The organism is Acinetobacter sp. UBA1297, assembly GCF_002307755.1.
GTDB classification, from domain to species: Bacteria; Pseudomonadota; Gammaproteobacteria; order Pseudomonadales; family Moraxellaceae; genus Acinetobacter; species Acinetobacter radioresistens.
Window position 1 is genome coordinate 57,672 of sequence record NZ_DBUF01000026.1, and the last position, 57,671, is coordinate 115,342.

Here is a 57,671-nt window from a genome sequence, read left to right on the forward strand (position 1 = left end):
ACAATTACTATACTGTCTGCATTTGACATCAGGAAGCCAGCATCATCAGCTGAACCTGAACGGTGGTTACGCTGCACCTGCTCACCTGCGGCTGCACTTCCTGCGACCGCAGTACCGCCCATCGCGCCACCAAACAGTACATTAATGATAGAGCGATTCATGGCTTTACACATGATATAAGACAAAATAGCACCTGATGAACCCACCAGTGAACCTGCCACTATCAGCATATTATTTTCCAAGGTAAAACCAATACCCGCAGCCGCCCAGCCAGAAAAAGAGTTGAGTAACGAAACCACTACCGGCATATCACCACCGCCAACTGGTGCAATCCATACCCAGCCAAAGACCAGTGCCAAGATAGTCATTGCCCAGAACGCCTGCATGTTTCCTGTTGTAAAGAAGTAAAAACCGCATGCTAACATGGCAATAAAGATAATCGCCTGTACTGGTTTTACCCAGCCGCCAGAGATCGTTTTAGCCCATTTCTTTGCAGCCAATTTACCGTAAGCAAATACTGAGGCTGTAAAGGTAATTGCACCTACAAAACAACCCACAAACAGTTCAAACAGGTGAACCTTGTTCATATGGGCATGTTCAACTCCAGCAGCAGTCAGGGCCGCTTCATTTTGTAAAAACAATGCGCTGAGCTGGTTATTATGCAGAATGGCTGCTATCGCAATCAGAACTGCTGCCAGACCCACCAGAGAATGCATTAAAGCTACAGTTTCCGGCATCTGGGTCATCGGTACAGTACGTGCCCGGGCAATACCAATTAACCCGCCCAGTACCATTGCTCCTACAATCATCCAGATGACTGGATGATCTGCAACAAAAAATGTAGTGATTACCGCAATCGCCATAGCAATCATGCCATAACGGTTACCAGCAATCGCTGTTTTAGGGCCTGATAAACCGCGTAAGGTCAGAATAAAAAGAATGGCACCAATCAGGTAGAACCAATCCGCATTTGCTCGAATAAATTCCATTTATTAGCCCTCTTTTTTCTTTTGCTTTGGCTTAAACATTTCAAGCATGCGTGCCGTTACAGCGAAACCGCCAAAAATATTAATACTGGCCAGAAAGACTGCGATTGCACCAAGTACACTCACTACATTGATGCTCTGGAACGCTACATTTGCGTCCACACCAAACACAGGCATACCTACTGTCTGAATCATGGCACCTACAATAATAATTGAGGAAAGTGCATTGGTTACTGCCATCAACGGTGTATGTAATGCCGGAGTAACGCCCCATACCACGTAATAACCCACAAAGATGGCCAGGACAAAAATTGTAATAGTTTCAACCATGAGCAGTCTCCTTAACCACGTTTAAGCAGGACTTGGCCATTGTGAGTGACCAGCAGGGCTTTTTGAATTTCGTCTTCCAGGTTAACCGTAAAGTTTTTTTCTTGATCAAACAGGGTTTCGACAAAATTGAATACATTACGGGCATACAATGCTGAAGCTTCTGTCGCCACAGTGGCAGGAATATTCGGCACACCCAGAATTTTTACACCATTACTGGTCGTGACTGTCTCACCACATTTAGAGCCTTCTACATTACCGCCTGACTCAACTGCCATATCCAGAATGACTGAGCCCGGTTTCATCTTGGCCACAGTTTCAGCTTTAATAAGACGCGGCGCATCGCGGCCAGGTAGCAGCGCCGTAGTAATTACAATATCGGCATTGGAAACAGCTTTATCAACAATAGCGGCCTGATCTTTAATATATTGTTCTCCAGGCATCCAGCCGTAACCATTTTTTGCAGCTTCCGCAGCACGTTGCTGCTCTTCTGCAGACATGGGTACATCCAGCCATTTGCCACCCAGAGACTCAACCTGATCTTTTGCAGTTGGACGCAGGTCAGTTGCTTCAACTACTGCACCCAGGCGCTTCGCTGTTGCAATTGCCTGCAGGCCTGCAACACCCACTCCCATGACCACTACACGGGCGGGCTTTACGGTACCAGCCGCGGTCATCAGCATTGGGAACATACGTTGATATTCATTGGCCGCCAGCAGTACCGATTTGTAACCGGCCAAGTTGGCCTGTGAAGACAGTACATCCATATTTTGTGCACGAGACAAAGTACGAGGCAACAACTCAAGGGCAAATGCAGAAACCTGTTGTGATGCAAACTGATCAAGCTCAGTATTACGATATGGATCAAACATTGCCACAACCGTTGTATGAGGAGAAAGTTTCTGAATCTCCTCCCCTTTAGGTGCCCGAACTTTTAAAATAATCTGGCTATTCTGATAGGCATCATCGGTTATGGTTGCACCAACCTGTTCATAAGCGCTATCTATATAAGCAGCTTTAACCCCTGCTCCACGTTCAATAACGACACTATGACCAGCATTGATCAACTTTTTTACTGTCTCTGGCGTAGCAGCCACACGATTTTCACCGATAACAGTTTCGGTTGGGATTCCGATCTGCATGAGCGTTCCTCAAGCTAATTTTTCTTAAGTAAACATCGCCAAAAACGATGTTTCCCCCAGGATGTATTCTTGTTGAATTTCTGGATTCTAATTGAACCGTTTTAAAATACTACCAATATTTATTTAATAAATACCTATATTTTGAACTGATGATTCATAAATATAAAAAATCCAACCATAAAATATAATTATTATTTATACATTAAATGAATATTTTTTATTCATTCTGTCTATTTTTTATCCACCCTTTCTTTTAATTTCCTTGTTATATATTTTTTATAATTTTCTATAGCAACATTGAATGGCATTTCTGACAATGAATGGCACACTTTTAAACATTCATCACACCACTTGCCGACTTTATTTTCCGGTAACCTGTACTCAATTTAATTCTACATGAAGGCATATTTTGCTTTTCTGACAGAATAGTGAGTTCATTAAAATAAGAAAATAGCAGTGTTCTTTAAAGTTCTAGGCAAAAAAGTGAATCATGGATAAAGCATATTAAACTGGTTAGTTACACTTAGTAGTGATAGATATTTTGTTAAATCTAGAGCTTTATCATAGTTTGAAAAAAATATAGAAATTTACAGAAAAATTTTTTTCATCATTTTATCTGATGATGAACAGCTGATCCATTTCTATTTTTTGATTTAAATTGCACTATTTTTGGGCATAAACAGAGCAAGAGTTAAGACTGTATAAATTAAATTTCTATATATAGTGATTATTCTGCTGTGTTCTGATCAAGCAAATCTTTCTCTAATAAATGACCTTAATAAATTGACTTATTCCCTAAGCTTTAAGGATTAATGACTTTTTTATATTTTCTCTCGCCACGGTAAAACTTTATAATTCAAGTATCGATACGTTTGCCGCTCTGGCTGCATCAGGCAAAATGATTAAACAAGACTATAAAATGAAATTTTCCATTACCCGGATACAGCTTGGCTCCCTGTTTGCCATTTGCTCTGCTTTTCTATTTAGTACCAAAGCAATTTTTATCAAGCAGACTTATGCTCTTTCTCCACTAGTTGACGCTACGCTATTGATGGCGCTGAGAATGGCGAGTGCCTTACCCTTTTTTCTTATTATTTGCTGGCTGAATCGTCACCGTAATCAGGATATCAGACCGCGAGAATGGTTATTACTGGTGTTGGCGGGCATACTCGGCTATTACCTTGCCAGCTGGCTTGATTTCTTAGGATTAATGTTTATCAGTGCCTCACTGGAAAGGATTATCCTGTTTTTATATCCAACTCTAACGGTACTGGCTTCTAGTCTGATTTACCGGCAAAAGCTCGCTTCAAAAACGCTTTTTGCAATTTTACTCAGCTATGGTGGTACAGTTTTGGTGATGTTACAGGAACATCAGTCTGGTCCTGAAAACTCTTTATGGTTAGGTGCAGGACTGGTTTTTGCCAGTGCTGTGGCCTTTTCAGCTTACCTTTTGCTTACACCGCATCTAATCCATAAATTTGGTTCCTGGAATTTTACAGGCCTAGCTCTGAGTGTAGCTTGTGGTGGTACTTTAATACATTATTTTCTTGCCACCCCCCAACCTTTAGGACTGATTACACAGTTACCTACCTCTGTGATCTGGTACGGTATTGCACTAGGAATTCTGGTGACGGTATTACCCACTATTTTACTTATGCAGAGTATAGAGCGATTGGGTGCAGCGCAATCAGCCATGATTGCCTCTATTGGACCAATTTTGACACTGCTTCTGGCCGTAGTATTTTTAGACGAATACCTGAATGGCTGGCAGTGGCTAGGATGTATCTTAAATATTGTTGGTGTAATGATAATTACATTAAGTAAGCGAAAGCTGCAGCATTGAATTTTACTTTTATGGAAGTTAGATATTCTGCTTGTCTATAATAGTTATTTTCATAATGTGCTAAAAGAGTGCATGAAGAATCTTAAATAACTGCGTATCAAAGTAGAATAGCAGCAACTTGATGTAAGCTGGAGCTGCCCTGCATCTCTATAGCAAATACAGTTTCAGAAAAGTAACCGCCAGATTTGGCCATTTTTTAATTCCGGAAAAGTAAAATGGATAACTCTCAGGATATTAGCCAGAACAGACCACTGCTCTGGCTAATGGCAATCGCATGTGGGCTATGTGCAGGAGTAAATTATTATTGTCAGCCACTGGTACATTCTATTCAGCAATATTTTGCCGTAACTGAGGCCCAAGCAGCTTTAACTGTTACTTTTGCTCAGGTCTCTTATGCGCTAGGCTTGCTGTTTATTGTACCTTTAGGGGATATTCTCAATAAAAGCAGATTTATTCCTTTACTCATGTTTTTTGCTGCTATTGGTCTGCTTCTTTGTGGTTTTGCTATCAACCTGCCTATGCTCTGGGTTGGCACTGTTATAGCAGGTCTGTTTTCAGTTGCTGCTCAGGTGCTTATTCCACTGGCTACCATGGCGGTTCAACCGGAAAAGACCGGAGAGGTCGTTGGTTTTTTAATGAGTGGCCTGTTAATCGGGATACTTCTTTCAACCAGTCTGGCAGGCGTATTATCCAATCTATTTGAATGGAACATTATTTATTTGGCTAGCGCGGTCATGATGTTATGCCTGGCTTACCTGCTAAAAAGTCGGCTGCCTTATGTCATGCGTTTCAAGATGGGCTATCTGCAAATCTTTAGTTCAATGGCCAGCCTGATTAAAGAAGAAAAACGTCTGGTCTTACGCTCACTCGTCGGTGGGTGCGCATTCGCTTCGGTCAGTACACTTTTTTCAACAATTGCAGTATTACTTTCAGGGCCTGCATTCCAGCTACCTGACTTTATGATTGGCTTGATACCTCTTATGGGGATATTTGGTGCCTTATCCACCCAGTGGATTGGTAAACAGGCAGATAAAGGTTATACCCGGATTCTTACCTGGATCGGTTGCGGGCTATTAGGTATCAGCTGGATTGCATTTTATTTTACCCAGTATAGCTTAATAAGTTATATCACCGGCTTCGGTATAATCCATCTAGGTTTGGCAATAGTGCATAGCTGCAACCAGAATATTGTCTTCCGGCTACGCCCAGATGCCAAATCTCGTTTAAATGCCATTTACATGACCATGTATTTTATTGGAGCTGCGGGCGGTTCTGCATTAGGAATTTATGCTTGGCATCATGGGGGATGGCTGATGACCTGTCTAGCTGGTTTCTCTTTGGCTCTAGCTGCAACAATATTTGCCCTGATTGACCAGTTGATCAAGCATGAGCCGCAGCAGCAGGCTTAAAAAATTTTGATCACCTAGAAGCTAGCAAACTGCAACTTGAGGATAAAAAGGCTGCTGGCTATGGATAAAACATTCTCCATGTTCCAGCATGATTAAAATTAACACAGGAAGCAATGTAGTCAGGATACGGGAAGCCAGCTCATTCAGCTCAGCCTGTAACTGGCTTTTGCAGGTGATGCCACCTTGCAGAATTTGAGTATGTAGCGTTATTAATCTTGCAAATACTATTTCTAGTAATGCAGCAGTGTCTTTATGTCTGAATATCTGTTCACAGTTTTGCTGCTCCTGTAAATCTTGCATCTGCCATTCTGGCTGTGTTAGCTGGCCATGACGATATTGCCAGTAGGACTGCCGGCTATATTGGCTCATCAGGTAAGTCTGTATAGCTGGATAAAGCCTTCCCCATAAAGTTCGCTCAAGTTTCCCTTCTACATCATGTTGCAAGAGTGATTTTAAAAATAGGCAGAGTTCTTCTTGATGTGAAATTTGGTTTATTTTTGAAGTCACATATAGGGCCTGTAAGCTAATCCATAGGCTAAGGATCTTTAGCTCGAGATTTTCATCGAGATCAATCGATTGTTTCAACCAGCTGATGCTACGCTGCATCCGCAAATTAAAATGCTCAGGATATTCGGCTTTTTTTGCTCTGAAAACCTCTTCTAGCACTAACATTGCCTACCCCACTTATGATTATTTTATCTTGTCTATATTTTTAAAATAGCGCTAAAGCTGAGGTTACTTCAAATACTTATTGTGACCAGAGGTTAATTTTATTTTATACCTCGTGATTTGGCCCTACAGTTAAAAGCTTACCCTGTTGTATCAGATCTAAACCCCGTATAATACGCCTCTTCGTTTTTCTGTTAGCTTCAGGCCCGGATATGCAAATTCTTCAGTCACCTCAGCCTCGTATTTCGGTTGCGCCGATGATGGATTGGACGATATTAAAAATATAATTAATAAAATTCAAAAAGTTAGACAAAAAAATAAATCAGTGGTATAAATTTGGTGTAAAAATAATTATTTAAATAAAACACAAAACTTACTATGAGCTATCATTTATCTAGCTAAGTAAAAGTGGATCTAAAGTCAGTGAAGTAGTAACTTAAAAAGGATGCAATTGTAGTAAAAGCCATATGGAACAAGACAACATAAAATACGACTTTAAAAGCTACCTACATAAGTCTCTAATCAAGTATGATATAGCACTTTCTAGTGCTGTTTAACTTCCCATATGTTGTCAAAAAAAACTATCCCTTTAAATCTACAATATTTAGGTGGTAAAAGTAGAATTGTGAATAAAATTTTACATCTGCTTACATTGAATAAAAATAATAAAAAATTTGTAGATTTATTTTCAGGATCAGGTGTGGTTGCTTATGTAGCTACGACTCAAAAATGTTTTAATACTGTATATGCTAATGATATCCAGCCCTACTCTTACGAATTCATTAATGCATTATTATCCCAAAATAATATTACTCCTGATGATTTAATTCTTACTTTATCACAAGTAAATAAACAAGACCTTTTAGCTGACTCCCGACAGATTTTTTCAAAAGATTATGAATTAGAGCACAATTTTTTTGTATCAACACAGAATATAGAATTTGATTGGACAAAATATAAAAAATTTTGCGATGAAACCGTGCTTTTAGAAGGCAATCAAATTAATAACAAAAATTTTAATTTATTTCTTCATTATTATAGAAATACATATTTTGGTGTTTATCAATGCGCAGAAATTGATTATTTAAAGCAACAAATTTCATCATTAAAAAATACTAACCCTCCGCTTGCTCAAGCATTGGAAGCATGCGTTATTTCTAGTATGAGTTACAATGTATCCAGCACCACTCATTTAGCTCAATTTTTAAAACCTAATAGTCTTAAAACCACACTAAATTTAATTGAAACTCGAAAATGCTCTATAATTAAAGATGTAATAGACCGTTTAAAAGATTTAAAAATAAAAAATATTTCTTCAAATACAGAAGTATTTAATTTAGATTATCTAGAAGCATTAGAAAATATTCCTATAGATAGTCAAACAGTAGTTTATGCTGACCCTCCTTATTTTAAGGAACATTATTCACGGTATTATCATATTCTTGATACTTTTGTACTCTATGACTATCCTGAACTAACTTTTAATACTCGTCTTAATACTGTAACTGTAGGAAGATATAGAAAGGATAGATTAGTATCTGACTTTGGGAAAAAAGCTTTAGCTCCCAAAGCATTTGAAAAAATGATTGATATTATAATGACCAAAGGAGCAACCTTAGCAATTAGTTATGCTAGTAGCTCTATTGTTCCTAAAGATTTTTTTGTAAATTATGCCAAAGATAAGCAGTATAAATTAGAAATCTTTGAGTTTAATTTACAACATGTGTGATTCATAGAGATCGTTTCAATTTAGCGATCTCTAAATCCATCTTGTAATTGGCGTGTTGAATCCGTTCATTGGATGGGTTGTATTGCTTCTGGACCTCATCAGAGAAAGGGGTTTCTTCACATAATTCAAAGTACCTTTCCATCGGTGTTTTACCTTTCAAAGCTGAATGTGGTCTCATCCAGTTATAGTAATGCTGCCATTCGGCTAGCTTGTCTTGGATATCTTCAGAATTAATATCGACAGTAGCGTAGAACTCAGATTTATCAGTCTTTTGAGAACGCTCTACCTTGCCATTCAAATGAGGTGAACCTGGTTTATTTGGCCTAAATTTGATTCCATACTGCATCAATTTTTTCTGTACTTTTTCAGCAAAAAATTCCCGCCCACGATCGGTCTGTATTCGCTGTATGGGAAAAGGCATTTCTTCAATTACGCAGTCTAAAAAGTCGAGCGTATTCGCCGCTGTTCGGCGTTTATATATCCTTAAAACGCGATATCGTGTGCAGTCATCGATAGATGTGTACTGATATAGCCCAGGACCCAGTTTACAGGTATCCATTTGAATTCTATCGCCTGGTAATGGGCGTTCATAACGAATGAAATCTACTTTACGACGGAATTTTTTAATCGGTTTGACTTGATGGGTGGATAGTACTTTATGGATAGTCGCTAAGGACAACGAGACTCCGTGCAGCCTCATCAATTCTGTTTGCAAACGTCGAGCACCCAGATTTCTAGCCGAGCGCATTTCCAATATTAAGGCTTCTAGCTCAGCATTGATTTTAGTATTTGGAGATTTTAATGGGCGTTTACTCTGACTACTTAATCCATCAATACCTTGCTCAGAATATCGTTTCCACCACTTGCGTAATGTTGGTCTAGAAATGCCACATCTCCGACAGACTAGGCCAGCATCATTGGTCTCTTCAAATAATTTAACCCATACGAGTCTTTGTTGAATTTCTCTGTTCATAGACACCAATTATATTGAAATGATGTCTATGAATCACACATTTTATAAAAGGTATGGAAAATCCTTTTGTCCATACTTTTTATTTTTTATAAATTAAATAATGATTATTTTCTAATTAACAATTTTCACCGATCTTTTCAAATCCCGCTTAATTTCGAGTGCATCCATCTCTATCACTGGCTGGTGCAATCCCTCTTCCTGATAAAACTCCTCTACCACATCCAATCCCTCCTCTAGATCCATTTCAAACTTCGCATTGGCAAAGCCTGGTCGTGCCATCTGATCAAGAGCCTCTTGATCAAATCCTGCCTGCTTACTTTGCTGATCAATCTCACGTGCTGTGTGAATCGCAGACTGTAAATCAATGCCTTCCCTCAATGTTGTTATCGGCAGTGTAGAAATGACCCCCTAACGGCATTTAAAAACTGCCCCCCTTGGTTAATATAGCGGTCATTTTGGACTGCTCAACATGTTAACTTTGGAGCAAGCAGTGACAATCCAAATACTTCATCAGCAAGGTAAATCTATTAAAGCTATTACTCGTGAACTGGGGGTGTCCAGAAATACCGTACGTAAATATTTACGGCAAAACACCACACCTCAGTATCAGCGTATACAGCCTAGAATAAGTATCCTTGACCCATATAAACCCTATTTACTCCAACGTGTAAATGCAGCACATCCTGAATGGATTCCTGCCGTTGTGCTCTACCAGGAAATTTTAGGGTTGGGATATCCAGGAAAGATCAGGATCTTGAGGGAATACCTTGCAACATTAAAACCAGTTGCTCAACCGGAACCGATCATTCGTTTTGAAACCCAACCTGGCCAACAAATGCAGGTGGATTTCACCACGATTCGACGCAACAACTCGACTTTAAAAGCCTTTGTCGCAACATTAGGGTATTCCAGAGCGACTTTCGTGAAATTTTATGATCATGAACGTACGGATGCATGGATCGATGGTCTGGAAAATGCATTTCAGTTCTTTGCAGGAGTACCTCAAGAAATCCTGTTTGATAACACTAAAACGATCATGATTGAACGGGATGCCTATCAGGAGGGGCAGCATAAATGGAACCCCAAACTGCTCGACTGCGCCAAGAAGTACAGCTCTCGTCCTCGCGTATGTAAGCCCTACCGCGCACAGACCAAAGGCAAAGTTGAACGCTTTAATGGATACCTCAAATCAAACTTTATTGTGCCATTGAAAGCAAGCCTGAAGACTTCGGGTTTACTGTTAGATGTTGATGTCGCCAATGCCCACATTGGCTGGTGGCTGCATGAAACCGCCAATCAGCGGATTCATGCCACCACGCAAGAAAAACTGGCTGTTCGACTGCAACAGGAGCAGCAAAAATTTACGCCATTACCGCAATCAGATACGGGTTCTGGCACTGTACCTGTTGCAACAGCACAGCATGTCATGCCCTACGAGAGTTTGCAGCATCCGTTATCGGTATATGACCAGTTGCTAGGAGTTTCCTGATGAATCTGCAATACGAACGTATAGAGCAGCTTTGCCAAAAGCTCAATCTACCTGCTATCGCATCACAATGGTCACATCATGCACAACAAACATTAGGTCAGGATGGAAGTTATGCCGACTTTGTTGAAGCTATCTTGACGCATGAATATGCTGCCAAGCAACAGCGTAGCCAGCAGGTACTGATGAAACTCTCAGGCCTGCCTCAAGTGAAAACGCTGGAAGGTTACGATTTTAATTATGCACTGGGTGCTCCCAAATCACAGGTGATTGAACTGTTCAATCTGAGCTTTATTGCTAGAGCAGAAAATGTGGTGTTTCTTGGTGCTAGCGGTGTAGGGAAAACGCATTTATCCATGGCATTAGGCTATAAGGCCATCATGAACAATGTCAAAACCAAGTTTATTACCGCCGCCGATCTCATGCTGCAACTCAGTACAGCCTATCAGCAAGGTAAATTGAAAACCTATATGCAACGGGTGATACTCTCCCCAAAATTACTGATTATCGATGAAATTGGTTATTTGCCCTTTGGACGTGAAGAAGCGAATCTGTTCTTTAACGTGATTGCCAAGCGTTATGAAAAAGGCAGTACGATATTGACGAGTAACTTATCATTTAGCCAATGGTCCAAATCCTTTGCAGATGATGTCACGTTGACCGCTGCGATGTTAGATCGGTTATTGCATCACTGTCATGTAGTACAAATATCGGGTGAGAGTTATCGTTTGAAGGATAAAAAAAGAATTGGGATTCAGCCTCAGGTTGAAACTTAATACGAGATCAAAGGGGTCAATTTTACTTTGCCATTTGTAAGGTAAAAGGGGTCAATTTTAGAATGCCGTTGACACAAGAGCTCAGTCATAGTTTTTATTTAGTCTAAGCTAAAATATTTATTCATTATTCTTATTCTCAATAAAATAGCACTATTAGAAATTTGGTTATTTTTATACGGATTAAGCAAAACTCAATATTATAAAACTATTAACTTATTTCCCCTCATAAGCCAATGACATTATTTTAAATTTCCATAGAAAAATCTAAAAATAATGACATAACCTGTCCATACATCACTACAGTATCTACTTTATAAAACAAGAATATCAACTTGTTAAATTTAGAGGTATAAGAGTGAAAGGTATAATTCTTGATTTTTCAATTCAGACCAATAGTGGGGTTATTTCAGGAGAGGATCAAAAACGCTATTCATTTATAGGTAGCGAATGGAAGGAAATTTCTCCACCTCAACGTGGTCTTAAGATTGACTTTGATCTTGACACAACAGGGCAAGCAATCGGTGTATATAAAGCACTAGATACTTCTATCAGATCAAACGCTCACATAATTAATAGTACCGAAAAATCAGAAGAAGATTACAATATTTTTGATTGGTTTATTAAGTGTTTAAAAAATTATGCAAATTTTAATGGTCGCGCTAGACGTAAGGAATTCTGGTTCTTTTATCTCGCATTAGTAATTTGCAATATTTTTGCGATGGTCTTAGATGCAATTTTAGAAACTGAAGTTATTTTTTATGGAATAGTTACTTTAGTAACTATTATTCCTTTTCTTGCTGTTTCTGCTCGCCGACTCCATGACATAGGAAAATCGGGTTGGTGGTATCTTATTAGTCTAACTATTATTGGTATTATTTTATTGATTATCTGGTGGGCGAAAGAAGGAGAAACCTTTAGTAATCCATATGGTGATATAGCGAAATAAAAAATAGACCCTCTCAGATTGAGAGGGTCTATTTTTTTAATATAAGGACTTATTAAAATATATTTTAAAAATCCTGAATAATAAATCTAATCTCAACACGTCGATTGTTCGCTGCATTCGGATTATCTTTATTTAATAATCTATCAGGACCATAACCAACGACTGAAATTCTTTGAACCAATTCAGAAGACTGAAGCTGGGTAAACAATGCTTTTCTAGCTTCTCTTGCTCTACCAGCTGATAAAGTATAATTATCATCAAATGGTGAACACACTTGAGAAATATTTGATTTAACACCATTTACTGGTGCTGCATCTGTGTGTCCTTCAATCTGTATATTCAGCAATCGATTATCAATCATATTTTTTTGGATTAATGGAGCCAACCTCTCCTTGAAAGCTTTCTGTAGCCCACCATCTAAACATGCACTCCCCTGAGCAAAAGAAGAATCTTCCAAGCGGATAATTCCCTTTTCAGGCAAAAATGTAATCCCTTTTGAGTTTCCACTCTCTTTTAAAGTTTTTTCAATCGCTTTAATAACTTTGATAGCCCCTTGCTGTTTTTTCTCTTCCGCTTCAGCCTGTGAAGTTGCTGTAATTAAAATTGCTATTACAAAAAATAGAACGAGTACACCAACAATACCTGCCATGAAATCCCCAATAGAGATCCACTCGTTATTTGCATGATCTGCCATTGGAATTACTTCCTTGTTAAAAAGTTACCAAATGAAGAGCCAGACTCAGTGGCAGTTAAATTATTTGCAAGCACTTCAAGATGCTGATTACTTTCTTTAGTATTCGATGCGACTTTTGCAAGATTACTAGCAATAATGCCATCGGAACCAGCCAGTTTTTCAATGTTACCTGTGACATCTTCTAAACTAAAAGCGTATTCAGCCCCTTTAGCAGCAATAGATTGAACCTTATCGCCCATCTCTTCTAAAGTTAACTTTTGCTCACTGATTGCTGCTGCCATTTCCCGAGAATGCGTCGTTAAACTTGCTGTGACCATTGTGACATTTTGCAGTTCCTTACTCATGCTAGAACTCAACGTATCTACCGAAGATTTTATTGCAAAGCTTGAAGTAGAAATATCATCCCCTACTTTTGCGAGTGTTTGTGACACATTATCTCTAAATTCAGTAAAAGTAGTGCTCACTTCTTCTTTCATTGATTCGACTGTATCATGTAAACCTTGACTTGCATTTTGTACACTTTCTTGCATCTCTTGAATAGCAACTTTCATACTTCCTCTAAATGCATCAACGGTCTTTTCAAACTCTTTAACTGATGAACCTAAAGTCTTAACATTATCACCAAATGTCTGCTGAACTTCCGCAATAATAGCCAAATGTTCTGTTTGAGTTTCCATAACTTTAGCAATAGAACCAGCTTGTGCTGTATTCGTAAATAATGCTTTTTGAAGCAAACTTTCTATTTGTTCCCAACGCTTATTAACTGCGTTTTCTTCTTGCTCTGCATCTTTCTCAAGTTGCTTCAAAATTGCCTGAGAGCGCACTTCTTCAATTCCAAATACAGGAATTATGAGACGTAAAGCAATATGAACAATAATTCCCCACGCACTACTTTTAAACTTCAGACCAATTTCTGCAAGCATTGGACTCAGATTACCAATAGTTTGACGCATATCCGTCGCGCTTGTAGCACCTGAATTCATATCTGCCAATATTTGACCCGCACCAGAGATTGCCAAACCAATACCTAAAAATGTCCCCAACAACCCAAGCACCAAAGCAAATCCTGGAGCATTCTCGACAATATGATCCCACTTAGGATCTCTTAATGCTGTTGATAACTCTGTAAAACTCGCTTTAATATTTGTAAAATGTGATGAATGGATTCGCTGATGAACATTATTTTTAGCTTTTTTTGCTGCTACTAAAGAGAACGCGAGCCAGCCTAATAATAAAGAAAAGAAAAACCAATCAAGTGTTGTATGAGGCAATAAAAAAGTAAATATGTTGTTCATACGGATACTTCCACAAATTCTTGAGCGTGTTGTTTTTGGCGTTTAATTGCTGCTGGCATATGCAAATCTACATATTGATTTAAGAATGACTTATCTTCTTCAGATAGTGGCAACTCTGCGGATGTTTCATTTTCATCCAATGTGCGCTCCATATTGACAAGTATTGCACCGGCCTTATCTGCACGCTTACGTTCTTGCTCTCTTATAACCTGCCCAGCATTATCAGCTTCAGCTTGTTGTAACAAGCCTTCTGCAACACCTGTCATTAAACGAATATTGGTCAAATATTTTTTAGAATTCTCATATTCATTTCTAGTTTGGGCTATATGCCCTTTCAACTCTTCATATTTGGCTTTTTCTTCATCAGTCATTGGCAAGTTATATTTTGCACGGCTTTCCAATTCTTTGAAGTAAATTTCAGCACGACTAATTTCTGTACGCTGTTGATTTACATTCTGTTTGCAGGTTTCTTCCTCATTTGTCCACAATGCAAATAAGCGCTGAGATCCAATTAAAAGCAAACTCTTACCAAAACGTTGTTTAACCAACTCATCAAATTCTTGAAGCTCAGCTTCACTCATTGGTTTGTCTAAAGCCAGCTTATCAATTAATTCAATAAAGCGGCGGTCAGAAGCAGTAAGTTCAGAAGTGCTTTCCATCTTTTCAAGACGATTTAAAAAATCACGTATAAAAGCCATTGAAACATCTATACGTAAATATTCTTCAAAACTTTCAACTGGAGCATTGCTTGAAAATTTATGCTGAAGTGCAGGCAAAAACTCAGTGATCATCTTACCTAGACGTTCAATATCACCATCTACTTCGTTTGAATAATTTGGCTCTTCATAAATGGGCTGAGGCATTTCTTGCTGATGGGCTTTGGCTTGTCTATTAAATTCAAATAACCCACCAATACCAGCACCAATCAGACCACCAAAAAGCATTCCCCATGGACCTTTCTTGGCCCCGATTGAAGCACCTTTCTTGGCGCCATCTACCATTGCACCTAATAAAGCCTTCCAATCATGGACTTTAGAAGCCATTTGCTTTACTGCTGAAGCTGCATTTCTAAATAAGCGTCCACCCGCAGATGCTACTGCACTAAGACCTCTACTAACTCCAGAAGCTACTGCTCTTACTCCTGACGAAATAGCACTACCAACACTCCGAGCCGCCGAGACGCATCTACTCAAAAACCCCATTAATTCATCCCCTCTGCATTAGTATTTTTACTTTCTATCAATTCACTATGAACGACAATTTCCTGCGAATTAGTCAATTCTTCATCTGAATTCTTTTTAATACCAAACATTTCTCTGGTATCACTTAAACGCTCTTGAACATCACTACCAACTTCACGCATGCCACGCTTAACCAGCTCAATAGACTTAAATAAATGCTCTTCTATAAGTTGGCTTTTGCCAGGCTCAATTGGGTCAACAGCCATTGGTAAAGCCAAGCGCATAGCTTGTAAAATATAGCCACCAGAAAAACTTTCAGATTTTTCAGCCAAGTCTTTTAATAATTGTTCCCGGCTTTCGCATTGCAAAGGAATATTAGGTACAAGATGCATATCCCATAACCGAATTCTAGCCTCTAGGTCAGGAAGCTGGTAATGGATGTGATGAGAAATTCGTCGTCTAAATGCAGAATCGTAGTTTTCAGGGAAATTGCTGGCAAAGACCAATACGCCTGTAAAGTTATCCATCTCAATTAACATAGTCGACCGTGTCATGTTAATTTCAGCATCCACTCCTTGAGTTACCGAGGATAAGCGTTTTCCTAAAACGGTATCTGCTTCATCAAAAAATAATAAAGCATGATTTTCTTGAGCTTCTTTAAATACAGCACATAAATTTTTGGCCGTTTCTCCCATGAACTTACTCTCAAGCTCAGCTAAGTCAACCTTTAAAAAAGGTAAACCCAACTCACCAGCTAAAGCCTCCGCACCACGAGATTTACCTGTTCCTGGCGGACCATAAAAATTTAAGACACAGCCTTTACCTGCGGGATCGATTTCATTAAATCCCCAAGAATGATAAATTAATTCGTGAAATCTAACTTTAATTAAAGCCTCGCGAATTTCATTTTCAGTGGCTACAGGTAAAACAACATCTTTTAATTGAAACCGCGCAGGTTTAGCCTTTCCTAATTCATTTAACTCTATTACTTTCTGATCTACTGCCTCTTGATCTAATTCTGCAATTTGATTTAATCGCTGTTGGCTTTTCTCATCTAACGGCTGAATCTCATTCTTTATTGCCTGTGCAATATCACTGATTAAGATTTTTCCAGTGGATAATATTTGTTCTCTCATATTTTCACTCATTAATAACCCCTTTGTTTAAGATTTTTATCTATCAAATACCTAGGTACTTTTTTAACTCTTCTTCTATTTGCTCTTGAAGTCCTACAGGATTCACAATTTTTAAATGAGGAATCCAATACCTAACTAAAGGTAAAATTTGAGTTACATGAGTAATTCGACTCGAAAGTAATAGATTTCCATCATCCAACTCTTTAATAACCTGTTGTTCAGGTAATAGTTGTCGCTGCTGAAAGTGTGAGGCTACATCTACATGAACAGTTAAAATGACTTCTAACTTTTCCTGTCCAAACCAGATACTCTTTTCATCCTCTAATTGAGATAAAATCTGTGGGTCAGGTTTGTAATTTGCTAATTCATGAGTATGTGGAGATAACTCTATTCGGCTTAATCTATAAGCCCTTAACTCACCTTTTCTTACTGCTGCCAAATACCAACTACCGTGGTGATGCAGCAACTTATAAGGCTCAACCACACGTGATTCTTTCTTGTAAAGAAATGCAATTTGCTGATGTTTTAGGATTGCTTCACTAAAAAGTCGAAATAACTCTTTAAACTGAGATGCATCTTCAACTGAATAACCTTTCGCTCCATATACTCGACTATCTAGAAGCTCACGCAAGAATGAGACATCAAGCCTCGGATATAAAGATTGAATACCAGAGATCTGCGAAAAAGTTCTAATATCTTTAAAAGTAAGCTGCCCCAAATACTTTGGATCTAAAAAATAATATTTTCCCTCTTTTTGCAAAGGAATATTACATCCCTCAAAACGATCGAAGTCTCTCTTGATCGTTCTCGGATGGGTTTCATATTCTTTTGCAAGCGCATTAGGCTCTAGTCTATAGCCAGAATTTAATCGGGTCAGAATATCTGCTAAACGGTTTGCTAGAGTTTCATGGCGACTTGACTCAATACTTTTCATATCTCACTTTAACTACCCTCTTTAATTCGCTATTCTGCTTGTAAGTTGGACAGGTGATGTCTCTTCAATTTTTATAAGGAATAAAGATTTAACTAAAAACGCTAAAATACACAAAATTACATAAAAAATCACACAAAATAATTACTATTTAAATTCTGGTTTGGAATATTAAAATTCCTTCCCAGAATTTAAAAGTGCTTAGTTCTAGTTATACGTTTACTAATTTACAGCTCTCACACTTTGCCGTAACCGCTGTTGAATATCTTGCACACATTCTTCAGGTGAAACTTGTTGTTCCCCTATGCGGTTCTGTTCTTGTTCAGGGTAATATTCCTCTAATGTATGTATTCCCTCTTCTATATCTATTTCAAACTGTGCATTGGCAAAACCCTTCCTTGCGATAAAGTCCAAAGCTTCCTGATAAAACCCTGCTTGTTTACTCTGTTCATCAATTTGCTTCGCCTGAATAATAGCCTCATTCAGGCTAATACCCTCCCTTAAAGTCAGATCCACGTAATAGACCGGCTGACGATAGCTTTGTGTCGTACTCTTACCACGCAATATCAACTGCAATGGGAGGCAAGATAACAAACCATTAGACGCTGCATGGTAATAACTCAGTCGAGCTGCCAAAGTCCGAATACTGTTAAAACCCGTGGTTCTAAAGATGAAGGTGCCAAACTCATCTGACTCATCCAAGTTCACATGCAAACGCCCATAGGGCTTGCAATGCCCGCCTTGCGCTAATGGACATAAATCTGGCGATGGACAGGGATGTTGCTCTACGCCTTGGTCGGTTAAACGTTGGCAGGTTTCTCCATTACCGACACACACTGGCCGTCCGGTCTGTCGGTCAAATAAGGTGTATTCAGCGCGTAAGTTCAGATCAGGATCATTAAAGATCATTCTGACCGGGATTGAGCGCAACTTTTGATTGGGAGTATTCGCTCGAAGCTGATCATCTAATGGATGTTTAACCCAGCCTTCCTTGCTTTGAATCTGGGAAGTAATGGTGAATTGATCATCTTTTTCAGGCAATCGCTTGCCATTCTTTTCAACCATCCGACCAATACTGATCCGTCCGAGTATTGGAGGAGTAATTGCTAAACCTTTAATCATGTTGATATTCCTTAATGTATTACCTTACAAATTTGGGTCTATGTATGTAGGTCGGAACAAGGACCAAATAAGTTACCCAAAGAATGTAGAGCCAGATAAAGTGCTACGGAGATCGCGACCGATTTGCTCTCTACCGAAGGGTAGAGAGCGGGGAGCGATTTTTGTGAATTTTTGATTTGGTGCTGTAGATAGGGCTTAGTCGGTATAGATGTTGAATCGACGACTGCCTTGCTTTTGAAGTGGATAAAGCTCGATGAGTTCAGGCTGGTGCTGAAGCAATACCTTGGTGTTGAGACTGATGGAGTCCTTGGCTTTCTTCCAGACCACTGAGCCATGAGCAAAGACTGCCCTTTCCTTGTCTTGCATCATCATCTGGATTTCATGTTTAAGCTGGTCAAAGCGTTCCTGCTGATGCTGAATCTCTTCTTTCATTTTGATGAGCTGGTCGAACATCAAATTGGCATTTTCATTTTGCGAGAGATCCTCTACAGTCAAGGGCACATGCGCTGGATAGAGTTGTTGAATCGCTTTAGCTGCGGATTCACTTGCATCAACGGATGGCGGAGTATCCGTTTCCACACATTCCCAGAAATAACGCTCTGCCTTAACGATGTGTTGAATCACTGATTCAGACCGTGTCACTTTGAAGATTTTGGTTTCATGCCCACAGATCAAGACACAAACATGCGCTGCATGTTTACCTGTTACTGCCAGTTGATGTTGTACCTGACAAAGCACGTATAAAGGCACACCATCACGCCACAATTTTGCTCCATGCTCACCTGCTGTTTTGCATTCCAAAATTTGGACTTCATCGCTGCCGGCTATGCTGTAATCCAGATTGGCTAACATAAAGTGTTTATCGGGATCAGGATGCTGAAGTACTGCATTGATCCGTCGCACCTTGTTATGGGTGCGCATGCTATAGAACTCTGCCACCAAAGGTTCCAGCTGCTTGCCCCAATACAGCGGTGCTACACCTGAGCTTTCATCTTCTATGGATTGAGCCTGTCGTCCGGTTTTGATTAACCAGAGTTCCAACATCGACATGTAGGGATTAAGACCACAGGCAGTCGCGGCATCACTGCTGCCAATGCCTTGCTTACGGACTTCAAGCCAATCTTGATACGCCATATCTTTGGTGTTGACTAAGCGTTTTGCAGAACTAGCTCGTTTAGGTGTAGTTAATGGATTTAATGCAGTTTGAACACCTGCCTGTACAGTCTGATTTGAAATCGGTGCGATTTGATTCATGGTTCTATCCTTATAAATTTCAGTTTTTGTAAAAAAGAAGCGCATAAAAAAGCCATACCCGACACGAGGTCGGGTATGGCGATATGCATGCTGATTCAGATTATTGATTGTGAGTAGTAAGTAGAGAGAGTTACGTGTGTGCTGTACTCAGCGATTGTTGAGACTTGCGGGGTTAAGGTTGGATGGATTACATGAGCTTAGGCTATCAAAGATAAAGCCTGTTCCAGTCCACGTTGCTTAAGACCTGCGCCTGCACCAAACCAAGCTGAATCAAGACGATGATCGGTACTCATGGCACGTCGTTCATGATCCACAAATTCTGTGATCGAACACAGTAAGCCATAAGCAGTGTCTTTGGCGGATGACAGGTCAGCACCACGTCCTTGCCCATTGAACATGTCCAAAGCTTTATTCATGGCACGACCATTTGGTTCAGGCTTTTTCTCTTGAGCTTGCTGCGCGACATTACGATAGAACTGAATGATGTTTTCTTCAGGATCGGAAATTGACATGGTGCTGTTGTTGAATACGGCATCAAAATAAGCTTTGGCTTCCTGCTGACTCACCTTACGCTGTGTGAGTTGTTTCATTTCATACATGTGCTCATCCCAGGCACGAACTGAAATACCCAATTGCTGTTTCACTTTCTCTGCATCAAACTTGGTGCTATGTGGAACTTTCACTACACCAGCACTACTGCTTTGTCCACGTAGAGCAATTGCTAAAGTGTTGTTACAGACCACCCGGATACTGGTGAACTGTGCTGTCGTTGCCAAGGTGCCATCACACGCAGTAGCCAGCAGGATATAACCATTACTGACATCCTTAGACTTTAACGCGGTACTTTGACCTGTACGCGCTAATGCCCAGAACTTCTTCCCGCCTTTCAAAACCCCTGCGGTTTCTAACTCAAAGCCAGATTGCTCAGTCAGATCCCGGTAGAACTCCAGAATCTCCATTGGTTGAACTTCCTGATAACGCTGACTGACCACAGATAAAGGCGCATGTGTATCTGAGCGATATAACACTCGCTGCTCTTCAAAAGGCATGATGATGCTCTGACCACGTTCATTCTGTGCCATATAGCTGACGTTAGAGGATTCTATCCACCAGTCCATTCCAGCTTGCTGTGCCCAGACTTCCAGTGGTTGATTCGGACTCAGCTGATTGCCTAGACCATGCCAAGGGGTTTCACCAACATAGGCGATTTGTTCGATTTGATGTGCCATCGTTTTTATCTCCTAGGTTGTTAGCGGAAGTTCTGCTGACATTGATTACAGTGATAGTAGGTCATAGTGATTGGCTTTTTAGGCTCATCAAACATGCTGCTAAATAGACCACCAATGACCGCACCTGCAAGACCTGATGATTCAGTGCCATTCACTTGTTGATTCACCACTTGGATCACTTGATCAGATAGGCAGTAAGGACAAGTTAAACTCATAATATACATCTCCAAAAATGACAAAGGCTTACCGTTTGGTAAGCCCTGAAAGTTGAAATAACTTTGTTTTCATCTAGATGATGTATATCTGAGATTTTTTACAATTCACTTAAATCAGATTGCTTTTATAAAAAATAATAAATATCATAAAAAGATAATTAGTTTTAGATATTAGTTACTTAAAAAACAAAATCAACGAGAACTCAATGAAATCAAGCTTAGCATTACTATTAATCAGTAGCCTTCTTTTAACCACCGCATGTAGTAAAAATAATAACTCTACTGAATCAGCTCCACAGGAAACAACCTCTTTAAATCAAGATGATCCTATTAAAGATATACAAGCAAACATTGAGGCAAAAGGACCTATCGCATTAAAAGGTTGGATTGATGAACAAGTCCAAGGAATGTATCAAGTACCAAATCCATATATCATCGAATTAGACAATATCAAGCATATTGAAACTATTGCCGATAATGGTACTGAAGTTTTTAATTGGGATGTCACGCTTTCAAATTTAAGTACAGGCCATAGTTTTAAATGTGAAGGAGAAGAAGTAACCTTTTCCCCAGAATCTATAGAACCTGGTGTATCTTTATCTAATGGTTGCTTTGGAGAACTAACTACCCAACTTGAACAACTTCCGCAATTCCAAACACAACAAATACCAACAGAATCACCTATTAAAATTGATTTTCTACCGAACCAAAGCTGGGATCACATGTCCAATCTTAAGATTCAATCTAAAGTTGATGCTGTGACAATTACAGGAATCAAAGTCAATCGAGGTCGCTGTCAAGTCGAAAATTTAAAACCAGATCATGTACTAAATTTACAATTAGGTTTTGCTTCTTTTAAAACAGTAGCTCTTTATTGCAACAGGCGAGATATCCTAGAAGTAGAAATCAGCACTGATCAAGGCGTATGGACTTTCAAACCTTAAACTGCGTTAAAAGGCTCAAATCAACACTTGTTTAAGCCTTTTTCTTTTAAGCTCCTATTTATTGGAATGTCCGCATTTTGGGACTAAGCTTAACTCGTAGATATTGAGCTTCTTTCTCAGGGTTTACTAGATAAGCACCTGCATTACGAAGGTTACGAACTTCCACTGGATTATCCCGATGTATTCTACCGATACCAAGAATACCAAGCTCTCTATACTTGGCTATTTGCTCTGGATCATGACAGTTGAAATAACAGCCCTCATCATTAGTAATCTGCTTCCACAACTTCCCGACCTTATCCGCTATAGCCCATCCTTTTTGACGTTGATGCCCATTAAAGATCAACAGCAAATGGCAATGATAACCTTTAGTTTCACCCTGCTCTAAAGCCCATGCAAAATCTACTAAGTCATGAAACGGATCTTTACGCTTAGATATCGCTTTACGCAATTCCTCTAAATCTTGGTAGAACATTTGGATATCGACGATACTGTGACAGCTCTGCAAATATGCAATATCCACTCTCACTACTTCTGACTTTGAATACCGACTAAGAGCTCTATCTAATTTTCTCGATAAAGATTCAAGATTACGTTTTTCGTTCTCACGATGCCTACGGAGATCTTTCAGCTGTCTACTCTGATATCCCTTAAAGTAATCTTGATAGTAATCAAATGATTCATATTTCAACTCTTCGACGACTTCATCAAAATCTAGATCATAAATATCATACTCATCTAACCAATCACACCATGCATTGATATAACCAAAGTACTGAGAGCCTGAACGATAAATATCATCAAACTGTATTAGTAACTCTGCAAATTCCTCATAGAAATCTAACGGTTCATTTTTAGCCTTAATCCATAAGTTTGTAGTCACTTCAAGTTGGATGGTTAATTTAGATTCATTAATTGATTTACTCATGTTTAATACTCAATATGGAAATAGCTCCATATGACATGGGTAAACTGTATAAATATAAATTTTAGTTAGATTGTGCTTAATGCTATAAACTTATGAGTAGTAAAAGTATTAATCTCTATATGATATATATTTAATAATATTAATAACCTACCACTAAAAACAAAATCAAACATAAATGAAAATCTGAATATTAATACTTACAATACATATCAAAAGGGTTAACCATCAATATTAAAGCCACTATTAACTCAGATTTTTAGAAAAAGTTATGCGTCACTCCCTCGTACAATCATTAAACCTGATTAGCATCATGAATGTACGATAACCATTTTTAAAGCAACCTAATCACTTCATGTGGCCACGCTTTATCTGCTTTTCCACTACGAATTCCCCCTCATGTAAAGCATTTAAAAATATAGTGTAAAACAAGGGGAAATAGAGCGAAAAACTTAGTAGAAGGTATTGTTTTTATTGCCTAAAGTATGACGTAAGCTTTTTAAAAACAGGATACAAAATGCGCAATTCTGAACTAGACGCTCTTAAATCATACCTGACACAACTTCCAGAGGAAGATCTTATCTGTGCACTGTATGTCTATAATCGCCCAAATATTTATAATAATCGCGGAATACGGGAGAGCAACGATGCTATAGAAAAAGACATAGCAAAACTGAACAGCCTAGATAAACTCAGGAACATAAGTAGATTTATAATTGATGAAATGAATAATAGTAATGAGGATGATATCTATTATTTTTTACGTGATTTAAAGGATTTTCAGTCTAGAATCAAAATACATTCTTTTGACTTTAATAAAATTAAAGACAATCAAAGATTCTTACAATTTGCATGCAAAGTCTTGCATGAAAAAGAAGGAGATCGCTTAATTTTAGATATAAAAAACCTATACTTCCAGCTTCTTTATCAGGCTTACACAATCCCTATTTATTATGAAAATCCTAGATCAATTGAAAATATATATTATCGATTTGACAAAATATACACAAAATTCAACAGTCACTTTAAAGCACCATGCTCTGATTTTTTTGTATGGGCTAAAAAGTATATTAATGAAAACTCAGAATTTAGAAGATACAGAAGAGATGCATCACATGTATCTGAATATGAGACTTTAATTAACTCAATATTTGATATTATCTATTATGAAGATGAAAATATTCACTATGCTCTAAGAAAAAAATTATCTAATGCGTGGTATCAAAAAAAGCACCGTGAGGAGAAAAAGGTGAAAAAACCTAACTATTACGCATTAACCAAAAGAGCCAGAGAAGCGTTGCTTACATTAGCTTTCAAGAATGGTGTGTCCGAAGAGCAAATGATCGAAAGACTCATCAATGAAACCTATGCCAAAGAATGCTGTTCAGTCGATGGAGAAAACCTATATTTGTAAAAGTAATCTTTCCACCAGTCACACCCAATCTAGTCCATTGTATAACTAAGATTGGGTTTGTGCGTGCAGACCTAATGAAAATAGGTATCTTAATAAAATTTTATTGATTTAAACTCATATTCACTTTGCTTAAAGCACTTTTAAACTTATCCCCAATATTGGGATCATAAAAGAAATATTTAGTAAGTACTGGTTCTAATACTCCATAGAAGCCCTCATCTACCATGTCATTCACTGTAATTCTAATAAGCTTATAAAAATCAAAAATACTATTATGTTGGTCAAATAAGGTTCTTTCCGAAATGGCAAAGCCATACTCTTCCATTTCTTTTTTTGCTATCTCAGAACAGGTAGGTTCAGCATCTAAGATGTGGATAGGGGTCTCACGGTATAATGGTTTATTTATGTTGTTCTTTTTGACCAGCATTAGATGCCATGCTCCTAGCAAGCTAACCCAAGATGCAAGGTTGGGTTTAAAGATCGGATTATGCCCTAACCTTGCCTCTACATTAGTAAGATACCTCGACAAATCATTTTTTTTGTTTAGATCAATAGTATAGATACGCTGATAATCTACTTTTTCCAAAGCTTCCAACTTGGCGTTAGACTTAATAACTGCAACGACTTTTTCATGGTCACTTAAATTATTCAAATCTACAATCTGCGACATTTTTAAATTTGATGCCAACAGCTTATTTTTAAAAATTTCTAATTCAAGAAATAGCATAGCTCTAAAGAATAACTTATCTAATAATTCCTGAGATATCACCTGATAGGCTTTACTATACTTTGAGACCTTTAAGATCCCCATATCAATTAATTTTCCAAGTACTCCAATGGCAATATTGTCATATTCATAGCTTAAAAACTGACTAACTATTTTATAGCGTTCATTTCCGCTCAACGGATATATAGGTTGTCTATCCAATATGTTCTGCAAATCTTGGGCAAATTCATCAATAGGAAAACCCGCCCTATCGACTTCTAAACGTATCTCATCATTAAAAGCAGAGATAAAATTGCTAACATCATTATCTTGCATCTTATCCGATTTACTATAATAGGTAATATTTAAGTCTAGCCCCATCAATAGTAAATGCTTGTAGTGCTCAGCTCTCAGCCCTCTATATTTTCTTGTAGCTAAAATTAGATGAAAAGAATCATTCAACCTTTTATAAAAATCCGACTTCTCATCAGAAAAGGTTTCTAACGAAACAATATCGTAGAAGTATAAATAATCTAATAGTTTAATAGTGTTGATTTGAATGTCTGTTAGTTTTGGCATTGAGCTATCTATGCAGAAAAAAGTTACCCTTATTTCCTCATTATTAGTCATTTCATCTTTTTTACAATTATTTCAGTGAATTTTGTTAGCTATACCTTAGTTGTATGACTAAAGATTCAAGAATTAACTTTTAAAAGAGTAACCAAATGAACAAAGTACAAATGAATTTATCAGATTATTTATTCATGCAATTTAAAACTATGACTCCCACTCTTGAACAAGTGGCAGCCATGTATTACCCCCATCTAAGTAAAGCAAAAATATTAGAAAAAGCGAGAAAAAAGGAATTTCCATTTATTTGCTACAAGATAGATGAAAGTCAAAAATCACCATACTTAGTTGATATTTTTGACTTAGCTTTTGTTTTAGACAAACGTTACAACGAACAAGCTAAAGAGTATGAAATTTTTACGAAGTCAGCTCTAATGAAGTCTCAAAATTAAGGGTCTGTTTTCTTCGCCTAACAGATACATATCTTTCCAAGCTCCCCCACGAATCATGCAAACTAATTTGCTGTATCTGGGGGATAGTGAACCCTTGCTCAGCTAAACGGGTACACCCATCATGCCTCAAATCATGAAATCTTAGATCATCAATTCCCAATAACTTACATGCTTTTCTAAATTCACCACCTATTGTTTTTGGACTCAGAGGTATTAGATATTCATCACCATAGCCTCTTTTCAACATTCTAGCTCTAACTTCCGTCTCCAATAAAAGCTCAATAATTTTTTTGCACTCAGGTAACACATTAAATTCTTTATGATTACCTTTAGAGCCCGTTGGGTTTTTCAAATCACGTATTTTCCATGAGTTGTTATGCCTGTCAAAATCTATTAATTTCATTCGAGTGATTTCCGCTTCACGTCTACATGAGTAGATCGCAAACCAGATAATTAAATGCATTGGATAGCTATAGTTCGGATTACGCCATTTTTGTACAAAATATTTTGTAAGTGCCATCAGCTCATCATTGGTCGGGAGCCTATCTCTTTTCTGACTTGAAGAAATTTGGCGTGTTTTTCGTAATTGCGCTGTCGCTTTGTCAAAGGCATTTAGATCAATATCTATATCCCACATCACCGCTGCATGAGATAGCACCCCTCTAATATGTAACAACTCATGCTGGAGTGTACTAGATGCAACAGGGTCAAGTCCTAGATCTTCAATGCCCTTTTTGCGTAGGGCCACGTGTTCAGCAATATGAGTCGATTTAATTTTTGTGATAACATGCCGCGCGATTGAAAACTTCTGAATAAGTTTGAGTGAATATGTTTTAGTTCTTCCATACTCAGCTCCCACTTCCGCCAAATATTTCGAAATAGCGTTAGAAAGAGTTAGATCTATCACATCCTCTTGACCAAACAAAATCTCAGGATTTTCTTCTATTTCAGCTTCCCTTTTTGCTAACCAAATTGCTGCAACTTTCTTCGATCCAAATGTTTTACTCTCTTTATATATCGGTAAATCTTTGCGATTGATTCGAATTTCAGCACGATAGCGTATTGATCCATCGACTAACTTACGCTGCGTGATTGTACCCATTTTTACGCCTTATGATATTTTTACTTATTATGGCGTATTTATAGCGTAAATCAAATTTTAAAAAGAGCAAAAAAAGATGAAATAGATACAAATAAATTTAACACAACACTGATTCAAAAGGTTGATTTTCAATGAGTATTTTATCAAAACCAAGCAACACACAGAATCCACGAATCAGTGTTGCGCCGATGATGGACTGGACGACCCGTGACTACCGTTTCTTTGCTCGCCTGTTTAATCCAAATGTGATCCTTTATACTGAAATGGTCACGACTGGAGCGATCTTATTTGGAGATGCTGGCCGCCATCTAAATTACAATCGGGAAGAACATCCGATTGTACTCCAACTCGGTGGCTCCAATCCAAAAGATTTGGCCACATGTACAAAGATGGCTGAGGACTGGGGTTATAATGAAGTTAACCTGAATGTCGGCTGTCCAAGTGACCGGGTACAAAATAATAAAATTGGTGCCTGCCTGATGGCAGAGCCTGAGCTGGTGGCAGAATGTATTTCAGCGATGCGCCAGGCAGTTAATATTCCGGTTACGGTTAAACATCGAATCGGAATTGATGACATGCAATCTTATGAAGAGATGCTGCATTTTGTGGACACAGTAGCAAAAACTGGTTGTAATAATTTTATTGTGCATGCCCGTATTGCCCTATTACAAGGATTATCTCCAAAAGAAAACCGTGAAGTTCCACCTTTGCGTTATGAGGATGTCTACCGGTTAAAACAGGAACGTCCTGACCTCACGATTGAAATTAATGGCGGCGTTAAAACTTTAGCTGAGACACAAGAGCACTTGAAACATGTAGATGGTGTCATGATTGGCCGTGAAGCCTACCATAATCCTTATCTGCTAGCCGAATTAGGTGAGCTCTGGAATTTACCCATGCCAGACCGTTTTGAAATTATGGAACAGATGCTTCCTTATATTGCCAAACGGCTAGAAGAGGGTGCACCACTATCTGTGATTACCCGGCATATTTTAGGTTTATTCCAGTATTTACCTGGAGCCCGAAAATGGCGTCAGGCTTTAAGTGGAGGAAATGCCAAAACTTATGCCGATGTCGAAAGTGCGATTCAGAATATTAAGGCTGCCATGCAGCGCACTGAAGATTACCTGAAAGAACAACATATTTTTTAAACTTTAAAGCCCCTGTTTAAGGGGCTTTATTTCTAAAAGTATATTATAAAATACAAGCAGTAGCGTTACTGTTTTGCCTTAATTGCTTCAAGTTTTCTCAAAACCTCTGCGACTGCCACCATGGCAAAACTTGAAGTTACCACCACAGCAGAACCATATCCTCCACAGCGCAGCCCTGCACTAGCACAAACTTCGCTACTGGAAAACGGATTATCAATTGAATAAATACAGGTAATCCCGAATTTCTCTTTTGGCTTTTTGCAAATTCCTTTACTGCGTAACTGGGTACGTAGTTTAGCCAGCATAGGATCCTGTTCGGTTTTTGACAGATCTGCCACTCTGATTTTAAGCGGGTCAAGCTTGCCTCCTGCTCCACCAGAAACAATCAGAGGGATTTTATTAAAGCGGCAATGCAGCATGAGGACCAGTTTAGCTTTGACATCATCAATACAGTCCAGTACCAGATCAGGCGCCATAGCAAGTATCTCTTTTACATTGTCTGAAGACAGGTAGTCATCAACTAGGTTGACCTTAATTCTGGGGTTAATGGAATAGCAACGTTCAGCCATGACAGCAATTTTTTCCTGTCCCAAGGTAGCGGTCATAGCAGGTAACTGTCGATTAATATTAGATGCAGCTACCACATCCATATCGACCAATGTCAATTCACCTATGCCGGAACGGGCCAAAGCTTCTACCGCCCAAGAACCTACACCGCCGATTCCAATCACCATAACATGACTGTGTTCATAGTAATTAAATGCCTCATCTCCATAGATTTTGGCTACACCCGCAAATCGGCGCTCATATTCATCGTTTTGGAGAAGTTCAGTCATTACATTCCATGAAAATATTACAGATCACTCTATTTTAGCGGGAATGACCTCAGTGTGACAGCTCATAAGATCCAAAAAATTTCTACTGCCTGAACCATATAAATGATATGAAGCTCAGGCAACTACTCTTCAGGAAGCAATCAAATGCCGCAGCACATAATGGAGAATGCCACCGGCCTTAAAATACTCGACCTCATTAACAGTATCGATACGGCACAGAACCTTAAAACTTGACTGCGTTCCATCAGGTTGTTCTAGCTCTACCCTTAGTATCTGCTGCGGTGACAAGTCATCAGATAAACCATGAATTGACAGAATTTCATCACCATTAATATTGAGTGAAGTCCTGCTTTCATCTGGCATGAACTGTAAAGGTAACACTCCCATACCCACCAGATTGGAGCGGTGAATTCGCTCAAAACTCTGGGCAATAACAGCTTTCACTCCCAGTAAATTAGTTCCTTTAGCTGCCCAGTCACGTGATGAACCTGTGCCATATTCCTTACCTGCTATAATAACCAAAGGTGTGTTTTCTGCCTGATATTGCATGGCCGCATCATAAATAGACATTTTCTTATGGGTGGGTATATGGAGTGTATTGCCACCTTCTTCACCACCCAGCATTTCATTTTTAATCCGGATATTGGCAAAAGTTCCGCGCATCATTACTTCATGATTACCACGGCGTGATCCATACGAATTAAAGTCTTTTGGCTCTACACCCAGTTCCTGCAAATAACGGCCTGCCGGACTGTCTTGCTTGATATTTCCCGCCGGTGAGATATGGTCAGTAGTGACTGAGTCCCCCAGAACAGCCAGTATTCGTGCTTTTTCAATATTTTTAACCGCTTGTGGGGGCTGATCAATTTTTTCAAAAAACGGTGGATGACGGATATAGGTAGAGTGCTCATCCCACTGATAAGTTTTAGTTTCGGGAATTTTCAGAGATTTCCAGTTTTCTTCACCTTCAAAAACAGCCGCATATTCTTTATGAAACATTTGGGTATTTACATAATGCAAAGCCTCTTCAATTTCAGCTTGGGTCGGCCAGATATCCTTCAAATAAATTTTTTCGCCATTTTTTCCTTCACCAATTGGTTCAGAGCTTAAATCAGTGCGAATATTTCCAGCCAGACCGTAGGCGATCACCAGAGGGGGAGATGCCAGCCAGTTCGTTTTTACCAGTGGATGAACACGCCCTTCAAAATTACGGTTCCCAGAGAGTACGGCGGCTACATTTAAGTCAAAGTTCTGGATTGCCTCTTCGATAGGTTCTGGCAAAGGGCCTGAATTTCCGATACAGGTGGTACACCCATACCCTACCAGGTTATAACCCAGCTGATCGAGATAAGGCATCAGTCCAGATGCTTTCAAATAATCAGTCACAACTTTGGAGCCTGGAGCCAGAGAGCTTTTTACCCATGCTTTCCGTTGCAAGCCTTGTTCTACTGCTTTTTTAGCCAGCAAACCTGCTGCCAGCATAACACTCGGATTTGATGTATTGGTGCATGAGGTAATGGCTGAGATCACCACATCACCATGAGAGAGGAAGTAGTTTTTACCCTCTATTACGCAGCAAGGATTAGAATGGGGTAAATTGGCCTGTTCTGCCTCAACAGCTGTTCCACCGCCCCCTTCATTTTCCAGTCGTTCCTTCTCAGCTTTAGTAGGCTTTAAATGCAGATCCATGAGTGCCTGAAAAGTATGAGGCACATCAGAAAGTGCCACTCTGTCTTGTGGGCGCTTTGGTCCAGCCAGACTTGCTTCGACTGTACTCATATCCAAGGTTAACGTATCAGTAAAGACCGGTTCATCTCCTGCTTCGCGCCATAGGCCCTGCTCTTTACAATAGGCTTCAACCAGTTCAATCCGTTCAGCATCTCGGCCGGTCAGGCGTAAATAACCCAAGGTGACCTCATCAACCGGGAAAAAACCACAAGTTGCACCATATTCGGGGGCCATATTGGCAATAGTGGCACGGTCCGCCAGTGGCAGTTCAGCCAACGCGTCACCATAAAACTCGACAAATTTTCCAACTACCCCTTTCTGGCGTAGCATCTGGGTAATCGTCAGTACCAGATCTGTAGCTGTAATTCCTTCGCGCAGTTTTCCGGTGAGCTGAAAACCGATTACCTCAGGAATGAGCATGGAAATGGGCTGTCCTAGCATGGCTGCTTCTGCTTCAATTCCACCTACGCCCCAGCCCAGCACTCCCAAACCATTGATCATGGTTGTATGGGAATCTGTTCCTACCAGCGTATCTGGAAAAGCAAATTCTTTTCCATCTGATTCACCAGTCCATACAGTCTGTGCAAGATACTCAAGATTGACCTGATGACAGATTCCTGTACCTGGAGGAACGACGCTAAAATTATTAAAAGCAGATTGCCCCCAGCGTAAAAACTGATAGCGCTCGCCATTGCGCTGCATCTCTACAGCAACATTGGCTTCAAAAGCATGTTCATCTGCAAAATGGTCAACCATAACAGAATGATCAATCACCAGATCAACAGGGCTTAGCGGATTAATCTTTTCTGGATCAGCTCCTGCCTTTTCGACTGCTGCACGCATGGCAGCCAAGTCAACTACAGCTGGTACTCCAGTAAAATCCTGCATTAGAACCCGCGCTGGCCGATACTGAATTTCCTGAACCGAACTGCGATTCTGCTGCCATGCAACTAAAGCCTGTATATGTTCCTGCTTTACTGTAATCTGATCTTCAAAACGTAGCAGGTTCTCGAGTAATATTTTTAAAGATTTAGGTAGCCTGGTAAAATCATCCAGATGCTGCTGGGCCTGTCTTAAACTGAAGATCTGATAGTTTTTTTTTGTTGTTTTTAAAGTCGTCAGTGAATTAAAACTATTAATTGTACTGTACTTAGCCATACGGCAATCCTCCGGCTTCAACTTTGTTCTTGTCAATCATGCTCCATTTAATGTATGCCAAGAATAGGAATACAGTGTTATTGATTAGTTAATATCTGATTTTACGTTTCTAGTTCTTCGTCAGTTTCTGGCTTATATGCAAGGCAGTGAATGAGTTATGCCATAAAGTTTTGGCTAATTCCTCATGTGAGATTCCAAATATTACAGACAGTTCATCCAGTACATAAGTTAAATTACCGGGTACATTACGGGTACGCTGTTCAGTTGAAGTTTGGCAACATAGAGGCGTCATATCAGGACAATCTGTTTCAATAACCAGATGTTCAGGTCCTATATCTTGCACCACTTTTCTTAATTTTTTTGCATTGCGATTAGTCACCTGCCCTGTAATACCCAGTTTAAAACCCAAGTTTACAAATGCTTTTGCCTCTTCAATACCGCCACTAAACGCATGGGCAATACCGCCCAGTTTAAATTTGTGTTTCTTGAGTAAGTTCAGTACATCAGCATGTGCTTTACGGATATGTAACAGCACCGGTTTATGATGCTGTGCTGCCAGCTCGAGCTGTGCAGAAAAATAATCCTGCTGCTTTTGAAAAACTTCTGGCTGCTTATGCTGTTTAAGTAAAGTATCCAGTCCGATTTCCCCTATAGCGACACTCTCATGAGTTTTTAGTAGATTTTCCAGCCGATCCAGATCTGAAAACTGATGCTGTTCAATATAAAAAGGGTGCAAACCTGGTGCGAGATAACTCTCTGGTGCATCTTTTAAACTATTTATATAATGATGGGTATCAACCAGGTCATTAAAGCGCGACTCCACAAAACCGATTAATACCAGCTTTTCAACTCCGGCTGCTTTAGCCTGATAGGCCAGATGTTCACGGTCTTCGTCAAAATCTGGCACATCAAAATGTGTGTGAGTATCAAATAGCGCCAGCCTGTCCATAAATTATTTGTCCGCTTCGGGCGTAGCCGGAACTGCAGTAGTTTTGACATCTGGTGGCAAGTATTCTGTTTTGATCACATCCTGTAGCTCACTGTAGGGTACTACAAGACGTGGCAGGCCAACCACATAGGGGCCAATTTCATATTCTCCATATTGTAAAATCAATCCCTGCTTGGCTAAAAAGAAATTATTAGAGAGCTTGAATTTCCAGACCTGTTCATATTCTTCTACACTACTGGCGAGCTTGTTCTCCATCACCCAGTTCTGGAAGGCACTATAAAATTTCTTTTCGAGTACTGCCTGTTGATTGCCATTTAAAATATCTTTTAGCTGTAGCTGCTGCTTTTTCACAAGATCAAAATTATAATATTGCTGAGATGCTGAGCCATGTGCACCACCCAAGTAACTGCTAGTATTTAACACAACTGTCACCAAGGGACCTTTACTTTGAAGTACCTTGGGCGCTACGGTCAGACTGATCTGCTGGTTGGCGCTTAATGTCTTGATTTCACGGTCTAGATCTAAAAAGACATCGGCATAACGCTGCACCTGAGCATCAAAGTTTTGCTGATCAATTGGAGTAGTGGTTGAATTTGTCTGGCTGGTTTCAGGTTGGCTTTCAGCAGTATCTTTTTTTGACTGAACTTCTGAATTTTCAACCGTTTTTTTTACCATTTCACTGACGTCAAGAATCTGCCCCAGACTGCTTAAAACAGCCTGATCTACTGCATCATCTACAAAGGCGTAATTAGAGCTGAGACGTTTTACATCAAACTGTGGGCAGGTATTACCTTTACATTCCGGCATAGTGACAATCACATCAACCTGTTTCGCCTCTAGAACCGGTTCTTTCTGTTGAGGCACCGCAGACTTTTGTTCAGTCTGTGGCTTTTGTTCCGGTTTATCCTTCGGCTGGCATGCCGTTAAACCTATAACTCCGACCAATAAACTTAAGCTTAATACCTGTTGAGTTCTTAACATTGCTCCCTACCCATTTTCGTCTTACTTTAGACCGCCTTGTATTAGCCTAATGGCTTCATTCAGTAATTCACAATCTTTTTTGTATCTCAACTTAAAACATTTTTTGATATATTTCAGGTTTAAGTATCTGCTGGGTCTGTTTGCGGTTCAGATAGATATCCAGCTGGCTGGCTTCAGGCGCTATCTCATGTGCACGATAATGTATACCTATTCCTTCTCCATCAAAAAACCAGTCTGACTGAGACCAAGATAATTTTTTAGGAGCATCTTTACGAACCTCGGCTGTCTCTTTTTCTAACCAGTCCTGATAATGCTGCTGAACTAGGGTGTTTAATATAGTTTTTTGCTCAGGCTTTAAAATATCATTTAAACTCAAAGCTTTCTGGACTTTGCGGTCTGCTACAAAAAAATATTGCCGGTCTTTAATAGTTAGTTCTTCAATTTTACTGTCTATACCTATTTGCAACAGTACATATTGATTACGCTGTGATGCAATACGAGTCTTCATTTCCAGCTCGTATGCACGGTTTTTAGAATATTTCGCCTGCCACTGATCTGAAGCTTTTATAAAAGTATTGACTGCCTGTTGTAAACTCAAATCCTGATTCAGATCAATCTGCTGCTGAATAATCTGTGCCTGATTCTTAGCGATCCACTGATTTAGCCACACATCCTGAGTATTGATAGTTTGAATATCGATATCAATACAGTTTTTCTTTTCACAAAATGGCAAAGCATACTCAGCACGTTGCTCTTTAATATTTAAATAAGGAAGCACATCAGCCTGATCTATTACTTTTTCAGCATAATGTTGCTGGCCTTTTGACTCAGGGGCCTTATGTTTTTCTTCACAGCCCATAAGGCTTAGTACCGAGCAGATCAGGATAAGTGTAAAGTAGGGCTTGTTACGCATTTTATATTCCTTCTGCTCAATGAACTTTACAATAAAACAGTCTCCGAAGAAGCTGTTTTATATCATGACTATTTAGTGTTCACGTGTATTGCGGAATTCAATATCTGGCCAGCGTTCCTGCATGAGTTGTAGATTCACCCGGCTCGGTGCCAGGTAAGTCAGATGTCCACCACCATCTACAGAGAGCTGATCATGAGCTTTTTTCTTGAATTCATTCAAGATCTTTTCATCATCACAGTAAATCCAGCGCACCGTATTAATACTGACCGGCTCATAAATACAGTCCACCTTATATTCTTCCTTGAGGCGATAAGCCACTACATCAAACTGTAGTACCCCGACTGCTCCCACAATCAGGTCATTACTGATCTGTGGCATAAATACCTGAGTCGCACCTTCTTCAGAAAGTTCTTTCAGCCCCTTTTGTAACTGTTTGGATTTTAGAGGGTCTTTGAGACGGACTCGACGGAACATTTCAGGTGCAAAGTGTGGAATACCGGTAAAATGCAGACTTTTGCCCGAGGTAAAAGTATCACCAATCTGAATAGTCCCGTGATTATGAAGGCCAATGATATCACCTGGCCATGCTTCTTCCAGATGCTCACGTTCACCTGCCAGAAAGGTCAATGCATCACTGATCCGCACTTCCTTTCCAATACGGACATGATTCATCTTCAGACCTTTTTCATATTTACCTGAACAGATTCGCATAAAGGCAATCCGGTCCCGATGCTTTGGATCCATATTTGCCTGAATCTTGAAAACAAAACCAGAGAATTCCTCTTCAGTCGCTTCAACTACACGCTCCTGTGCCGGATGTGCCTTAGGCTCAGGTCCCCAACCAATAAATGCATCCAGCACGTGATCTACACCGAAGTTGCCCAATGCAGTACCAAACAGCACAGGTGTCTGTTTACCTTGCAAGAACAGGTCACGGTCAAATGGATCGCTCGCCATCTGTACCAGCTCCAGCGACTCTTCAAAAGCAGCAAAGGCCAAATCGCCTACTTTTTCACGAATATCGGGATGATCGTAGCCGTCACGTACTTCAATCTCAGTAATCACTGAGCCGAAGCCATGCTTGTATAGGTACAGCTTGTTTTCCGCAATGTGATATACCCCGGCAAAATCACGCCCCATACCCAAGGGCCAGGTAATTGGCACACAACGGATTTTGAGAACATTTTCAATTTCATCAAGCAATTCTAGGGGCTCACGGATTTCACGGTCCATTTTATTGACGAAAGAAATAATCGGCGTATCACGCATCCGACAGACTTCCATTAATTTAATGGTTCGCTCTTCTACACCTTTCGCCCCATCAATCACCATTAATGCAGAGTCAACGGCTGTCAGTGTACGATAAGTATCTTCCGAGAAATCTTCGTGTCCTGGCGTATCAAGCAAGTTAATTACATGATTTTTATAGGGAAACTGCATCACTGATGTAGTAATCGAAATTCCCCGCTCTTTTTCCATTTCCATCCAGTCAGAAGTCGCTGCACGGTCCGACTTACGACTTTTAACCATACCTGCTACCTGAATAGCTTTACCCCATAACAGGAGTTTCTCGGTCATGGTCGTCTTACCGGCATCGGGGTGCGAAATGATGGCAAAAGTCCTGCGCGCCTTTACCTGACTGATTAATTCATCTTTAAACATTGATAAAAATCTGCATTTGTACACATCCTGTCTAAAACATCAACGTGATGTTCTGAAAGCATGTGAGAGAAAAATTTGAAATTGGCGCAATTGTAGCAGATCAAGACTGCTTTTAAATCGGTAGTTGTATGGCAGTTTTATTTTTGAGAGTTTTTATCTTTTAGAGTTGAACGCTTTGTTTATAAACTTTTAAGCGCTCAACCTCAACAGGCGCACCTAATAGATAACCTTGTAATTGCTGACAACCTAAACGTGTCAGAATTTCCGCCTGCAGTGGTGTCTCCACACCTTCGGCAGTGACAATCAAGCCAAGTTTTGTCGCTAACTGAATAATACTTTCTAGAATAATTTCTTCTTTATTCCCCGGCTTTAACCCGACAATAAAACCCCGGTCAATCTTCAATTCATCTACAGGTAAATCTTTTAAATACAGCAGACTTGAATGTCCGGTACCAAAATCATCAATCGCAAGAAGGATACCCATTTTCCTGAGCCGCTCAAAACTACGAATACTCAGTTCAATATGATGCATGGCAGTAGATTCAGTAATTTCAATAATCAGGTTATTTGGCTGGATCCTGTACTTTTCCAACAGGTTTTCCAAGGTATCAAACAGCTTCTGATGCTCAAATTGGATTGCAGAGAGATTAACAGCAACCGGACAGAGGCTGATTCCATTTTGTTCCCAATACTGGATCTGTTTGCAAGCTTCCTCGAGCGCCCAATATCCCATCGGAATAATCAGACCGGTTTTTTCAGCCCCTTCTATAAACATATTAGGGCTAAGCAGGCCCAAGGTAGGATGCTTCCAACGAATTAAAGCTTCTACCCCACAAACTTCATAGGTTTTAGCTGAAAATTTGGGTTGATAAAACAGGATAAATTGCCGCTCTTCTACAGCTTTATACATATCATTAATCAGTTTAGACTGACTTTGAGCTTCATACTGATGCACAGAATAATTAAAGACAGCATAGGTATTGCGACCCTGTTCTTTCGAAGCCAGCATAGCAGCATCTGCATTGATCAACAGATCCTGCAAATTAGTACCATGCTCTGGATAAATCGCAATACCGATACTGCACGAAATATTGATTTCCTTGCCTGCAATCAGATAGCTTGCCTGAATCAGGCTTAAAACTTTTTCAGCATAATAAATGGCACGTTTACGTCCAGTATTTTCAATGATCAGGAGAAATTCATCTCCCCCTACACGTAACAGTTTAGCTTCAGGGCCAAGATTTTGATGAATACGAGCGGCTACCTGAATCAATAACTGGTCACCTACCTGATGGCCGAAAGCATCATTTACTGCCTTGAAACGGTCCAGATCAATATATAAAAAGGCAAAACTCTTTTTATTTACTTTATGCTCAATAAATAAATATTGGGCATAATCTAGCAGAAAAAGGCGGTTAGGAAGCCGGGTCAAATTGTCCTGAACAGCCAGATTGGCCAGTTCTTTATTAATTTCCATAAGGCGCCGGTTACGCTCTTCCAGACGCTCTTCCAGAATTGCTACCAGAAATGCTGTCATGAGTACCAGACAGGTAATAAAAACAATAGTAAATAATAAGAGTGTACGCCCTGCCTGGTAATGTTCCAGAACTTCAATCTGTCCACCGGTATAGAAAACGACACCAGCCATGGCAATATAATGAACACTGGAAATACTGAGTGCAAATACCAGCGCTACACCCAGTTTAATCCAGAACCGGTATTTAGCGGCATGCTGATATTTAAAAGCCAACCAGAATGACAATCCTGTTCCCAGTATTCCAACTAACACTGAAAGAATTACCAGCAAAAGCTGGTAATAGATCATATAGCCATGCAGGATGAGACCCATCATCCCGGTATAATGCATACCAGAGATTCCAAGTCCCATCACTACCGCAGCAAGTACCAAACGTGGTAGGGACAGAAATTCACGAGAAGTTAACCAGAGTGCAAAGATAGAAGCAGCTGAAGCAACTAAATATGAAACGATGGTTAAGGCAGGGTCAAATACTGACTCTTGGGAAAGATGCACAGCGAGAAGCCCGGCAAAATGCATTGAACAGATCGCCAGACCTAAAAACAAACCACTCCCGGCAAGAACTACATTATGATACTTAGGAAAAGTATTTTGAATTAAAAGCTCACGTAGCGAGATTGCAATATAACAGACGGCTACGGCCACCAAGACCGAGCCTAACACCAGTATGCTGTTATAATGCATATGAACCATAAACAATCCAAAACAAAATGATAATTATTCTTCTTGCAATTTAAGTACCTTAAAGCATACCTGTTATGAGTAGCGTAAAGAATTGGTAAGATTATTTATTCCTGCATTTAGGTTAATTCTTTTTATTTTCATTATCAATTAAATAATTTCTTAAATAATGCTTTAAAAATTACCTTTTATCTAGAAAATTCTATAGAACGTTAAAATAAAAATAAATGACCAGAAAAACAGCACGAAATAATAGATGATTTATTTTCCAGTCCTTTTTAGCTCATCATTTTAAAACTCATAATAGCCATACATCCAATATGAAATATGTATTCTGGAACCCGGTAAATTTTTTCGTTAACTTGGCCTGAAATTATTTTTAAATTTGGTATTTTATAAATCTTGAGAACAATTAAAACAGATCATTATTTAACAATTTTAAGCATCAAGATTTTTATCATGAAGTAGAATTTAAGAAAGAGTACTTAATAAAAAATTAAAAACAGAATATTTAATAATCACTAAATAGATATTCTGATTTTTTCACTCATAAAATAAAAACCCTACATAATGCAGGGTTTTTATAAATAAAGACAGAAACTTAGTTTTTCTCTTTATCAACAATCTTGTTAGCTTGAATCCACGGCATCATTGCACGAAGTTTATTGCCTGTTACTTCAATACCATGAGCAGCATTTTGACGGCGACGCGCAGTCATGGACGGATAGTTTAAAGCACCTTCCTGAATAAACATCTTCGCATATTCACCTGACTGAATACGTTTTAATGCATTACGCATTGCTTCACGAGACTGTTCATTAATAACCTCAGTACCAGTCACATATTCACCATACTCAGCATTATTTGATACTGAATAGTTCATATCTGCAATACCACCCTCAAACATCAAATCTACGATCAGTTTAAGTTCATGCAGACATTCAAAGTAAGCCATTTCTGGTGCATACCCTGCTTCAACCAGTGTTTCGTATCCCATTTTAACCAGTTCAACCGCTCCGCCACAAAGTACAGCTTGCTCACCAAACAGGTCAGTTTCAGTTTCTTCGCGGAAAGAAGTTTCAATGATACCAGTACGGCCGCCACCTACACCCGAAGCATAAGACAGCGCAACATTACGTGCATTACCTGAAGCATCCTGATGGATCGCAATCAGATCAGGAACGCCTGAACCACGCTGGAACTCTGAACGTACGGTATGGCCTGGTGCTTTCGGTGCAATCATGATGACATCAAGATCTTTACGCGGAACAACCTGGTTATAAAGAACAGAGAACCCGTGGGCAAATGCAAGTGTTGCACCTTCTTTAATATTTGGTTCAATAACATCACGATAAAGTTGTGACTGGAATTCGTCTGGAGTGAGGATCATAACCAGATCAGCCTGTTTGACTGCTTCAGGAACTTCTGAAACTTTAAGGCCAGCATTTTCTGCTTTTTTCCAAGAGGTAGAACCTGCACGCAGGCCAACCGTAACGTCTACTCCAGAATCTTTCAGGTTCAGTGCATGTGCGTGGCCTTGTGAACCGTAACCAATAATCGCTACTTTTTTGCTCTGGATGATTGATAAATCACAGTCTTTATCATAAAAAATTTGCATTTGTTATCTCCGCTATAATGCTTTTTAAATTCAGTTAGATGGTTAAAACTTTTTCGCCACGCGCGATGCCTGATACACCAGAGCGAACCACTTCAAGAATGGTATTCTCTGCAAGTGCATCAATAAAACCATCTATTTTTTCTGTTGTCCCTGCAATCTGGATGGTATAGGTGGTCGGGGTTACATCCACTACCTGGGCCCGGAAGATGTCTGCGGTACGCTTGATCTCGGCTCGCGCTGCACCTAATGCTTTGACTTTAATCAGCATCAGCTCACGTTCAATATGAGCACCTTCAGACAGGTCGACCACTTTTACTACTTCAACCAGCTTATTCAACTGCTTGGTAATCTGTTCGATCTTATGGTCATCACCATAAGTTGTTAAGGTCAAACGTGACAAGGTTGGGTCTTCAGTTGGTGCCACGTTAAGGGTTTCAATATTGTAGCCACGCTGACTGAATAAACCGACCAGACGGGAAAGCGCGCCGGCTTCGTTCTCTACGAGTACAGAGATAATATGTCTCATTTCGTGCGCTCTCCTTTTGTCAACCACATATCTTGCATAGACTGACCTGCAATCAGCATAGGATATACATGCTCAGTACGGTCTACCATGACATTGATGAAGACACACTTGTCATTGATCGCCATCGCTTCGGCTAGTTTAGACTCCAGTTCATCTGCATGATCAATTTGGATTCCAACATGACCATACGCTTCCATCAGTTTTGGAAAATCAGGTAAGGACTCGACATAAGAACTAGAATGACGACCTTCATAATTCATATCCTGCCACTGTTTTACCATACCAAGTGCACGGTTATTCAGGCAGAGAATTTTGACATTCAGGCCATACTGTTTACAGGTTGATAATTCCTGAATACACATCTGGATAGAAGCTTCACCAGTAATACAAACCACCTGCTGTTCTGGACAGGCCAGTTTGGCAGCCATGGCATATGGTAAACCTACGCCCATGGTACCCAGACCACCAGAGTTGATCCATTGACGTGGCCGCTTGTACTTATAATAAAGTGCAGCAAACATCTGGTGCTGCCCTACATCAGAAGTAATAATGGCATCTCCATTGGTCAATTTGCACAGGGTTTCTACTACCTGTTGCGGTTTCATTGAACCATCATTAGCCATTTGATATTTCAGGCCGTGTACCTTGCGCCATTCATTGATCTGGCTCCACCAGTCAGCAATTGCTTCAGGATTCGGCTTGGAAACATTCATCTGCTTCAACTGGGCCAGCATTTCCTGTAGTACCGGCTCTACTGCGCCTACAATTGGAATGTGCGCCATAATCGTTTTTGAAATGGTCGCAGGGTCAATATCAATATGAATAACTTTAGAATTTGGGCAGAATTTTGCCGGATTATTGGTAACACGGTCATCAAAGCGCGCACCAATCGCCAGAATTACATCAGCATTATGCATCGCCATATTGGCTTCATAAGTTCCGTGCATACCTAGCATACCAATAAACTGAGGGTCATTACCCGGGAATGCTCCCAGTCCCATCAGGGTATTAGTTACCGGATAACCCAGAGTATGTGCCAGTTCAGTCAGCAGATGAGAAGCATTGCCCTGTACTACGCCACCGCCAGTATAAATTACTGGACGTTTGGCCGAGATCAGTTCGTCAATTGCTTTACGGATCTGACCTGCATGACCACGTGAAGGCGGCTGATAAGAACGCATCTTCACTTTTTCCGGATACTCGTAGGCAAATTTTTCAGCCGGATTGGTCGCATCTTTAGGAATATCAACCACAACAGGGCCCGGACGACCAGATGCTGCAATATAGAACGCTTTTTTAATAATTGCCGGAATTTCACTGGCATGACGAACCTGGAAACTGTGTTTTACGATTGGACGGGAAATACCGACCATATCTGTTTCCTGAAATGCGTCTTCACCGATGAGATGACTTGCAACCTGGCCAGACAGAATGACCATTGGAATTGAATCCATATAAGCAGTTGCAATTGGAGTTACAGTATTGGTTGCGCCTGGACCTGAGGTAACCAGAACTACACCAGTTTTGCCGGTAACACGTGAATAAGCATCAGCCATATGACCTGCAGCCTGTTCATGGCGCACGAGGTAATGCTTGACTTTGTCTTGTTGAAATAGCGCATCGTAGATATGTAAAACTGCACCGCCTGGATATCCAAAAACATGTTCAACGCCTTCATCCGCGAGTGCGCGAACGAGCATTTCACCACCAGATAAAAGTTCCAACGTGATTCACCCTAATCTTATTTGCATTATCATATGGAAGGCATAGATAAGTGCTTAATTCATTAACTGTCTGCACTGTTATAGCACACATATTTCATAGTTTTTGCCGCAATAGGAAAAAATTCTGATCGGGCTGCTGTTTGAGCGGCACAGTGATCTAAAACATGCTGGGATAAACATATTTTATGGTTTTGTACATCTCCTCGGCTAGAGGAAATGCCCATTGCGTATCATGTCATTTATTCGAAGGGTGATCGAACAGATGCATATAAAACCTGAGCAAGCATTTTTCTTGTTTCAGACTGTAAAGTCAAGATGAAAGATTGGCTTTTTTTGCTCAATAAATAGTTCGAACAATTTTTCTACTATTTTTTTAAAAAATTCATAAATATATTTTTTAACAAATAGAATCAGTATTTTAATTATAAAAAAAAGTTTGAGCTCTCTTAAAAAAATTGAATATAAAAAGTTATATACATAATTCTCTGTATAAAAAATTACCCATATTTTTCTTTCTAAATTAAATATAATGAGGCAGATTAGTCACTGATAATTACTACCTACTTAAACAGGTGTATTTTAATAGTATCTATTGCTTGGAAACGCTAAACCCTTCTCTGATTTTTATAAGGATGAAAGCCATGGTATTGAGTTCATTAAAGCGTAAAAGCTTGATACATCTGATTATTATCAGTATGGGTGCAGGTCTTAGCCAGCCATTATTAGCACAGCAATATTATAAATGGGTAGACCATAAAGGGACAACTCACTATACGACCACTCCACCCCCCAAAACAGCCAAGAAAAAAGGCAAAGTGGAAACTTATGGCTGGCATAATTCAGCCCCACTCAATACAAACCAGCCTAATACTCAAGATAGCCAAGCTGTAGCATTGCCGCAGAATATGCAAACGCCACAAGTTAATTCTGTACCATCGAGTAATTCTCAACAAAATGGACAAACGCAGGCTATTCCAGTCCTTCCTGCTGCTGCCCCTCAAACACTGGCAACTCCTTCAGAAAATGTGAATCAGCAACCTCGTTAAGCCAATCTTTGATTAAAGTACAACTTTTCATAAAGAAAGCATCTGCAAAATTCACATTTAGGTATATTTTGCGCTATGCTTTCCACAAAATTTTTATTGCTGTTCATTAGACGTTTATGACTACTCACATTGACCCTGAATATCAAGCGAGCGCGATTGAACCTCAAGTCCAACAAGACTGGGATAATCGTAAAGTATTTAAAGTTGCCGATACGGTTGAAGGTAAGCACCGTTACATCCTTTCGATGTTCCCTTACCCAAGTGGCAAACTCCATATGGGTCATGTGCGTAATTATACGATTGGCGATGTTATTAGCCGATTTTATCGTCTGAAGGGTGAAACCGTGCTTCAGCCTATGGGTTGGGATGCGTTTGGCCTACCTGCTGAGAACGCGGCAATTGCACATAAAGTTGCTCCAGCAAAATGGACATTTGAAAATATCGCTTATATGCGAGACCAATTAAAAAAACTCGGCCTATCTGTAGACTGGGATCGTGAATTTGCAACGTGTACACCAGAGTACTATCACTGGGAACAATGGTTGTTCGTTCAGCTTTATAAAAAAGGTTTGATCTACCGTAAACTTTCAACAGTGAACTGGGACCCGGTTGACCAAACAGTTTTGGCCAATGAACAGGTAGAAAATGGCCGCGGCTGGCGTTCTGGTGCATTGGTTGAAAAACGCGATATTCCAATGTACTACTTCCGTATTACAGACTATGCACAAGAATTATTAGACGATCTGGACACGCTAAAAGACGGCTGGCCTCAACAAGTGTTGACCATGCAACGTAACTGGATCGGTCGTTCTACAGGTATGGAAATTACGTTCCCATCTGCCAATACCGAAATTTATGCTGACGGCCTAACTGTTTATACAACACGTGCTGACACGCTTATGGGCGTGACATACGTGGCGGTTGCAGCAGAACACCCTCTTGCGCTTAAAGCTGCTGAAAATAACCATAAATTGGCTGCATTTATTGAAGAATGCCGTATGGGTTCAGTTGCAGAAGCTGACTTGGCAACAGCCGAGAAAAAAGGCATGGCAACAGGCTTGTATGTAAAACACCCTGTAACTGGCGAAGAGCTTCCTGTCTGGATCGCAAACTACGTATTAATGTCTTATGGTTCTGGGGCAGTTATGGCTGTACCAGCACATGACGAACGTGACTTTGAATTTGCCAACAAATTCAATTTGCCAATTAAGCAAGTGATTGATGCCAAAGGTGCTGACGATGCAGACTACTCTGCTACCGAGTGGCAAGAATGGTACGGTTCTAAAGAAGGTAAACTTATTAACTCTGGCGAGTTTGGCGGTCTAGAATTCCAAGCTGCATTCGATGCATTTCTTGCGAAATTAGAACCACAAGGCTTAGCAAATTCTAAAGTTCAATTCCGTTTACGTGACTGGGGTGTTTCTCGTCAACGTTACTGGGGTTGTCCAATTCCAATGATTAACTGTGATACTTGTGGTCAAGTCACAGTTCCAGAAGATCAACTTCCGGTTGTATTGCCGACTGACGTTGTTCCAGATGGTTCAGGTAACCCGCTTAATAAAATGCCTGAGTTTTTCGAGACCAAGTGTCCTTGCTGTGGTGGCGATGCACGCCGTGAAACAGATACTTTAGATACATTCGTAGAGTCATCTTGGTACTACGCACGCTATGCTTCTCCAGATTTTACTGGCGGCATGGTTAAACCTGAAGCAGCTCAAAACTGGCTACCTGTAAACCAATACATTGGTGGTGTTGAACACGCGATTCTTCACTTACTTTATGCGCGTTTCTTCCACAAATTAATGCGTGATGAAGGTGTGGTACAAGGTAATGAACCATTTACCAACTTGTTAACTCAAGGTATGGTACTTGCAGATACGTTCTATCGTGAAGCAGAAAATGGTAAGAAAACTTGGTTTAATCCTGCTGATATCGAACTCGAACGTGATGAGAAAGGCCGCATCATTTCTGCAAAATATACAGGGGATGGTCAAGAAGTGATTATCGGCGGACAAGAAAAAATGTCCAAGTCGAAAAATAACGGTATTGACCCGCAAGCTATTATTGACCAGTACGGCGCAGATACAGCTCGTGTATTCATGATGTTCGCTGCCCCACCAGATCAGTCACTTGAATGGTCGGATGCAGGTGTTGAAGGTGCAAACCGCTTCCTGAAACGGGTATGGCGTTTAGCCACTGGCTTCCTTGAAAAAGGTAACAATGCATCAAACATCGACAAAACTGCATTGTCTGCTGCCGCGCAAGACTTGCGTCGTAAAACACATGAAACCATCCAGAAAGTTAGTGATGATATTGAACGTCGTCATGCATTTAACACAGCCATTGCGGCAATGATGGAACTGTTGAATGCCAATAACAGGTTTGAGGCAAAAGATGATAATGATGTGGCAGTTGCACGTGAATCCATCATGGCACTGCTTACATTGCTTGCCCCTTTTGCGCCACACTTAAGTCAGACACTACTGGCCAAGTTTGGAAGTGATTTAACTGCTGCACTGTTCCCTGTTGTGGATGAGTCTGCATTGACTCGTAATACGCAAACTATTGTGGTACAAGTAAACGGTAAACTTCGTGGCAAACTTGAAGTTGCTGTCGATATTTCTAAAGAGGATCTGTTGGCTCAGGCCAAAGCCCTGCCAGATATCCAGCAGTTCCTGACAGGACCAACCAAAAAAGAAATTGTTGTGCCAAACAAACTGGTTAACTTGGTCGTTTAATTAAATATATAGCAAAGAGGAAATGGCATGCACCTGGCCCAACGTTTAGCAGCAATTGTTTTAACTTTAGGCTTAAGTGCAGGCCTGGTTGGCTGTGGGTTTCATCTCAAGGGAACAGAACCTACAGCAATGCCTCTGGCCTATCAAAAATTAAGTCTTGTCTTACCTGCAAATGCTGAAGAGCTACAGAGTCAGTTAAGTATTTATCTGACTGCCGCAGGCATTCAGCTGACCAATTCACCAGATGCTTATGTACTTCGGGTAGTAGAATATACACCAAGACGCCAACTGCTTAATGGTAAGCTCACCGAGGTTTTACTGCGTCTGACTGTCACCATCCAGATTGAAGATCATCAGGGTAATCCGGTCACCGAACCACGTACCCTTACTGCATCACGCAGCTACCAGTATGATGTGGAAACTATAAATACAGATAATCAGGAAGAAGGCTATTTACAGCGGCTACTAATTGATGATATTGCCCAGCAAATCAGTCGCCAGATCAGCTCTAACCGCTTGCCGCGTATACAGAATGCATCTTGACAGCCTGTAAATACAGTTTATGAAAATTGATTACCTCCAGGCTTTAAAACGTGTCGCGGATGCTCGCGGTACCTGGATCCTGCACGGGCAGGAACCATTACTGGAACAGAACTTGCTTGATGCATTTCGCCAGTCATGGCAGGTACAGGAAACTGAACGGCAGCGTTATGATATTTCCAGTGTTTCTGACTGGAAGCAAGTCTTTAACGCGCTTAATAGCCTGTCATTATTTTCACAGCATCTTGCCGTTGAAGTACACGGCAATATCAAACCAGATGCTGGCACCCTCAAGCAGCTGAAAAACTATATCCAGCATAATGAGTCTAACCTACTGTTAGTGGTGATGCCAAAGCAGGACAGTAGCAGTCTCAAATCTGCCTTTTTTCAAGTAGTTGAGGCAAATGGTGTAGTGGTGCCGCTAGTNNTAGGTATCCAGCTGGATCAGGAAGCCTGGCAGTGGCTCATGCAACATCATGAACATAATCTGCTTGCTGCAAAAAACAGCCTGATGCGTGTTAGTGATACGTTTCCCGAACAGCGGTTAATTCTCACTGAACATTTATATGCCTGTTTACAGGACCAGTCACGTTATAGCACCTATGATCTGAGCGATGCTTTGTTAGCTGGCAATCTGGCACAGTCAATCCGTATTTTCCAGTATCTGCTGGCCTCAGGTGAACCCATGAGTCTAATACTCTGGACTATTAGCCGTGAAATGCGGCTATTGATGCAGTTATTTGAGCAACCACAGAATGCACTGCAACTGGGCATTTGGAAGACTAAAATCTCCAGTTACCAGCAGGTTTTACGCCGTCTTAATCCGAGACAGTTTTTAACCTGGCCGGGTTTGCTGTTGCACATTGATGCTGCAATTAAGGGCATGAGTGAAGAAAATGCCGAGCATCTCTGTCAGCAGGCAATTGCCGAACTATGCGGTGTTAGCCTATTTGAATACTCAGCCTGATTAAAACAGTTGAGTAAATGTAACTCATTATCAGATATTTAAAAAAATTCAATATTTATCCTCATTTTATTCTTATACTTAAACAAATTTTTTCCCTTAACCTGAATCATCATGCGAAAAATAAAGCCAACCAAAGCGATTATCATCGCAGTCAGTATTGCCGTAATTGCAGCCCTTGCCTGGTATTTTCTGAAGCCGGAACCTGAACAGCCGCAATATATTACCGCTGAGGTCACACGCGGCAATATTGAAGATTCGGTACTGGCAACAGGTATCCTGGAAGCGACCCAAATGGTTAATGTCGGGGCCCAGGTTTCTGGTCAGGTCAAAAAAATGAATGTGAAACTGGGAGATCAGGTAAAGCAAGGCCAGCTGATTGCACAGATTGATTCGATTCGTCAAGAAAATGAAGTTAAGACCGCTGAGGCGAATATCAAAAACCAGCAGGCGCAGCTGGCGGTCAGACAGGCCAATCTGGCTAAAGTTGAAGCTGAGTACCAGCGCCAGCGGAACATGTACGCACAGGATGCTACCTCACGTGCTGAATATGAATCTGCTCTCGCCAGTTATCGTACTGCTCAGGCAGAAATTGCAGCAATTAATGCCCAGATTGAACAGTCGCGTTTAACCTTAGCTACCGCGCGTGAAGATTTAGGCTATACCCGCATTGTAGCACCAATGGATGGTACTGTCGTTGCGATCGTGACTGAAGAAGGTCAGACCGTAAACGCAAACCAGAGTGCACCTACCATTGTTAAGCTGGCAAAACTCGACAATATGACTATCAAGGCTGAAATTTCTGAAGCTGATGTAATGAAAGTAGAGCCTGGCCAAAAAGTCTATTTTACGACACTAGGTGATAGTGAAACTAAACACTATGCCAGCCTGCGTCAGGTTGAGCCTGCGCCAACCTCAATCAATTCAGAAACTACCAATAATACTTCAAGCTCATCCAGTACTGCGGTGTACTATAACGCACTATTTGATGTGCCCAATGAAGATGGCAAGCTGCGTATTGATATGACTGCACAGGTCTACATTATTCTGGCAGAAGCCAATAACGTGTTAACTGTACCGGCTTCTGCCCTTACAACTGCCAACCGTCCACAACGTACACGTGGTGAAGGCAGTAGCGCAGCAGGCGGTGATAAACGCCCAGATAGAAATACTGATAATAAATCTGCAAACTCGAACCGCCCGCAACGTCTTAACCTGACTGCCGAGCAGCGTCAACTGGTGGCACAAGGTAAAGCCAAACTCTCGAGTGTCAGGGTATTACAAGCTGATGGTAGTAGCCGTCCACAACAGGTACTGGTGGGTCTGAATAACCGAGTCACTGCAGAAATTATTGCAGGGCTCAAACAGGGTGATCAGGTCATCATTGCAGATGGTTCCGATAACTCGAATGAAAATGCCAAACGCAGTAACCGTGGCGGCCCAATGAGAATGTAAGCATGAGTCAGAATCAGCAGCAACCTTTACTGGAGGTCAGCCAGCTCACTCGTGAATTTCCGGCGGGTGAAGGCACTGTCCAGATTCTTAAAGGCATTGATCTAAAAATTTATCCAGGTGAACTGGTGGCTATTATTGGTCAGTCCGGTTCCGGCAAGTCGACCTTGATGAATATTCTGGGATGTCTGGACAAGCCCACCCAGGGTAGTTACAAGGTCAATGGTAAAGAAACCCGCAAACTGGAACCAGATGAGCTGGCTCAGTTGCGCCGTGAGTATTTTGGCTTTATTTTTCAGCGCTACCATCTGCTGGGTGATTTGAGTGCAGCAGGGAATGTAGAAGTTCCAGCAATTTATGCAGGTGCAGACAGCACTGAACGGCATGAACGTGCACAGAAGTTACTGACAGATCTAGGCTTAGGAGATAAGACCCAAAACCGTCCAAGCCAGTTATCTGGCGGACAGCAGCAGCGTGTTTCAATTGCCCGTGCACTTATGAATGGCGGTGATGTCATCTTGGCTGACGAACCAACTGGCGCGCTGGATAAGCATAGCGGTGTAGAAGTAATGCGCATTTTGCGTGAACTGAATGCCAAAGGCCATACGATTATTCTGGTAACACACGATATTAATGTTGCCAAAAATGCTACACGAATTATCGAAATCAGTGATGGACAGATTATTGATGACCGGCAAAACATACCGGAATATCAGGAAAATGAAGCAGCGCTAGAACCAGTACAAACCTTAGTAAAAGAACCGCAAGCAAAAATTTCATCTTGGCGCTCGGCCTTGGACCGTTTAGGTGAAGCATTCCGTATGGCCTTACTGGCCATGAATGCGCACCGGATGCGGACCTTTCTGACTATGCTGGGTATTATTATCGGGATTGCTTCGGTAGTGTCAGTGGTAGCACTCGGTAATGGTTCACAAAAACAGATTTTAGAAAATATCAGCAGTCTGGGTACCAACACTATTACCATCTATCAGGGTCGTGGATTTGGCGATAATTCGCGCTCTTCTCAGGTAAAAACCCTGATTCCGGCTGATGCCGACGCATTGGCAGATCAGCCTTATGTCCAGGGGGTTTCTCCGACAGTCAATAACAGTGTCACTGGCCGTTTTAAGGATACTGAGGCTTCGATTACTGTAAATGGAGTCAGTGATCAGTTCTTTGATGTGCGCGGTTTAAATTTCACTGCAGGGCAGGCATTTGATAAATTTGCTATTAATGAACGCTCACAGGATGTGGTCATTGATAGTAATACTCAAAAGACCCTGTTTGCAGATGGTTCCGATCCGATTGGACAGGTCATTCTGCTCGGAAGCGTACCAAGTCGAGTGATTGGTGTAGTCGAAGCCAATGCTGGTATGTTTGGTTCCGACAGTTTGAATGTATATCTGCCCTACTCTACTGTAATGAGCCGGATGCTGGGTCAGTCCAATGTGCGCAGTATTATTGTACGGGTAAAAGATGAATATTCCAGTTCGGCTGCTGAAAATGCCATTCTGTCTTTGCTGGAACAGCGTCATGGTGCTCAGGACGTTTATAGTCAGAACTCGGATAGCATCCGCGAAACCATTGAGAATACAACCAAAACCATGACCCTGCTGGTGTCTGCAATTGCAGTAATCTCTCTGGTCGTGGGCGGAATAGGGGTTATGAATATTATGCTGGTTTCAGTCACCGAACGTACCCAGGAAATCGGGGTACGGATGGCGGTAGGAGCACGCCAGAGTGATATTCTGCAACAGTTCCTGATTGAAGCCATACTGGTCTGTATTCTGGGCGGGATTCTGGGCGTTTTGCTTTCCCTCGGTTTAGGCCAGCTGGTTACCAAGCTCTCTAACGGGTCTTTCCAGATGGCTTACTCCACCACCTCCATGATTGCAGCCTTTGTCTGCTCCAGCATGATTGGTATTGTATTTGGATTTTTACCGGCACGTAATGCTGCACAGCTTGATCCTGTTGCCGCCCTTTCAAGAGAATAAGGAGAATTTCATGTCTTTGCAGTTGACTAAACTTGCTGCCGCACTTTTTCTGACAAGTTCTCTGGTCGGCTGTGCGGCAATGGTAAAAACACCATATGAGCAGCCAAATATACAAATTCCGGGCAGCTTTCAGAACAGCCCGGTAAATGGCAAGCAAATTCATGCCGATGTTTATGCAGATCAATGGTGGACACTGTTTGGAGACCAGCAGTTAAACACTCTGGTAAATCAGGTTTTAGCCAGCAACACAGATTTAGCTGTCGCGGGACTAACTCTACGTCAGGCACGTTTACGTGCCGAGCTGGCACGTAATGCCGAGTTACCCCGGGTAAATGCGGGTGTCTCGACAGGACATCGGATTGATCTGAATTCAGGTGATGACCAGTCGCAGGGGGTATCCCTCAGCAGTGGAGTGAGTTATGAAGTGGATCTGTTTGGTCGCTTAGACCGACAGACTGAAGCTGCACGCTGGGAAGCCGCAGCAACGGCTGAGGATTTACAGGCTACTGCCCAAAGCCTGATTGGTAACACAGCAAATCTTTACTGGCAGTTAGGCTATCTGAATGAGCGCCTGGTTGTACAAAACCAAAACCTGCAAAGTTCACAAAAGCTTTTAGATCTGGTCCGGGTACAATACCGTGCAGGTGCTGTGTCTGGACTGGAAGTAGCCCAAGCAGAACAGGCTGTACAAAGTCAGCGGGCCAGTTTGAGCCAGTTACAACAACAGCTGGTGGAGACACGCACTGCACTCGCTATACTTCTACAGATTCCGGTACAGCAGTTAAATATTCAGGAACCGCAGCGCTTACCTGTCATTCGCCTGCCTGTTATTGGCGCGGGTCTACCTGCAGAAATTTTAGCGCGTCGCCCAGATTTACGTGCTGCCGAGTTACGTTTACGTCAGGCATTGGCAACCAAAGATGCAACTCGAGCCAGCTATTATCCCTCAATCAGCCTGACTGGAAATCTGGGTTCAACCAGTACTTCCCTGACCCAGCTTTTACAAAATCCTGCGCTAACGCTGGGAGCGAATTTAAGCCTGCCTTTTTTGCAGTGGAATGATATGAAGCGTGATTTAGCTATCAGTGAACTGGATTATGAAAAAAGTATCTTGAACTATCGACAGACTCTTTATCAAGCTTTCGCTGATGTAGAAAATGCACTCTCAGCCCGGACTGAACTGGATAAACAGGTTCGCTATCAGGAACAGAATCTGGCTTTGGCGGAACGGACTGAACGTTTATATGAGGTACGTTATCGCAATGGTGCTGTGGCTTTAAGCAACTATCTGGATGCTCAAGAAACTACTCGTAATGCTCGTATTGCCTTGGTTCAGGCTAAACAGAACCAATATAATGCTTATGTTACCTTAATGCAGGCTTTAGGCGGCAGTCCCATTCAACAGCTTCCTTGAACAGAGAAAAATTTTAAAAAAGCTCATTGTTGGGCTTTTTTACTGCTTAATACCTGTCGTTTTGAATTTCGTTAATAATCAGTTTTTAATTTCTCAAGTATTTATATATTATTCAGTATTTAAACTTAGCCATAAATTTTTATTTCATCAGCCCATTGGATTCTAGTAAAACTTACTTTTATAAACACCCTTAAGAACTTAAGACTAGACCTTTTTAGATTTAATGAAAATAGGACTATAAAAATAAAAACGGCCTGTAATGGCCGTTTTTAAGTAAATATCTTTTATTCAGTTTCTAGTAAAGCCTGGCTCATGCCAACTGTATTAAAACCGGAATCAACATACAGGATTTCGCCAGTGATACCAGATGCCCATGGAGAACACAGGAATAAAGCCGCATTTCCGACTTCTTCAATAGTGACATTACGGCGTAATGGCGCAACACGTTCATTAGCATCTAGCATTTTACGGAAAGATTTAATTCCGGAAGCTGCCAGTGTACGGATTGGACCGGCAGAAATGGCATTGACACGAATACCTTCAGGACCCATGCTTGATGCCAAGTAACGAACACCAGCCTCTAATGAAGCTTTAGCCATACCCATGACATTATAATTAGGCATCACGCGCTCTGAACCCTGGTAGGTTAGCGTGAGTACACAGCCCTGACGTGCTTGCAGTAAAGGCTTGGCAGCACGTGCCATGGCAATCAAGCTGTAAGCACTAATGTCATGTGCAATACCGAAACCTTCACGGTCTGTAACCTCGGTAAAATCGCCATCGAGTGTATGTGCCGGAGCAAAGCCAATTGAATGCACTAAACCATCCAGACCATCCCAGTGCTTTGCCAGCTCGGTAAAGGCTGTTTCGATTTCAGCATCATTCGCCACATCACAAGGAAATACCAGTTGAGAACCGAACTGTTCAGCAAAATCATCCACACGTTTTTTTAATTTTTCATTCGGATAGGTAAAAGCCAGCTCAGCCCCTTCACGATGCAGTGCCTGTGCAATACCAAATGCAATCGATAACTTACTCGCAATACCCGCAATTAAGAAGCGTTTACCTGCCAATAATCCTTGTGCCATGGGATTCTCACTTTAAATAATTTGTCTGCATAATGCCAAGTCTTGAATAATTGTGAAATTGCATAAAGCACCTTTTTTCGTATTTTTTCTTTTTATAAAAAATTGCCTCAATACATGAGGCAATTTTTGCAAATTTTATAGAGAAGATCAGTCATTCGATAACAGACCGATCAAACGCAGGAATGATATATACATCCAGACTAGAGTAGCCAGCAAGGCAATACCACACAGCCATTCCATGGATTTTGGTGCACCTTGGGCTGCGGCTGTCTCAATCAGGTCAAAATCCAGAATCAGGTTTAATGAAGCAATGACTGCAACAAATACGGCGAAACCAATACCTAGCCAGTTACTCTCAAACAGGTAAGGAATGGCCGAGCCAAAGGCAAACTGCATGATGAGCTGAATGACGAAGACAATACACAGCGCCAAGGTTGCAGACATCACCACTGCTTTAAATTTTTCAGTCGCACGGATAATCTGCATACGGTACAGGGCAAACATGACCAGTGTAGTCACAAAGGTAGCCAGTAAGGCCTGAAGTGGTGCGCCTGGGTATTTCAGTTGAAATACAAAAGAAATACCACCCAAGAAAGCACCTTCAAATAAAGCATAAGGAACGGCCAGTGTGGGAGCAGTATTAGGCTTAAACGTTGTCACCAATGCCAGAATCAGCCCCCCGAACATACCGACCAAGGCTGCTGAATAGGCCAGGTTGGCATTGGCAGTCATAGCGCAGTAAAAGAACAGCGCAATACCGACTACAGCAGATACAACAGTCAGCATCACTGATTTTTGAATTGCGCCCCGGATGGTCATAGGTCGGTTGAAATCACTATAGGTTTCAACCCGGGTTAATACAGGGTTATTACTTTGCATAATTGAACTCAACATTTATTGTAATTTAGGGATAATCAAATTTTAAACCGAATTTCTTTTGTGCCGATGAAGAGCTTGCTTCTTTTTGTTAATTTAAGCTATTTCATTATAAATAGATTTATCTTTTATTAAAGTTGTCAAAATAAGCACTTGAATTACTTATCTCTATTTAATACTCATAAAAACTACTGGTCTCTGAGTTTATACATAGTTATTGAACTGGAACCAGCTGATAGTAACCAGAGGATAGCACCCAGCGGTAACCTTTTGGTGGAGCAGGTAATTTCGGCTCACTCCCCTCATCAATAACATATTGGCTTCCCTGATACTGAATTGGAAATTGACTATTCAAGATTACCTGTCGCTGATTACTATATTCATAGTGTCTAGGTAGCTCATAACGGTACTCAATATAAGGCCCTCTCTGCTGTGGATAAGAATATTGAGGATAAGGCCGATGCGGACCTGTGCCCCATTGTGGAGGTCTTTGATGAGGCGGACGGTACTGTGGCGGAGGCAATGGCTTGGCAGGGCGCTCTACACCGCGATAATTTCCCCAGCGGTTACTGCTGTCAGCAAAAACAGATGATGCCATTCCCAAACACAGGCTACCAAGGACAGCTAGACGCAATAGGTTATGCATGACAGTACTCCAGATCTATATTTCTATCTTAGCCCTAAAATATGAATAAAAAATAAACATTTTTTAAGTATTTTATTCTCCAAACTGAAAGAACTAGCTGAAATCGGGTAAAAGCAAAAATATGCTAAGATGCATTTTTGTTTTGCTATGGGAAACAGGTCTGTGTCTGACTTAAGCTTTGAACGGCTCTATCAATTTTTCAGTAGGGTTCCATGTGTACAGGAACAGCGAATTGCGGCACATGGAAATGATGGTGAACATACCTGGTGGTTCAAATTTTACATCGATATTGAACACCCGCTAGCTTGGCAAACCGTACAGGAACTGGGCCATATTTTGAATTATCTATCGACCAATGAACGCCTGCCCACACAGTTTTTACCCGTTTCACCTCCACCTTATATGAATGGAGCAGCCAAGGATTTTCTCGCTTGGGTAATTCAATGTAATCATGTAGATTTTCCGCCTGATGTGGTTTGCGACTGGCTAGAAGCCCGCTTGCCGAATCCGGTGGATGATGAAAGTCAGTGGCATATTAAAACTGACCTGAGTGAACTGGAGAATTTGACACCTGCCGAACTTGATCAGTTGATCCCGCCCACTCACTGATTATTTTATCGGGCACGAGATTATATAAACCTCCTGCCCTTTTTAGAATATTCTAAAAAGTGGATATACCACTCCACTCCATAAAACGATATGCCCAGTATTTTAATTTTGAGTGATCAGCATATTGAGAATAAGGCACGCTCATAGACCGTCCATTCAGGTTAGACCAAGCTGTATCAAAATAGCTTTGAGCATCAACAAAAACCTGTGCTTGCGGATGACCAACTACTCTTAAATCTGTTTCCAGATTATAGTTTTTCAAATTTCTTGCAGTAAAGTTAGCAGAGCCGGCAATTATTTCACTTTGATTCTCACCACGTTTCAACAGTATTTTGCTATGACATTGCTCGCCTTGGGTATTACACCAGCGTAAAGGAATCCCCACCTGATGCAGCTCCATTGCTACTTGACGGTTAGGTATACCATTTTTCTGGCGGCCAAAAGCATCTTTATTCGGATCAAGTAGTATCCGCAATTTTACCCTCCGCTCATGGGCAGCAATTAATGCCTTAATAATATGCCGTTCCGAAAGGTAGAACATGGCCAGATCAATCTGTTCATTAGCCTTGGCAGAATTGATTAAATCCAGAGCTTTCCGGTAAATTGCTTCTTCTGTAAGAACTTGAACCTGAGGATAATTTGAATCCTCTTCAAACTCACCGACTACTACAACTGGCGCTTCTCCTTGAGACATTCCGGCTACAGCCTGCTCAGTTTTCAGCACATCCATAGCAGTATTGCCTGTTACGACCAGTCCAATGTTGGAGTGACGTGAACTGCCATCATGCGGATTGGCTGAAGTAACCAGTGCTTTCCAGCCAGCTTCAGTGTCAACCACCAGTGTTTTACGATGATTAGCTTTAAAATTAATGAGATGCAAATAGCTGCGTAAAGTTACCTTTTCCTGCCCGAACGGGTTGGGAAGCCAGCCTTTCTCTGGATTATTCCCTAATCCCTGACAACAGATATACCAGAAACCTGACCATAATGGATTAGAAGCCCGCAATGGTGTTAAGTCGGTTTCTATAACCTCAATACCACTTTTACGCAATTGTCGGTAATGTTCAGGCGCAATTCCCCCATAGACTGAATTTATCGGGTCAGTAATCACGGTAATATCAATACCCGGAATTTGTCGGCGCTTACTGATCAGCGCATTGGTGAGTTCTTGGGTGAGAGGACGGTGCGTAGTCTTGGCGGCACCAATTTCGGGATTATATAAAAACATATCCAGCACAATGGTCGTGCGGGCTTCCTGAATCAGTTTCAGCATTTCATTGAATATCTGCTGGTCCGCCTGCTGCCGTCCCTGAATATCGATATAGGTTTCATCGGCAAGAAACTTGATATTGGCATGGCGCAACCGGCCTTCGAAGTCTAGTCC

General features: G+C 40.7%; 49 protein-coding genes and 1 pseudogene (2 of these 50 cut by a window edge). 18 read left to right on the forward strand and 32 right to left on the reverse strand.

Translation table 11 applies throughout. The annotated features are described in order from the left end of the window. The 3 genes in view from B3R63_RS10730 to B3R63_RS10740 are tightly spaced (at most 11 nt apart) and all read right to left on the reverse strand, a layout consistent with a single transcriptional unit that may run on beyond the window. On the reverse strand, positions 1-989 hold the 5' portion of the coding sequence (locus tag B3R63_RS10730) for an NAD(P)(+) transhydrogenase (Re/Si-specific) subunit beta (RefSeq protein ID WP_286731037.1). 469 nt of this gene lie to the left of the window's left edge; 989 of the gene's 1,458 nt are visible here — the first part of the coding sequence; its start codon is at positions 987-989; its stop codon lies beyond the left edge, outside the window. Positions 990-992: 3 nt separating this feature from the next. Continuing rightward, positions 993-1,316, reverse strand: coding sequence for a proton-translocating transhydrogenase family protein (locus B3R63_RS10735; RefSeq protein WP_005016254.1), 324 nt, complete (start codon positions 1,314-1,316; stop codon positions 993-995). Positions 1,317-1,327: 11 nt separating this feature from the next. Beyond that, positions 1,328-2,455, reverse strand: a complete 1,128-nt coding sequence (locus tag B3R63_RS10740; protein WP_005023468.1) for a Re/Si-specific NAD(P)(+) transhydrogenase subunit alpha — start codon at positions 2,453-2,455, stop codon at positions 1,328-1,330. Positions 2,456-3,374: 919 nt separating this feature from the next. On the opposite strand from B3R63_RS10740, the gene B3R63_RS10745 reads away from it, so the two are divergent. Together B3R63_RS10745 and B3R63_RS10750 are read left to right on the forward strand one after the other, a co-directional pair. Then, positions 3,375-4,298, forward strand: a complete 924-nt coding sequence (locus tag B3R63_RS10745; protein ID WP_119878423.1) for a DMT family transporter — start codon at positions 3,375-3,377, stop codon at positions 4,296-4,298. 215 nt (positions 4,299-4,513) lie between these two features. After that, positions 4,514-5,707, forward strand: coding sequence for an MFS transporter (locus tag B3R63_RS10750; RefSeq protein ID WP_286731040.1), 1,194 nt, complete (start codon positions 4,514-4,516; stop codon positions 5,705-5,707). A 21-nt stretch (positions 5,708-5,728) separates the two neighbouring features. Here the strand turns inward: B3R63_RS10750 and B3R63_RS10755 are convergent, their stop codons facing one another. Beyond that, positions 5,729-6,379, reverse strand: a complete 651-nt coding sequence (locus B3R63_RS10755) for a HEPN domain-containing protein (RefSeq protein WP_151838664.1) — start codon at positions 6,377-6,379, stop codon at positions 5,729-5,731. A 562-nt stretch (positions 6,380-6,941) separates the two neighbouring features. Between B3R63_RS10755 and B3R63_RS10760 the strand changes: the two genes are divergently transcribed. Continuing rightward, positions 6,942-8,105 (forward strand): DNA adenine methylase, encoded by a 1,164-nt coding sequence (locus B3R63_RS10760; RefSeq protein ID WP_286731043.1) that lies wholly within the window; start codon positions 6,942-6,944, stop codon positions 8,103-8,105. 1 nt (position 8,106) lies between these two features. On the opposite strand, the gene B3R63_RS10765 is transcribed toward B3R63_RS10760, so the two are convergent. Further along, on the reverse strand, positions 8,107-9,078 hold the full coding sequence (locus B3R63_RS10765; RefSeq protein ID WP_286731045.1) for an IS481 family transposase: 972 nt from the start codon (positions 9,076-9,078) through the stop codon (positions 8,107-8,109). Positions 9,079-9,189: 111 nt separating this feature from the next. Then, positions 9,190-9,459 (reverse strand): annotated as a pseudogene (locus B3R63_RS10770) (hypothetical protein); the annotation flags it as partial. 88 nt (positions 9,460-9,547) lie between these two features. Between B3R63_RS10770 and istA the strand changes: the two are divergent. The 3 genes from istA (at position 9,548) to B3R63_RS10785 (ending at position 12,286) form a co-directional block, all read left to right on the forward strand. After that, positions 9,548-10,567: an IS21 family transposase gene (gene istA, locus B3R63_RS10775; RefSeq protein WP_286731048.1), complete on the forward strand. Its 1,020-nt coding sequence runs from the start codon at positions 9,548-9,550 to the stop codon at positions 10,565-10,567. After that, positions 10,567-11,340 (forward strand): IS21-like element ISAba8 family helper ATPase IstB, encoded by a 774-nt coding sequence (istB, locus tag B3R63_RS10780; RefSeq protein ID WP_286731050.1) that lies wholly within the window; start codon positions 10,567-10,569, stop codon positions 11,338-11,340. The genes istA and istB overlap by 1 nt, the downstream gene beginning before the upstream one ends. Before the next feature lie 355 nt (positions 11,341-11,695). After that, entirely contained in the window at positions 11,696-12,286 is a 591-nt protein-coding gene (locus tag B3R63_RS10785) for a DUF805 domain-containing protein (RefSeq protein ID WP_286731051.1), read from the forward strand. 64 nt (positions 12,287-12,350) lie between these two features. Here the strand turns inward: B3R63_RS10785 and B3R63_RS10790 are convergent, their stop codons facing one another. From B3R63_RS10790 to B3R63_RS10830, 9 genes are all read right to left on the reverse strand, one after another. Then, a complete protein-coding gene (locus B3R63_RS10790; protein WP_125297516.1) occupies positions 12,351-12,980 on the reverse strand; it encodes an OmpA/MotB family protein in 630 nt (209 codons plus the stop codon). 5 nt (positions 12,981-12,985) lie between these two features. After that, on the reverse strand, positions 12,986-14,275 hold the full coding sequence (locus tag B3R63_RS10795) for a hypothetical protein (RefSeq protein ID WP_286731054.1): 1,290 nt from the start codon (positions 14,273-14,275) through the stop codon (positions 12,986-12,988). After that, positions 14,272-15,477, reverse strand: a complete 1,206-nt coding sequence (locus B3R63_RS10800; protein WP_286731055.1) for a hypothetical protein — start codon at positions 15,475-15,477, stop codon at positions 14,272-14,274. Before B3R63_RS10800 ends, B3R63_RS10795 begins: the two co-directional genes overlap by 4 nt. Then, positions 15,477-16,604 carry an ATP-binding protein gene (locus B3R63_RS10805; protein ID WP_286731057.1) on the reverse strand — a complete coding sequence of 376 codons (1,128 nt, stop codon included), beginning with the start codon at positions 16,602-16,604 and terminating at the stop codon, positions 15,477-15,479. Before B3R63_RS10805 ends, B3R63_RS10800 begins: the two co-directional genes overlap by 1 nt. A gap of 31 nt (positions 16,605-16,635) precedes the next feature. Next, entirely contained in the window at positions 16,636-17,526 is an 891-nt protein-coding gene (locus B3R63_RS10810; protein WP_286731059.1) for a helix-turn-helix transcriptional regulator, read from the reverse strand. Between the two features lie 219 nt (positions 17,527-17,745). Further along, on the reverse strand, positions 17,746-18,645 hold the full coding sequence (locus B3R63_RS10815; protein WP_286731061.1) for a hydrolase or metal-binding protein: 900 nt from the start codon (positions 18,643-18,645) through the stop codon (positions 17,746-17,748). 195 nt (positions 18,646-18,840) lie between these two features. Further along, on the reverse strand, positions 18,841-19,899 hold the full coding sequence (locus B3R63_RS10820; RefSeq protein WP_286731063.1) for a YqaJ viral recombinase family protein: 1,059 nt from the start codon (positions 19,897-19,899) through the stop codon (positions 18,841-18,843). A gap of 197 nt (positions 19,900-20,096) precedes the next feature. After that, positions 20,097-21,128, reverse strand: coding sequence for a DUF932 domain-containing protein (locus tag B3R63_RS10825; protein WP_286731065.1), 1,032 nt, complete (start codon positions 21,126-21,128; stop codon positions 20,097-20,099). A 20-nt stretch (positions 21,129-21,148) separates the two neighbouring features. After that, a complete protein-coding gene (locus B3R63_RS10830) occupies positions 21,149-21,343 on the reverse strand; it encodes a hypothetical protein (RefSeq protein WP_286731071.1) in 195 nt (64 codons plus the stop codon). Positions 21,344-21,549: 206 nt separating this feature from the next. Between B3R63_RS10830 and B3R63_RS10835 the strand changes: the two genes are divergently transcribed. Then, on the forward strand, positions 21,550-22,287 hold the full coding sequence (locus B3R63_RS10835) for a hypothetical protein (protein ID WP_286731073.1): 738 nt from the start codon (positions 21,550-21,552) through the stop codon (positions 22,285-22,287). A gap of 58 nt (positions 22,288-22,345) precedes the next feature. On the opposite strand, the gene B3R63_RS10840 is transcribed toward B3R63_RS10835, so the two are convergent. Beyond that, positions 22,346-23,215, reverse strand: coding sequence for a YagK/YfjJ domain-containing protein (locus tag B3R63_RS10840; RefSeq protein ID WP_286731074.1), 870 nt, complete (start codon positions 23,213-23,215; stop codon positions 22,346-22,348). Between the two features lie 514 nt (positions 23,216-23,729). On the opposite strand from B3R63_RS10840, the gene B3R63_RS10845 reads away from it, so the two are divergent. Further along, complete coding sequence (locus B3R63_RS10845; RefSeq protein ID WP_286731077.1) at positions 23,730-24,626, forward strand: hypothetical protein; 897 nt, start codon at positions 23,730-23,732, stop codon at positions 24,624-24,626. Between the two features lie 100 nt (positions 24,627-24,726). Here B3R63_RS10845 and B3R63_RS10850 read toward each other — a convergent pair whose 3' ends face one another. After that, positions 24,727-25,911 carry a hypothetical protein gene (locus tag B3R63_RS10850; RefSeq protein WP_286731079.1) on the reverse strand — a complete coding sequence of 395 codons (1,185 nt, stop codon included), beginning with the start codon at positions 25,909-25,911 and terminating at the stop codon, positions 24,727-24,729. Positions 25,912-26,057: 146 nt separating this feature from the next. Between B3R63_RS10850 and B3R63_RS10855 the strand changes: the two genes are divergently transcribed. Continuing rightward, entirely contained in the window at positions 26,058-26,354 is a 297-nt protein-coding gene (locus B3R63_RS10855; RefSeq protein WP_286731081.1) for a pyocin activator PrtN family protein, read from the forward strand. On the opposite strand, the gene B3R63_RS10860 is transcribed toward B3R63_RS10855, so the two are convergent. Next, on the reverse strand, positions 26,320-27,456 hold the full coding sequence (locus B3R63_RS10860; RefSeq protein ID WP_286731083.1) for a site-specific integrase: 1,137 nt from the start codon (positions 27,454-27,456) through the stop codon (positions 26,320-26,322). The genes B3R63_RS10855 and B3R63_RS10860 overlap by 35 nt on opposite strands. Positions 27,457-27,587: 131 nt before the next feature. On the opposite strand from B3R63_RS10860, the gene dusA reads away from it, so the two are divergent. Next, entirely contained in the window at positions 27,588-28,607 is a 1,020-nt protein-coding gene (dusA, locus tag B3R63_RS10865) for a tRNA dihydrouridine(20/20a) synthase DusA (protein ID WP_286731086.1), read from the forward strand. 65 nt (positions 28,608-28,672) lie between these two features. Here the strand turns inward: dusA and B3R63_RS10870 are convergent, their stop codons facing one another. The 10 genes from B3R63_RS10870 to B3R63_RS10915 all read right to left on the reverse strand — a co-directional run bounded on the left by B3R63_RS10870 (position 28,673) and on the right by B3R63_RS10915 (position 42,920). Continuing rightward, positions 28,673-29,443 carry a tRNA threonylcarbamoyladenosine dehydratase gene (locus tag B3R63_RS10870; RefSeq protein ID WP_151838666.1) on the reverse strand — a complete coding sequence of 257 codons (771 nt, stop codon included), beginning with the start codon at positions 29,441-29,443 and terminating at the stop codon, positions 28,673-28,675. A gap of 129 nt (positions 29,444-29,572) precedes the next feature. Next, positions 29,573-32,329 (reverse strand): aconitate hydratase AcnA, encoded by a 2,757-nt coding sequence (gene acnA, locus B3R63_RS10875; RefSeq protein WP_151838667.1) that lies wholly within the window; start codon positions 32,327-32,329, stop codon positions 29,573-29,575. A 109-nt stretch (positions 32,330-32,438) separates the two neighbouring features. Further along, complete coding sequence (locus tag B3R63_RS10880; RefSeq protein WP_151838668.1) at positions 32,439-33,278, reverse strand: TatD family hydrolase; 840 nt, start codon at positions 33,276-33,278, stop codon at positions 32,439-32,441. Between the two features lie 3 nt (positions 33,279-33,281). Next, on the reverse strand, positions 33,282-34,259 hold the full coding sequence (locus B3R63_RS10885; RefSeq protein ID WP_151838669.1) for an RsiV family protein: 978 nt from the start codon (positions 34,257-34,259) through the stop codon (positions 33,282-33,284). Between the two features lie 91 nt (positions 34,260-34,350). Beyond that, positions 34,351-35,172 carry a hypothetical protein gene (locus B3R63_RS10890; protein ID WP_151838670.1) on the reverse strand — a complete coding sequence of 274 codons (822 nt, stop codon included), beginning with the start codon at positions 35,170-35,172 and terminating at the stop codon, positions 34,351-34,353. 72 nt (positions 35,173-35,244) lie between these two features. Then, positions 35,245-36,834 (reverse strand): peptide chain release factor 3, encoded by a 1,590-nt coding sequence (locus tag B3R63_RS10895; protein ID WP_005023445.1) that lies wholly within the window; start codon positions 36,832-36,834, stop codon positions 35,245-35,247. A gap of 160 nt (positions 36,835-36,994) precedes the next feature. After that, positions 36,995-39,064 (reverse strand): putative bifunctional diguanylate cyclase/phosphodiesterase, encoded by a 2,070-nt coding sequence (locus B3R63_RS10900; RefSeq protein WP_286731091.1) that lies wholly within the window; start codon positions 39,062-39,064, stop codon positions 36,995-36,997. A gap of 589 nt (positions 39,065-39,653) precedes the next feature. Continuing rightward, on the reverse strand, positions 39,654-40,670 hold the full coding sequence (ilvC, locus tag B3R63_RS10905) for a ketol-acid reductoisomerase (protein WP_005016389.1): 1,017 nt from the start codon (positions 40,668-40,670) through the stop codon (positions 39,654-39,656). A gap of 34 nt (positions 40,671-40,704) precedes the next feature. Further along, positions 40,705-41,196, reverse strand: a complete 492-nt coding sequence (gene ilvN, locus B3R63_RS10910; RefSeq protein ID WP_005016393.1) for an acetolactate synthase small subunit — start codon at positions 41,194-41,196, stop codon at positions 40,705-40,707. Further along, positions 41,193-42,920, reverse strand: coding sequence for an acetolactate synthase 3 large subunit (locus B3R63_RS10915; protein ID WP_005016394.1), 1,728 nt, complete (start codon positions 42,918-42,920; stop codon positions 41,193-41,195). The genes ilvN and B3R63_RS10915 overlap by 4 nt, the downstream gene beginning before the upstream one ends. 641 nt (positions 42,921-43,561) lie before the next feature. Here B3R63_RS10915 and B3R63_RS10920 point away from each other — a divergent pair. The 7 genes from B3R63_RS10920 to B3R63_RS10950 all read left to right on the forward strand — a co-directional run bounded on the left by B3R63_RS10920 (position 43,562) and on the right by B3R63_RS10950 (position 53,068). Next, positions 43,562-43,966 carry a DUF4124 domain-containing protein gene (locus B3R63_RS10920; protein WP_151838672.1) on the forward strand — a complete coding sequence of 135 codons (405 nt, stop codon included), beginning with the start codon at positions 43,562-43,564 and terminating at the stop codon, positions 43,964-43,966. 116 nt (positions 43,967-44,082) lie between these two features. Continuing rightward, entirely contained in the window at positions 44,083-46,704 is a 2,622-nt protein-coding gene (gene leuS, locus B3R63_RS10925) for a leucine--tRNA ligase (protein WP_151838673.1), read from the forward strand. Between the two features lie 27 nt (positions 46,705-46,731). Then, positions 46,732-47,247 (forward strand): LPS assembly lipoprotein LptE, encoded by a 516-nt coding sequence (lptE, locus tag B3R63_RS10930; protein WP_286731096.1) that lies wholly within the window; start codon positions 46,732-46,734, stop codon positions 47,245-47,247. A 19-nt stretch (positions 47,248-47,266) separates the two neighbouring features. Beyond that, positions 47,267-48,211, forward strand: coding sequence for a DNA polymerase III subunit delta (gene holA / locus B3R63_RS10935; protein ID WP_286731099.1), 945 nt, complete (start codon positions 47,267-47,269; stop codon positions 48,209-48,211). Positions 48,212-48,322: 111 nt separating this feature from the next. After that, positions 48,323-49,663, forward strand: a complete 1,341-nt coding sequence (locus B3R63_RS10940) for a MacA family efflux pump subunit (protein ID WP_151838676.1) — start codon at positions 48,323-48,325, stop codon at positions 49,661-49,663. A 2-nt stretch (positions 49,664-49,665) separates the two neighbouring features. Then, entirely contained in the window at positions 49,666-51,654 is a 1,989-nt protein-coding gene (locus tag B3R63_RS10945) for a MacB family efflux pump subunit (protein ID WP_005405801.1), read from the forward strand. Between the two features lie 10 nt (positions 51,655-51,664). Next, the gene (locus B3R63_RS10950; RefSeq protein ID WP_075040842.1) at positions 51,665-53,068 is read left to right on the forward strand and encodes an efflux transporter outer membrane subunit; all 1,404 of its coding nucleotides are present in this window, start codon (positions 51,665-51,667) and stop codon (positions 53,066-53,068) included. A gap of 284 nt (positions 53,069-53,352) precedes the next feature. On the opposite strand, the gene B3R63_RS10955 is transcribed toward B3R63_RS10950, so the two are convergent. The 3 genes from B3R63_RS10955 to B3R63_RS10965 form a co-directional block, all read right to left on the reverse strand. Further along, positions 53,353-54,156 (reverse strand): enoyl-ACP reductase FabI, encoded by an 804-nt coding sequence (locus B3R63_RS10955; protein ID WP_005016413.1) that lies wholly within the window; start codon positions 54,154-54,156, stop codon positions 53,353-53,355. A gap of 147 nt (positions 54,157-54,303) precedes the next feature. After that, positions 54,304-55,035, reverse strand: a complete 732-nt coding sequence (locus B3R63_RS10960) for a Bax inhibitor-1/YccA family protein (RefSeq protein WP_005023419.1) — start codon at positions 55,033-55,035, stop codon at positions 54,304-54,306. A 211-nt stretch (positions 55,036-55,246) separates the two neighbouring features. Beyond that, entirely contained in the window at positions 55,247-55,678 is a 432-nt protein-coding gene (locus tag B3R63_RS10965) for an RcnB family protein (protein ID WP_151838677.1), read from the reverse strand. A gap of 162 nt (positions 55,679-55,840) precedes the next feature. Between B3R63_RS10965 and B3R63_RS10970 the strand changes: the two genes are divergently transcribed. After that, positions 55,841-56,287, forward strand: a complete 447-nt coding sequence (locus B3R63_RS10970; protein WP_151838678.1) for a hypothetical protein — start codon at positions 55,841-55,843, stop codon at positions 56,285-56,287. Positions 56,288-56,339: 52 nt separating this feature from the next. Here B3R63_RS10970 and B3R63_RS10975 read toward each other — a convergent pair whose 3' ends face one another. Beyond that, positions 56,340-57,671, reverse strand: partial view of a phospholipase D family protein gene (locus B3R63_RS10975; protein WP_151838679.1) — the 3' portion only. It continues 132 nt past the right edge of the window; only the last 1,332 of its 1,464 coding nucleotides appear in the window; its start codon lies beyond the right edge, outside the window; its stop codon occupies positions 56,340-56,342.

What these genes read in the sequence shown, in the direction of transcription:
- B3R63_RS10735 (WP_005016254.1), bottom strand. Translation starts at nt 1,316, where the DNA reads ATGGTTGAAACTATTACAATTTTTGTCCTGGCCATCTTTGTGGGTTAT.
- B3R63_RS10740 (WP_005023468.1), bottom strand. Translation starts at nt 2,455, where the DNA reads ATGCAGATCGGAATCCCAACCGAAACTGTTATCGGTGAAAATCGTGTG.
- B3R63_RS10745 (WP_119878423.1), top strand. Translation starts at nt 3,375, where the DNA reads ATGAAATTTTCCATTACCCGGATACAGCTTGGCTCCCTGTTTGCCATT.
- B3R63_RS10750 (WP_286731040.1), top strand. Translation starts at nt 4,514, where the DNA reads ATGGATAACTCTCAGGATATTAGCCAGAACAGACCACTGCTCTGGCTA.
- B3R63_RS10755 (WP_151838664.1), bottom strand. Translation starts at nt 6,379, where the DNA reads ATGTTAGTGCTAGAAGAGGTTTTCAGAGCAAAAAAAGCCGAATATCCT.
- B3R63_RS10760 (WP_286731043.1), top strand. Translation starts at nt 6,942, where the DNA reads ATGTTGTCAAAAAAAACTATCCCTTTAAATCTACAATATTTAGGTGGT.
- B3R63_RS10765 (WP_286731045.1), bottom strand. Translation starts at nt 9,078, where the DNA reads ATGAACAGAGAAATTCAACAAAGACTCGTATGGGTTAAATTATTTGAA.
- istA (WP_286731048.1), top strand. Translation starts at nt 9,548, where the DNA reads ATGTTAACTTTGGAGCAAGCAGTGACAATCCAAATACTTCATCAGCAA.
- istB (WP_286731050.1), top strand. Translation starts at nt 10,567, where the DNA reads ATGAATCTGCAATACGAACGTATAGAGCAGCTTTGCCAAAAGCTCAAT.
- B3R63_RS10790 (WP_125297516.1), bottom strand. Translation starts at nt 12,980, where the DNA reads ATGGCAGATCATGCAAATAACGAGTGGATCTCTATTGGGGATTTCATG.
- B3R63_RS10795 (WP_286731054.1), bottom strand. Translation starts at nt 14,275, where the DNA reads ATGAACAACATATTTACTTTTTTATTGCCTCATACAACACTTGATTGG.
- B3R63_RS10800 (WP_286731055.1), bottom strand. Translation starts at nt 15,477, where the DNA reads ATGGGGTTTTTGAGTAGATGCGTCTCGGCGGCTCGGAGTGTTGGTAGT.
- B3R63_RS10805 (WP_286731057.1), bottom strand. Translation starts at nt 16,604, where the DNA reads ATGAGTGAAAATATGAGAGAACAAATATTATCCACTGGAAAAATCTTA.
- B3R63_RS10810 (WP_286731059.1), bottom strand. Translation starts at nt 17,526, where the DNA reads ATGAAAAGTATTGAGTCAAGTCGCCATGAAACTCTAGCAAACCGTTTA.
- B3R63_RS10815 (WP_286731061.1), bottom strand. Translation starts at nt 18,645, where the DNA reads ATGATTAAAGGTTTAGCAATTACTCCTCCAATACTCGGACGGATCAGT.
- B3R63_RS10820 (WP_286731063.1), bottom strand. Translation starts at nt 19,899, where the DNA reads ATGAATCAAATCGCACCGATTTCAAATCAGACTGTACAGGCAGGTGTT.
- B3R63_RS10825 (WP_286731065.1), bottom strand. Translation starts at nt 21,128, where the DNA reads ATGGCACATCAAATCGAACAAATCGCCTATGTTGGTGAAACCCCTTGG.
- B3R63_RS10830 (WP_286731071.1), bottom strand. Translation starts at nt 21,343, where the DNA reads ATGAGTTTAACTTGTCCTTACTGCCTATCTGATCAAGTGATCCAAGTG.
- B3R63_RS10835 (WP_286731073.1), top strand. Translation starts at nt 21,550, where the DNA reads ATGAAATCAAGCTTAGCATTACTATTAATCAGTAGCCTTCTTTTAACC.
- B3R63_RS10840 (WP_286731074.1), bottom strand. Translation starts at nt 23,215, where the DNA reads ATGAGTAAATCAATTAATGAATCTAAATTAACCATCCAACTTGAAGTG.
- B3R63_RS10845 (WP_286731077.1), top strand. Translation starts at nt 23,730, where the DNA reads ATGCGCAATTCTGAACTAGACGCTCTTAAATCATACCTGACACAACTT.
- B3R63_RS10850 (WP_286731079.1), bottom strand. Translation starts at nt 25,911, where the DNA reads ATGCCAAAACTAACAGACATTCAAATCAACACTATTAAACTATTAGAT.
- B3R63_RS10855 (WP_286731081.1), top strand. Translation starts at nt 26,058, where the DNA reads ATGAACAAAGTACAAATGAATTTATCAGATTATTTATTCATGCAATTT.
- B3R63_RS10860 (WP_286731083.1), bottom strand. Translation starts at nt 27,456, where the DNA reads ATGGGTACAATCACGCAGCGTAAGTTAGTCGATGGATCAATACGCTAT.
- dusA (WP_286731086.1), top strand. Translation starts at nt 27,588, where the DNA reads ATGAGTATTTTATCAAAACCAAGCAACACACAGAATCCACGAATCAGT.
- B3R63_RS10870 (WP_151838666.1), bottom strand. Translation starts at nt 29,443, where the DNA reads ATGACTGAACTTCTCCAAAACGATGAATATGAGCGCCGATTTGCGGGT.
- acnA (WP_151838667.1), bottom strand. Translation starts at nt 32,329, where the DNA reads ATGGCTAAGTACAGTACAATTAATAGTTTTAATTCACTGACGACTTTA.
- B3R63_RS10880 (WP_151838668.1), bottom strand. Translation starts at nt 33,278, where the DNA reads ATGGACAGGCTGGCGCTATTTGATACTCACACACATTTTGATGTGCCA.
- B3R63_RS10885 (WP_151838669.1), bottom strand. Translation starts at nt 34,259, where the DNA reads ATGTTAAGAACTCAACAGGTATTAAGCTTAAGTTTATTGGTCGGAGTT.
- B3R63_RS10890 (WP_151838670.1), bottom strand. Translation starts at nt 35,172, where the DNA reads ATGCGTAACAAGCCCTACTTTACACTTATCCTGATCTGCTCGGTACTA.
- B3R63_RS10895 (WP_005023445.1), bottom strand. Translation starts at nt 36,834, where the DNA reads ATGTTTAAAGATGAATTAATCAGTCAGGTAAAGGCGCGCAGGACTTTT.
- B3R63_RS10900 (WP_286731091.1), bottom strand. Translation starts at nt 39,064, where the DNA reads ATGGTTCATATGCATTATAACAGCATACTGGTGTTAGGCTCGGTCTTG.
- ilvC (WP_005016389.1), bottom strand. Translation starts at nt 40,670, where the DNA reads ATGCAAATTTTTTATGATAAAGACTGTGATTTATCAATCATCCAGAGC.
- ilvN (WP_005016393.1), bottom strand. Translation starts at nt 41,196, where the DNA reads ATGAGACATATTATCTCTGTACTCGTAGAGAACGAAGCCGGCGCGCTT.
- B3R63_RS10920 (WP_151838672.1), top strand. Translation starts at nt 43,562, where the DNA reads ATGGTATTGAGTTCATTAAAGCGTAAAAGCTTGATACATCTGATTATT.
- leuS (WP_151838673.1), top strand. Translation starts at nt 44,083, where the DNA reads ATGACTACTCACATTGACCCTGAATATCAAGCGAGCGCGATTGAACCT.
- lptE (WP_286731096.1), top strand. Translation starts at nt 46,732, where the DNA reads ATGCACCTGGCCCAACGTTTAGCAGCAATTGTTTTAACTTTAGGCTTA.
- B3R63_RS10940 (WP_151838676.1), top strand. Translation starts at nt 48,323, where the DNA reads ATGCGAAAAATAAAGCCAACCAAAGCGATTATCATCGCAGTCAGTATT.
- B3R63_RS10945 (WP_005405801.1), top strand. Translation starts at nt 49,666, where the DNA reads ATGAGTCAGAATCAGCAGCAACCTTTACTGGAGGTCAGCCAGCTCACT.
- B3R63_RS10950 (WP_075040842.1), top strand. Translation starts at nt 51,665, where the DNA reads ATGTCTTTGCAGTTGACTAAACTTGCTGCCGCACTTTTTCTGACAAGT.
- B3R63_RS10955 (WP_005016413.1), bottom strand. Translation starts at nt 54,156, where the DNA reads ATGGCACAAGGATTATTGGCAGGTAAACGCTTCTTAATTGCGGGTATT.
- B3R63_RS10960 (WP_005023419.1), bottom strand. Translation starts at nt 55,035, where the DNA reads ATGCAAAGTAATAACCCTGTATTAACCCGGGTTGAAACCTATAGTGAT.
- B3R63_RS10965 (WP_151838677.1), bottom strand. Translation starts at nt 55,678, where the DNA reads ATGCATAACCTATTGCGTCTAGCTGTCCTTGGTAGCCTGTGTTTGGGA.